The organism is Neobacillus cucumis (genome assembly GCF_023715505.1).
In genome coordinates, this window is the sequence record NZ_JAMBOH010000009.1 from 57672 (window position 1) to 115013 (window position 57342).

Below are 57342 nucleotides of genomic sequence, written 5' to 3' on the forward strand. Positions count from 1 at the left end.
AATAAAAATTCATTTATTGAGATCGATGGAAAAACGTTTTTTAGAACAGGTGATATTGGCCGATATGACGAAGAAGGATATTTCTTCATTATCGACCGGGTCAAACGAATGATTAATGCTTCCGGCTTTAAAGTTTGGCCAACCGAAGTAGAATCTTACCTTTATAAACATCCGGCCGTACAGCAGGCCTGTGTAGTTGGTGTCCCTGATCCAAGAAGGGGTGAAACCGTCAAAGCCTTTGTCATTTTAAATGAAGGCTTCGAAGGGAAAATCAGTGAGGATGAAATTATGGAATGGGCCAAACAGCATATGGCCGCTTATAAATACCCAAGGCAAATTGAATTCAGAAAGCAATTCCCGATGACCTCAAGCGGAAAAATCCTCTGGCGCACCCTTCAAGAAGAGGAGAAAGTGAATGCGCAGAACTAAGATGATACATGAGGAGCAGCCTCCTTTTGATATGCTCCTCATAATTAGGCTCTTTTCGACATAGAATTAGCTGCACATGTTTGAAGAAGGGAGGGTCTGTTTTTTGTTAAAAATTATACCCCTTGTATTGAAAACCGATTTCGCCGAAGGAACGGTTAATACTTTTTTAGCTATTGGCGATACCATCACCTTAATCGATGCAGGGAATCCAGGCAAAGAGTCCTTTCAACAACTAAAGACAAAACTACATAAACATGGCGTAACCTTTCGTGACTTAGACAAAATCGTGCTGACCCACATCCATATCGATCATGCGGGAGGTATTCCGTATATTCAAGTTGAAACAGATCTTCAACTTCCTATCTTAGTTCACGAACAAGCGAAGGGATGGGTCAATTCAGATATCGATAAGTTTGAAAAAGACCAGCAGTTTTTTCAGGATTTTCTCCAGTCATGTGGGGCAGATCCATCTAAACATATTGTTCAGCGACAATTTAAAGAAGAAAAATGGAGAAATGTTAGATATGTAAAGGAAGGTGATACAGTTTTAATTGGGGGCAAACGGTTTGAAGTGATTCATGTTCCGGGGCACAGCCAATCTGACATATTAATGTGGAACCATGAAACGGGTGATTCGTTTGCAGGTGATCATTTAATAAAGGCATTTTCTGTTAATGCCTTTATTGAACCACCGCTTATAGAAGGAGAGGGTCGGCCTAAGCCCTTATTACAATATCGCAACTCTTTAGAAAAAGTTAGCCGTCTTCCGCTCAACACCATATATCCTGGTCATGGAGATCACTTTACGAACCATAAAGAGTTAATTCAGACAAGATTGCAAGAGCAAGAAAAACGCTGTGAGCAGATATTAGCCATCCTTGCTAATGATCGAAAAAGTATTTTTGAGATTTGCCAGGCAATGTATCCTCGTTTAAAGGGAAAAACCGTCTTTTTAGGGTTATCGCAGATCCAAGGTCATTTAGACTTACTGGAAACAAGACAAAAAGTCAGCTTTAACCGTAATGGTTCGCTGGTAGAGTATTTTTCTTTATAAATTCTTCTATAAGGGAGCGGATTTCGTGAAGCTAAGAGATCTACTGGAAAGAAATATCACGCATTTTGGTGAATATCCATTTCTATATTTTAAGGAAAAAACCTACACAAACGTGGAAACAAAGCGATATGCAGACCAATTGGCAGCAGGATTGCGAAGAATCGGGATAGAAAAGGGTGACCGGGTCATCGTTTGTATGCCAAACTGCCCGGAAGTCCTCTTTGCTTATCAAGGGATAACGAGAGCAGGGGCCATCATCGTGCCAGTCATGTTCACACTCCATCCAAAAGAACTTCATTATATTGCCCGAAACTCTGGTGCTAAAGCAGTCATAACCTCATCGTATGTCCTTCAAAATGTCGAAAAATCAATGGAAGCTCTGCCGGAACGACCGGCCGTCATTTTATCCGATCTCCCATCAAATGAGCATTTAACCAACTTTTACGATTTGTTAGTCCCTGTTGAAAAAGAATTTTTAGACGACGGAAAAGCCGAAGATACAGCGGTTATCTTGTACACTTCAGGGACAACCGGAAATCCAAAAGGAGTGCTGTTAACCCATAAAAACCTATTTTCCAATGCGCAAAATTCAGCAAAGCACAATGACACAGAGCGGGGCACCACATTGGGGGTCCTGCCGCTTGCCCATGTCTATGGCTTAACAGTTTCCAATGTATGCTACCTCACAGGCAGTACAATTGTTGTTTTTTCAAGTTTTGATATCCAAGAGGTTTTTAAAGCGATAGACACCTATCAGGTAAGGACATTTTCTGCGGTACCAGCGATGATTCATGCTATGGTTTCCTATCCCAATACCGATACCTATGATACTTCGAGTCTGGAATCAGTAGGATCGGGTTCTGCACCGCTTCCAGTTGCCCTGTTAAATGCCTTTGAGCAAAAGTTTGGGGCGAAGGTGCTTGAGGGCTACGGATTATCGGAAGCCGCCCCGGTTGTGACGGCACATAGCAAACGAATCGAAATGAAACCGGGATCTGTCGGTGTACCCATCCCAGGGGTCGAAATCAAAATTGTGGATGGAAACGGCTTAGAAGTTCCAGCCGGTGAAGTAGGTGAACTAGTCGTCCGCGGTGATAATGTTACGCCTGGATACTATCAAAATCAGCAAGAAACAAACCGTGTGTTAAAAGATTCTTGGTTATATACCGGAGACATGGCGCGGGTGGATGACGAAGGCTACGTGTATATTGTCGACCGTAAAAAGGATTTAATTATTCGCGGCGGTTTTAATGTTTACCCGCGCGATGTGGAAGAAATCTTAAATGGTCATGAAGAAGTGTTTGAAGCCGCTGTGGTCGGTATCCCGGATGAACGAATGGGGGAAGAATTGGTCGCCTGTGTTGTGAAGAAACCAGGTTCTCATGTGACAGAGAAGGAGTTAATCCAATTTTGTCAGGATCATTTGGCGAAAAATAAAACACCGAGAAAAGTCATTTTTCTTGAGGCATTGCCGCGAAACGGGGTCGGTAAGATTTTAAAAACCCATTTGCGTCAAACAGCTTCTGATATAGTAATCAGTTAAACATTTGAGGGGGAGATTTTAGGATGGAAAAAAGGACGATTTTAACAACAAGCACTAGGGGATTGCTCGAGGATTCTTTTCCATATCGGCTTTATCAAAAAGCAAAACGGGTAGGAAATTGGAATCCGGCTGATATCGATTTTACCCAGGACCAAAAGGATTGGAAGGCGATGACGGCTGAGCAGCAGGAGGATATTCTCCGCTTAATTTCGCAATTCCAAGCTGGTGAGGAGGCGGTAACCTTAGATTTGCTTCCGCTTATCATGGCGATTGCCAAAGAAGGCCGGTTAGAAGAGGAGATGTTTTTAACGACCTTTTTGTATGAGGAAGCGAAACACACGGAGTTCTTCCAATTGGTATTGAATACGATCGGCGAGAAAGGAGATTTGTCTCATTTTCATACGGAAACCTATCAAAAGATTTTTTATGAAATCCTGCCAACGACGATGGGCCGGCTTGTAACCGACCAATCTCCTGAGGCGATTGCTGAAGCATCGGTGGTATATAACATGTTTGTTGAAGGGGTGTTAGCCGAGACTGGATATTTTTCCTTCTATAACACTCTTGAAACAGCAGGAATCATGCCTGGTTTGTTGGAGGGAATAGGTAATTTAAAAAGAGATGAGTCGCGCCATATTGGTTACGGGACATTTCTTTTGCAGCGGTTAATTTGTGAACATCCGCATCTGTTTGATTTTGTAGCCGTTAAAATGGGGGAGCTGACCCCATTAGCCATTAGACTCAATCAAGAAGGCATCGCAGGAAGGGAGGTAAGTGCATTCGGAGGAAATCCAGATGACATTATGAATTTTACGCTCAAACAATTATCTGTCCGAATGGAAATTTTAGCGAGAGCGAAGGGCAAAAAAATCGAAGAGATTTATAGATATACAGATAGTGAGTTAGGTGTGTTGTAAAAGTGAGGGTAATTCTGACCGTTTTAGTGATGAAAGTTCATTACCGGTTAGAAAAAAATTTTATTGTGCCCATGGCTGCCTGGTATAGAGGTGCTTGGGTCACAAAAAAGAGTAATGATGCCCTTACAGGTCTAGTTGGCAGGTAAAATGGTCCAAATAAAACTCCCAATATGCTCGAAGAAACTTATAAAAATACCATTTAGCAGAGGAGGAAGAAATCATGACAGTAAATGTAGACGCACAAACATTTCCACACTTTATCAATGGAAAGTGGGAGCAAGCAGGCAGCGGGAATACTTTTGACGTGTTCAATCCTGCAACCGGAGAGCTTGTTGCAAAAGTAGCAAAAGGAACCCAGGAGGATGTCGATCGTGCCGTCAAAGCAGCACGTGACGCCTTTGACAAGAGCGACTGGAAAAACATGAAGCCGAAGGACCGGGCAAAGGTACTATTTGCGATTTCTTATAAAATTGCCGAGCACGCCCAAGAACTAGCCTATTTAGAAGCGATTAGTTCGGGCGGAACCGTCCGGCGCATTGGCAATAGTGATATTTTACAAATGGTCGACTTATTCCAGACACTAGCGAACTTTACTTTAGAGTACCCATTCTCAGAAACGCTCCCAGTCCCGCCATTCCCGGGGCCTGCTCACAACTTCATTTGGCGTGAACCTATTGGCGTTTGTGCGGCGATTACCCCTTGGAACTTGCCAATGGTGATTGCGACTTGGAAAATTGCGCCAGCGCTCGCAATGGGGAACACGATTGTGATTAAACCGGCCAGCTACACCCCGCTATCGACACTGAAATTAGCAGAAATTATTTCAGAGGTGGTCCCGCCTGGTGTCATTAATGTGGTAACCGGAGCAGGTGCAGAAGTAGGGGAAGCATTAGTGAATCATCCACAGGTTGATAAGGTTGCCTTTACCGGTTCAACAGAGGTTGGCCGAAGAATTATGGGTCTTGCCGCCGGCACGATTAAAAATACAACCTTAGAACTTGGCGGAAAGTCACCAAATATCCTGCTAGAAGATGCAGACTTAAATATTGCTTTACCGGGAAGCCTTTTCGGCGTATTCCTTCATTCCGGCCAGCTGTGCGAATCAGGAACAAGGCTGTTTGTACCAGATAAACTTTATGATCAAGTGGTTACTGGTCTCGTTGCGCTTGCCAGTAAACTAAAACTAGGCAATCCGCTTGACCCAACAACAGATGTCGGACCAGTAATATCGAAAAAACAAAAGGAAACGATCCTTTCTTATATTGAGTCCGGTAAGCAAGAAGGGGCAACACTTGTCTGCGGTGGGAAAGCAGTCACCGTCCCAGGATGTGAGCAAGGTCATTTTATCGAGCCAACGATTTTTACAAATGTGACCAACGATATGAAAATTGCCCAAGAGGAAATCTTTGGACCTGTCTTATGTGTGATTCGTTATTCGGACCTAGATGAAGCCATTCAAATGGCCAATGATACGATTTATGGATTAGCAGCAGGTGTCTGGACTCAGGATGTGAATAAAGCCTATGAGGTTGCTAGGAAACTTCAAGCGGGTGTGGTCTGGATTAACGACTGGCATATGCTCCGCAGTGATGCACCGTTTGGCGGATACAAGCAAAGCGGAATCGGCCGGGAGATGGGCAAGCATTCACTTGATGCCTATACACAAGTAAAGCATGTTCATACCTCCATGTCCCCTGAATTGGAAAGACGCAGCTGGTACGGAATTCTGTTTGGTCAAAACTAAAGAAGAGGTGAAGAAGATTATGAAAACAACTCTATCACAGTTTATGTTACGTACTGGTATTTACAGCGGATCAAATTCTCGGGCAATGGTGCCAAGTTTATTTGCCGGCCTTGGCGCAAAACGGGTCCTGCTCTTAAGTGACCGCGGTTTAGAAAAAGCGGGGATTGTTGAAAAAGTAGCGTCGATTTTTGAATTGACTGGTCACGGGTCTGGACCGCAGCTTGTCGGAACCTATTTGGACATTGCTCAGGATGCGGAAAGCCGCTGCATTAATGATGCGGTCCGTTATGCGAAGGAAGTGGGAGCTGATAGTTTATTAGCTGTAGGCGGCGGTAGTGTATTAGATACTGTAAAAGGGGTTAAGTATGCTCTTTATAAAGGCTTATCGGATATAAAAGATGCTATCCCTGGCGGCTTATTATATGAGCAATTTCCAAAAGCAAACTATATCCCCATCCCGCATATTGCCATCCCGACAACTGCGGGAACTGGATCCGAAGTTTCGCCGATTGCCGTTATTTTTAATGAAGACATTCAAATGAAGACGAACATCATTAATCCATTTATCAATGCCGATATGGCGATATTGGATCCTGATTTAACCGTTGGCCTGCCACCTGTGATTACCGCCTTTACAGGTTTTGATGCTTTAACACATGCGATTGAAGCACTAGCATCACCAACAGCGACTGGTCTAACGGATGCTTATGCTCTACATGCGATCAGATTGATTGAAAAAAATCTTCCGGTGGCTGTAGATGATGGCGGCAATTTAGATGCCCGAATGGATTTATTGCAGGCAAGTCTAATGGGAATTACCGCGTTTAGCTTTGCTCTAAATGCGATTCCGGTTCATAATATGGCCCATGCCTACGGTGCCTTGTTCCGAATCCCACATGGATTAGCGAATGCCGTTTTTTTACCGGTGGTGATGGAGCTTGTTCCTCAATTGTATTTGCCAAAGGCTGCTGAACTGGCTCAGGCATTGGCTGTCGATGTGAAGGATGATACACCTGAAAATGCACTTGCTAAAGTAATTGAAAAAATCAGATTGTTACAGCAAAGAGTCGGCCTACCTGCCGACTTCAAGCAATTTAATATAAGTGAAGAGGCATTAGCGGCAACGATTCCGGCGGTTATGAAGGACCCTGCAGCGCTCAGTTTCCCAATGCCTCAAGAATTAATTGCGGCGATCGGACAGAGGGTTGTTCCTGTCACTGTAAAGTAAGTAATAATTAGAAACAAAGGTACTCAGAGAGAATGCCTTTGTTTCTTTTTGTATTTTTTGCTTTGTATCCATAAACATCTTGATATATAATTTCAAATAGGGTCATTTTAGTTTTGGATTGATCTACATAAAATTTTTGATGAGTAGGAGTAGTAAAAATGGAAAAAGTACTTATTTTCGGTCATAAAAATCCAGACACCGATACAATCTGTTCTGCGATCGCTTATGCAGATTTGAAAAAACAATTAGGCTATGATGTTGAACCAGTTCGTCTTGGTCAAATCAATGGCGAAACACAATTTGCTCTTACAACTTTCAATGCTGAAGTTCCACGTTTAGTGGAAGCAGTTGCGTCTGAAGTAAATTCTGTTATCTTAGTTGACCACAACGAGCGCCAGCAAAGTGCAAATGATATTGCAGATGTTCGTGTATTAGAGGTTATCGACCACCACCGTATCGCAAACTTTGAAACAAGCGATCCTTTATACTACCGTTGCGAGCCTGTTGGCTGTACAGCAACGATTTTAAACAAGATGTACAAAGAAAACGGCAAAGAAATTAAGAAAGAAATCGCTGGTCTTATGTTATCTGCGATCATTTCCGATTCTTTATTGTTTAAATCCCCAACCTGCACACCTGAAGATGTTGCAGCTGCTAAAGAATTAGCAGCCATTGCTGGTGTAGATGCTGAAACTTATGGTTTGGAAATGTTAAAAGCAGGTGCGGACGTTCGTGATAAATCGATTGCCGACCTTTTAAGCTTAGATGCGAAAGAATTCGAAATGGGTTCAAGCAAAGTTGAAATTGCGCAAGTGAACGTAGTGGACACAGCTGATGTTCTAGAACGTCAAACTGAATTAGAAGCGGCAATTGCCAACATCGTGGCAGAAAAGAACTTAGATTTATTCTTGTTTGTTGTTACAGATATCTTAACAAATGATTCTGTTGGTTTAGCAATCGGAAGCAAAACGGCTGCAGTTGAAAAAGCCTACAATGTTTCACTAGAAAATAATACAGCGACTTTAAAAGGTGTTGTATCACGTAAAAAACAAATCGTACCTGTATTAACTGATATCTTTAATCAAGGTATCTAATAGAGTGCAACACTAAAACCGTTCATGCTTTGCATGGACGGTTTTAAGGTTGTGAACCAAAGGTTACATAACTTATTCAACTTCCTGATTTTCTTCTTTCTTTTGATTCATTAAGAAAAATGTAAGCGGCTGTTCGGAGCCGGTCATTAATTTGTACACATAGGAAGACGTGAGCTTATAGCCGTCATCTATTTTTCCTGCCAGGTAATTGGTCCGTTCAAATAGGATGGAACGGATATGGTTTAGCTGTCTGGCAAATTTATCTAATAATGCCTCTTGATTATCGAGCCGTTTTAACATCCCGCCGTGGATTTCTTCTTGTTTAGTTAATTTTTCAGCTGCCTGTTTTTGCATTTCAAGTTGTTCTTTCATTTGCATGGCAAGTTGTTGTTGTGTTTCTTCATTCTTATCTAAACGATCCGCAATACTGTCACAGGTCTTACTAATTTGATTGATTTGTGCAGTTAGGGTTTCCTTTGCCTGTGTTTCTTTTTCAACCATAGCCTCTAATTGGACATTCTTTTCATGGAGGGAATGTAAATTGGTGACCATTTCATTTTCAAATTTCTGCTGTCTAAACGTACTATTCTTTAAGTCACTCAACTGATAATCTACCTGTTTCCAGTGGGTGTTCTGGGCATCTGTTTGCTGCTGATAACGCGTTTGCAGTTCTGCTAATGCCTGGTTCAGAGCCATATTTGCTTTTTGCTGCTCCTTCATTAGTTCAGTGAGGAAATCCTGCCTGGATTCCACTTGATTCGGTGCAGCCAATTGGCTGTTATTTTTATATAAATTCGGATGCGCCAGCTTATTGATAAATAGTCCCATACCTCTCTCCGCCTTTTATTTGTTTGATTTGGGATAGTTTATGCAAAGAAATTGGAACCGGGGACATGATTGGGCTAGGGAACATGATAAAACAAAAAAACGCTTGGAATATCCAAGCGTTTGAACTTAAACTAAAACTGTCGTATTTAAAACGAATTTTTCGACTACCTTTGCTACGCCATCATTCATGTTTGTGTCTGTTACATAATTCGCTTTTTCCTTAATATCTTGCGGCGCATTACCCATGGCAACACCGAGTCCAGCGAACTCGATCATCGCTAAATCGTTGTAGCTATCACCGATAGCGATCACTTCTTCGCGTGTAATACCAAGTTGTCCAATTAGTTGATTTAGGCTGGTTCCTTTTGTTACCCCTTTTTCAGTAAACTCTAAAAAGAATGGTTTAGAACGCATGACGCTTAGTTCTTCAGCTAGTTCTTGCTGCAGTTTACGCTCTACTTCGACAAGTTTTTCCGGAGAGTCGACCATTAATACTTTAACAACCGGTTCATTGACTGACTCAACAAAACTATCAACCTCAAATACATCTAAACCTGTAATTTCTGCTTCAATAGTGGTATATTGATTTCCTGCCTCGGTAACAATCAACTCACCTACATAGGTGTGAATAAACACATCTTCGCGACGGCTTAAATGATATAGGCGGTGCGCGGTTTCGGGTGATAACGTGCTGCTAAAAAGTTCTTCACCTGTTTGGCAGTTCGTAATTTTTGCCCCATTAAAAGAAAGAATAAAGCTTCCATATTTCTTTAATTCTAGCTCATCGGCAATTTCATACATCGCTGACGTTGGTCGCCCAGATGCTAGTACAACCTTTACACCTGTCTTTTGAGCATCCATTAATGACTGTTTCGTACGAGGGGAAATTGTGTGGTCGTCTTGGAGCAAGGTATCATCTAAATCTAGTACAATCATTTTATATGACATTTTTCTGTTCCTTTCTCTAGTTAGCTTCTTATCCCATCTTACTATAAGTCTAGGAAGAAATACTATTACAAATCAATCCAATTAAGCATATTTATTGTTTTAAGAATCAACGGTCTTCTGTTTAACATGAAAATTAGGGGGCGAGGAAATGAAAAAAGCAGCAGTTTCCTTTAGTGGGAAGGATTCAACCTTAGCTTTACATGATCTATTAAACTCAAATGAATATGAGGTCAAAATATTATTTTCAACCGTTACTGATGGATTTAATCGGACTAGTATTCTCGGTGTGAGAGAGGAATTGCTAGAGGCTCAAGCTAAGTCAATTGGTCTTCCATAAAAAAAATTAGAATTCCCGAACAGTGCTCTAATGAAAAATATGGTGAAATTATGATAAAAGAAATCAATGCTATGAAGGAGTTAGGCGTTGACCATATCGCATTTGGAGACTTATTTCTTGAGGATGTGCGAAGATATAGGGAAGAAATGTTAAAGCCTGTAGGAATCACACCGATTTTTCCTTTATGGGGTATAAACACATCAGAACTGATTTACCGCTTTCTTTCTCTTGGATATCGAACGATTACGACCTGTGTAGATATGACTCAATTGCCCGAGGGTTTTTCAGGCAGGGAAATCACTCAACAATTTTTGGAGGACCTGCCTGTTGAGGTAGACCCTTGTGGGGAAAACGGGAATATCATTCCTTTGTTTTTGATGGCCCTATATTTAGAGGCTATACAGTTTAAAACAGGCGAGAAAAAGTTGACAAACGACATCTATACTGGGCAAATGAGGTTCTGTTATACCGATTTAATTCCCAGTAAGGAATGAAGCAGGGAGTTCCCTGCATCCATTTTTATCTAAATAACTTTTAATCGAATAATAATGACCGAACGGCCATTTCTTGCTTTCCTGTGGGCGGCCAAACAGATAGGTCAAATGGATAATCAGAACCCGGGACAACTCGATCCTCACCAACCGTTTTGATTAGGAAATCCAGGCTATCTTGGTTCCATAACACCGTATCATACCAAAAGCGTTTCAAGTACTCCGATGGTTTGGCCTTTAATTTTGAAGAAACTAGTGGCCAGTGGTCAAAACCCTTGTCCAGCCTGCCAATCTGATAGGGTAGGAAACCGCCGCCATGTGCAAATAATATTTTTACATTAGGAAACTGATCAATCAAACCACTTAACAAGAGGTCCGTAGCACAAACTGTAGTTTCCCAAGGAACACCAATTAAATTAGGCATCATTCTTCTCTTTAAGCGTGGGTCTTCACATAATAAAGGATGAATAAACACGATAGCTTTTAGACGATTAGCTTCTTCAAAAAATGGCGTGAAAAATTCGTCTGATAACATTTGATTTTCAAGGCCAGGTCCGATAATGACCCCTTTAAGTCCCATTTTCATAGCATCTTGTAAAACCTGGGCTGCTTGAATAGGATTGGTAAGTGGAACTGTTCCTAACGCTGAGAGTCTATTTGGGGACGTGTGGGTCCACTCTGCTAATGAACGGTTGTAAACAGTGGAGATATTTACTGTAATTTCTTCGGGAAAATCATACATAAAAAGCTGGGGAATCGGTGATACAACTGAATGAGTAACACCTGCTTTTGCCTGCTCGTCTAGGTATAATCCGCCATCTGTAAACGACTTCTTCAATTCGAAGCCCCAGCTTTCGTTAACCACTAAAAATTCATCTTTATCTTCATCTTTTTTTATCCATTTAGCATTTACTGTTTTTTGGTGATCCTTCAACCATGTTAAAACGTCCGATGGGATAAAATGAGTGTGAAAATCATACAAGCGAAACAGCCCCTTTTTACTATTTTGAAATACTAGTTTAGTAACCTCGATAACCCATTCTGGATGAGACCTCTTTTGCTGCACTCATTACCTTTTTTGCTAGCCCCTGAATTTTATGCTGCTGTATTCTTTGGTTTGGCCCCACGACAGAAAGCGCTGCAGTAACCTTTCCTCTGTAATCAAAAATAGGGGCAGCGATGGAGGTTACCCCTTCTAAGATTTCTTCTGTACTACTTGCGTAACCGTTTTTTTTCACTTGATTTAAATGAATCCGAAGTTTTTGCGGATTTGTGATAGTGTTTTGGGCTAATTTTTCCAGCCCCTTTTCAATTACCTGATTAACGACATCTTCTGCTGCATGAGCAAGCAGGACCTTGCCGGAACTCGTGCAGTATGGAGGATTTCTCTTACCTATATGGGTTAGGAAACGAACCGGATGGTTACATTCGACCTTTTGAAGATAGATTACGTCTAAATGATCCAAAACGGAAATATGTGCTGTTTCCCCAATATTTTCTACTAACCGATTTAAGACAGGCTGTGATTCTCGGTAGATATCCATCTGACTGCTGACAATTCCGCTTAAAGAAAGAATGGATAGGCCTAACCGATATTTTTTTGTTTCCGGATCCTTATAGACAAACCCTTCGCTTGCAAGCGTTGTCATTGTTCGGCTGACCGTACTCTTGTTAAGTCCGAGCGCAGCGGATAGTTCACTAATCTTTTTTTCCGGTTCATCCATCGTAAAACATTGTAAAATCCGAAGTGCATTTTTTACCGAAGAAAGATGACTATCATTCTCGACATTTACGCTCAATTGAAATCCCTCCTTTTGAAGTGTTTCATTATGTAAAACAAAGTTGCTCTATAGTCGGCAATATACCAGAAAAAACTAAAAATGAAAACAGTATTTTTAAATATTATGAATTATTTAAAAAAGTCGCCTTTTGTTGCATATAGAGCAACGATGGCGTTGTATGTGAAATTCGGAAGCGTTACCATGTAGTTAAGAAAAATATTAAATTATCATTTATTTATTAGGAGGAATATCGATATGCAAGTAGAAACTAGAGTAAGAGCGATTAATTGTTTGCACTTTATCAACGGCCAATTTGTCGAATCACAAAATCAAAAGACCTTTGAAAATATCAACCCAGCAACAGAAGAAGTGTTAGGAACCGTGGCCGAAGGGGGGAAGGAAGAAGTTAATTTTGCGGTAGCTGCTGCCCGTAGAGCATTAAATGGAAAATGGAAGACAATGCCTATTGTAGAGCGTTCAAAAATTATCCGCAGGATTGGCGATTTAATTCTTGAAAGACAGGAAGAGTTGGCACATCTTGAATCCATGGATACTGGTAAGCCATTTACATTAGCAAATAGTGTAGATATTCCGCGTGCAGCCTTTAACTTTCACTTTTTCGCTGATTATATGATTTCTGTTAATACTGATTCGAATATGCAGGATGATATCGCCCTTCATTATTCATATCGCCGCCCAGTCGGTGTGGTTGGGATTATTAAACCTTGGAACCTGCCGTTACTATTGTTGACTTGGAAGTTAGCACCATGTTTAGCAATGGGTAATACAGCTGTTATTAAACCGGCCGAGTGGACGCCAATGACCGCAACTGTATTAATGGAGATTTGTAAAGAAGCAGGGGTGCCTGATGGTGTAGTAAACCTTGTCCATGGTTTTGGTCCTAATTCCGCCGGTGCTGCGATTTCGGAACATCCAGATGTGGATGCGATTTCATTTATTGGTGAGCCAAAAACAGGTACTGCAATAATGAAATCGGCGGCCGATTCCTTGAAAAAACTTTCCTTTGAACTAGGCGGGAAAAATCCAAACATTATCTTTGCTGACTCTGATTTAGATGAAGTGATTGAAACAACAATTAAATCCAGCTTTGTGAACCAAGGGGAAGTTTGTTTGTGCGGTTCACGGATTTATGTGGAACGTCCGGTTTACGAAGAATTTTTAACAAGATTTGCGGAACGGGTTAGAACATTAAAGGTCGGCCACCCGCTTGAAGCGGACACGAATGTTGGTGCATTAGTAAGCAAAGAACATTATGACAGGGTAAACAGCTATATCGATATCGCCCGAGAAGAAGGTGCCACCATCTTGACGGGCGGCAAACGTCCAGATGGATATAAAAAAGGGTACTACTTAGAACCTACTATTTTAGTTGGGCTTGATCGAAATTCTCGCTGTGTTCGTGAAGAGATCTTTGGACCTGTGGTTACAGTTATGCCGTTTGATATGGAAGAAGAAGTCGTCATGCAGGCAAATGATACCCATTATGGCTTGAGTGCAACGATTTGGACAAATAATCTTAAAAGAGCGCATCGGGTTGCACACCAGTTAGAGGCAGGAATTATTTGGGTAAATACTTGGTTCTTACGCGATTTAAGAACACCATTTGGCGGTATGAAACATAGTGGAATCGGAAGGACAGGCGGCATGCATAGTATCGATTTTTACTCCGAACTTTCCAATGTCACGATCAAACTATAAGAAGGGAAGTAAATACTTTGACTAGTAAAGTAACACAATTTGCAGAACAATTATCCGAAGCAGAAACGACGAAAGTCGGGATTGCTCCTTTAACATCGGTTGATCCAGAACTTACAGTGGAAGAAGCTTATTATATCCAGCTTGAAAATATTAATAAAAAAATAGCACAAGGTCAAAAAATCGTTGGAAAGAAGATAGGCTTAACATCTTTAGCGATGCAAAACCTGCTCGGAGTTGATGAGCCGGATTACGGGCATTTACTCGATAGTATGGTAGTGGAAAATGGCGGAACCATTTCAATAGAATCGGTCCTACAGCCAAAGGTAGAAGCCGAGATTGCTTTTATTTTAAAAAAGGATTTACGTGGACCAAATGTGACCACTCTTGATGTTCTTCAAGCAACAGACTATGTCGTTCCAGCACTTGAAATCGTCGACAGCAGAGTTCAAGATTGGAAAATCAAACTGCAGGACACGGTTGCTGACAATGGCTCCTCTCAGTCTTACGTGTTAGGTGGAAAACCTACTAAAATAGAAGATATTGATCTTGAATTAATCGGCATGGTCTTAACAAAAAATGGTGAACTCGTGAATACTGGCGTCGGCGCAGCAGCGTTAGGAAATCCAGCTACGTGTGTGGCATGGTTAGCCAATAAACTATCAGAATTTGATATCCCGCTTCGGGCCGGAGAAGTGATTTTATCTGGTGCGTTGTCCGCAGCAGAAGTGGCCAATAAAGGAGATTCCTTCACTGCAAGGTTTGCTCATCTCGGTCAGGTCAGTGTGCACTTTTAATTTGAAGAAAAAGAGGGGAACAGTGTGAATCAAATCAAGGAAATAGCTAATTATCTTGTTGCCGCCGAGCTTGAAAAACGTGAGGTTGTAAAGGTAACTGCCAACCTAAAGCCTGATTTAACCGTAGAGGAATCATATCAGGTTCAAGAAGAAATCGTCCAAATGAAATTACAAGAAGGCAGAAAAATCGTTGGTCCCAAGATGGGCTTAACTAGTTTTGCCAAAATGAAACAAATGGGAATTGAGGATCCGATCTATGGATATGTGTTTGATTATATGTTGATTGAAAATGGCGGAAAACTGCCTTTACATGAGATGATCCATCCGAAAGTGGAAGCGGAAATTGCATTTGTGATTGGTGAAGATATCGAAGGTCCGGGTGTGACCGGTGCTCAGGTCCTTGCAAAAACGGAATATGTTCTGCCGGCATTAGAAATCATCGACAGCCGCTATGAAAACTTCAATTTTACCTTACCGGATGTCATTGCGGATAATGCTTCAACTTCAAGGGTTGTATTTGGAACAACGTTAAAGAAACCGGAGCAATTTGAATTGGATTTACTTGGGTCAACTTTGTCTATTAATGGAGAAATCAAGGAACTGGGGGCAGGTGCCGCAGTATTGGGGCACCCAGCACATTCCGTTGCCATGCTGGCGAATATGCTTGCGAGAAAGGGAGAAAAAGTTCGTAAGGGTGATGTCATTTTAACAGGTGGGATTACCAGTGCCGTTATGTTGAAATACGGCGACGTCGTCAGCGGAAAATTTGATGGGCTTGGTGAAGTCACTTTTACGGTAACGGATTAGAGAAATACTTTTAAAACAAAGGATGATAAGCATGCCATTAATTAATGTACAAATAATGGAAGGTAGACCTCCCGAGAAAGTAACCGAACTAATCAAAAATCTTACTAATACGGTTGAGGAAACCTTAAACGCACCGAAAGAAAGCATCAGAGTTATCGTGACAGAAATTCCAAAGACCCATTGGGGGATTGCAGGTATACCTGCTTCGGAACGGTAGGAATTCATAAACGGGAGCATGGGGAATATCAATGCTCCCACATTTTTTCTATTTTTGTAAGCGTTAACCTGTTTATTAATTTTATAGGAGGATATTATGACCATTGAATTTAGTATGATAGCTCCCCATGTCCCTAGTATGTGCCATGAAGATCAAGTGCCGGATTTTCAGATGGATATGGCTTCATCCATGAAAGTAGTAGCCAAACAAATAAAGGAAATAAACCCAGACGTAATTGTTTTAGTTTCTTGTCACTGGCCATCGACGTTTTTCCATTATGTTGATTGTACACCTGTCCATAAAGGGATATTAACTGCCTTCGAAGCCCCAGACCTAATTAAAGACCTCCCGTACAACTACCCAGGTGATGAAGAATTAGCGAACAAGCTCGTAAAGGCAGGAGAAGAGGCTGGCCTACAGGTCCAGGGGGTAAATGATCCATATTACCTGTGGGATTATGGAAGTGTGGTTCCATTGCGGTACCTAAATCCAGATGAAGAAATACCGGTTATTAATTTATCGGTTACATTGGCAGCCAGTATCGAAGAGACCTATAAATGGGGTCAGCAAATCGCAAAAGTTTTACAAGAAACAAGTAAAAGAGTTGTCTTTATTTCAAGTGGTGCCTTGTCACATAATTTAGTGAGGGGCAGACATAATAAACCAACCATTACTGAACATGCCATGGATAAGCAATTTCTCGAATTTGTAATGAAAAAGGACTATCAATCCGCCTATGATATGCTTCCGGAGTATGCAAGGCTGGCTAGAGTCGAATCAGGCGGCCGCCATCTTGCCATGCTTTTAAGTATGCTTGACGAAGAATGTAAACCAACTTTCTATGCAGATGGGCAGTCTTCAGGCAGCTGGAACGTGCTGATTACCTTCCAAAAAGTCACAGTACCAGCCGCAAATTTAATTGCTGAGAATGAATTTGCCAAATAATTTTTTTCAGAGCCGGAAACCTGCTGCTGGAGGTCCGGTTTTTTGATCGTTAAAGAAATTATAAAATTTTCGCTTGTGGATAACTCTTAATAAATGGACTATCGATGTCCAGCTCCAGCGCTTTTGTTCTTGTAAGGATACCTTTTTTTGAAAGAATATGTGATACTTAAAGGATAATGATGACAACTATTTAGGAGCACTTGCAATGAATGATAAAGAAATAAGATGCGGATGGGTGAATCAGGATCCACTCTATATCGATTACCATGACCATGAATGGGGGGTACCGGTTTATGATGACCGCCAGCTGTTTGAATATTTAAATCTTGAAGGCGCTCAAGCCGGACTCAGCTGGTATACGATTTTAAAAAAGCGTGAGAACTATAGTCAAGCTTTCGATCATTTTGAGCCCGCTAAAATTATTCGCTATGATGAGAACAAAATTGCTGAACTGTTACAGAATAAAGGAATTGTTAGAAATAAGCTGAAAATAAATGCGGTTATTACAAATGCAAAAGCTTTTTTTAGCGTAGTAGAGGAATTCGGATCATTTCAATCTTATATTTGGTCTTTTGTGGACGGAAAGCCAATACAAAATCATTTCCGTGAAATGAGTGAGGTCCCTGCAACGACGGAAATCAGTGATCGGCTCAGTAAAGATTTAAAGAAACGAGGCTTTAAATTTGTGGGTTCGACTATTTGTTATGCCTTTATGCAGGCAGTGGGGATGGTAAATGATCATATTACTACATGTATGTGTTATAAAAGCTTGAACTCTGAGGATAATTAATGAAAAAAAGCCCATCACAATTTGTGACGGGCCTTTTTAAATAAAGCTTATTTGGTTGGTTTCTCCATCATAAAATCAGAGGCTGGAATGGGAATAATTTTACCACCGATTTGGACATGAACGGTATCGTTGAAAATGGCTTTGACAATTCCTTTTAATGAAATAGTTGAATTTACAGATATATTCTTAGATTCAGATTGGTTTGCCAAATTAATCAACACCTTCCAATTGTTTGTAAAACTGTATGGTTTTTTAGAAAATCAAAAAATTGATACTTTAAATTATTCGCATAAAAATGGCAAATTCCTGCTTAACAAAATAACTTTTATTTTTATAGTAGTAGTGATAAAATGATAACATGAACTCTGGTTCAAGTATTACACAAAGTATCTTTTCTGTCAATTTAAAATTGAACTATGGTTCAAATTTTTAGTTAGTGGTATGATAGATGCGAGGTGAAAGCATGTCAGATGATGAGAACCTAGTAGGTGAATTTCCATTTTTGCCAAAACAGGAACGCGCTCAAGCTAAAAGAAATGCGTTAATTGAAAGTGGATATGCTTTGTTTCATGATAAGGGTTATGAGCAGACAACGGCAAAGGAAATCGCTGCTCATGCAGGGGTTGCAACAGGAACTTTTTATCGATATTTTTCCGATAAACGGCAGCTGTTGATGTCGCTGCTTGAGGATAAAATTGATACTTTTCTTCCACCGGAAATAAGCTGGTTATCTAGCGATCCAGTGGCAACATTGGCGTCTTCTTTAGAAATTCATTATAACCGGATCCATGAGTTCGGACTCCGTCATGTTCTGCCTGAGCTGTTATCGAAGGATTCCGAGCTTGCAGCCGTTCTGGACAAGGCTAAAAAAAGAATTCATGCTAGGATTTTTAACGGATTAAAAAAAGCAGGAGAAAAAGGGTTAATTTGGGATGATTTGGATTTAGATACCCTTTCATGGGCGATTATGATGATTGTCGAGAACGGACTTGATAAAACAAGCCAGTCTGAGAAACCTTCTCCGTATCAGGACATTGCCAAGCTCATTTGCCGGATGGTGTTCCCTCCTAGAGTTTTAGAGCAGTTATCTAAAAATGATGTGGAAGCAAATAATTAAAAATTTATCATTAATCATTAGCAATTTGAAAATAATATCTTGAAAGATGGAATTTATTTATATTCAAGATAACATGAAAATAGTACAAAAAATAAAGGAAATGAGCATGATTTATTTTGGAATTGATTCAAAGAAAGCGGTGACCATGATGAAAGTAAGAGATTTTATGGTGAGAGACGTTATATCTGTTAGTCCAGAAAATTCAGTTAGAGAGGTCATGTCTGTATTTGTAGAAAAGAAAATTGGCGGGGTTCCCATTACAAAAAAAGATGGTACATTATACGGCATGGTAACAGATGGGGATATTATTCGGGCTATAAAGCCATTAGATAAGCGGATACATGATTATTTTAGTTTCATTACTTATATAGCAGTGGAGGAACGGGATGTCCACTTAAGTGAAGTCATTAATAGGGAGATTATTAAAATTGCGAAAACACATGGTCTCGTAACGGTCCATCCTGAAGATGATATGGAAAAAGTGGTCGATCTGTTATCAAAACATCACTTTAAAAAACTGCCTGTCGTCAATGGAGTGAATCGTGTAGTAGGTGTCATCAGCCGTGGCGATGTGATTCGCAATATCCAGCAAACGATAGTTGAAAATATGTAACTTCTTTAGAGAAGGAAAGAATGGGCTGTTGATTTTTTAATAATCATCTGCCTATTTTTTTGTTTTTAGAAAGGGTAAACTGTGCTAGTAGTATCTCTAGTTTCGCCCTTCGCTTTACTATACGGGGGTATGATATAATATTCCTAAAAAGGGAGGCGTGTTAATGTCTCATGAATTAGAACAGGAGTTAACCGAAGATTCCTGCTGTGAAGATGGGGGAAGCCAACGGAAAAGTCATCATCCAGATAAAGTAAAAAATAATCTTGTCACGAGGTTAAACCGAATTGAAGGGCAAATCCGTGGGATTAAAGGCTTGATTGAAAAAGATACGTATTGTGATGATGTCATTAACCAGATTGCTGCAACACAATCGGCGTTAAACAGTGTAGCGAAAATATTGCTTGAAGGTCATCTCAAGAGCTGTGTCGTTGAAAGAATCCAAGAAGGCGATTTCGAAGTCTTGGATGAGGTTCTTGTGACGATCCAAAAGTTGATGAAAAAGTGAGGAAACTATAATGGAACATGTTACTATAAATGTAAGTGGAATGTCTTGTGAACATTGTGTCAAAGCAGTGGAAGGCAGTGTCGGCGAACTGCAAGGTGTAAAAAAGGTGTCGGTAAACCTGGCAAAAGGTAAAGTGGATGTAGAGTTTGATACCAACATGGTTTCACTTGATAAGATTAAAGAAACAATTGATGACCAAGGATACGATGTGAAATAAGAGAAAACACCCAGGTTTAAACGCCTGGGTGTTTTTCATGGGCAAGAAAAGTATAGATTTACTACTTGTGGACCACTTTTTACAGGTTTAGCCACGTCCAGCTCCAGGCGACATCGGCTCGAGGTCACAAGCTTATCCAGTTGCACTCCTTGGGACGCAAGTCTAAGCCACTCCCTGAAGAAGGCAAAAAACACCTTCTTACAGTGTGCGTCTTATTCATACGTCCCAGAACAGTCGCCTCCACATTTAGATCAATCCGTCCAAAAGGTAAAGAACAATCTTTCGGCCGGCTCGTCTTGTGCTTGTCGCCGATAGGCGGGCGCCTTGCGATTTTTTTCTAGCTGACGGTAAACATCCAAGTCACTCCATATTTATCCTGTACAGAACCGTGCAGCTTAGCAAAAAATGTTGGTTGCAGGTCCATATAAACCGATCCGCCTTCTTTAAGAACTTCCCATGCTTTCAAAGCACGATCTTCAGAGTCAAGCTCCACGCTTATGGACACTTTTGCACCTTCTGGTAAGTCTCGATTCGAATCTGAACCATAAATAAATCCTGATTCTGTTAATTTCAATTGAGCATGTAAAACAAGGTCTTTTTCGCTGTCAGACACAGGAAATTCAGGATTTGGAGGCAAGTCCCCATACTTCTGCATGGATACGACTTCTCCATCAAAGGCCTTTTGATACATTTTAAACGCCTCATCACATTCTCTGTTAAACATTAAATACGGTGTAATCATAAAATCGACTCCTTTATTTTTCCTTGTTTTATGTATTTTCCTAGAACAAAGATGTTATGTTTTTATTATAACCGAACGTTAGTTCTATATACAATAAAAACATTTTAATTTATTTGAAGAAGGTCTCTAATTGTTTTACGATTAATAATAGAGTAAAAGAGGGGTGAATTCTCATGGAACGAATCATAGAAGTAGAAGGAATTTATAGACAGCTATTGGAGGCTTGGAATATTCGCAGTGCTCGTGGAATGGCCGATTTATTTACAGATGATGGTGAGATGATTGGATTCGATGGGAGTCTTTCAGTTGGCAGCGAGGAAATATTTTCGCATCTTAAACCAATCTTTGAACACCATCCAACAGCTCGCTTCATAAGCAAAGTAAAAAATCTGCATTTTTTGAGTCCTGATATAACTATATTGCGCGCAATTGCTGGTATGCTCCCTCCAGGACAATCAGATATTAATCCAAATGTAAACACGCATCACACGCTTGTTACTATTAAAATTGATGGAGATTGGCGGATTAAACTGTTTCAGAATACTCCGGCCCAGTTTCATGGAAGGCCTGAGCTAGTAGAACATATGTCCAATGAGCTTAGGGAATTATTATAGTAAACACTTAGTTAGCAAAATAAAAAACAGTACGATTTCACCTGCAAATCGCACTGTTTTTTCAAATATAAATCCTATTGTGAAATGGAATTAGATTTGATAATCGCCTCATTCTCCGGAACCCTGATCAGAAGCAGGCCGCCGATTATAAACAATACGATCAGGCTAAAAACACCGCTATTGGTATTCCCGGTCATTTGGGCCGTGAATCCGACTAAAAATGGACCTAAGATCGCGGCAAACTTATAAAATATACTATAGAACCCAAAGAATTCGTTGGCACTTTCCTTTGGGACCAGTTTAGCAAAATAGGCACGGCTTAGTGCCTGAATACCTCCCTGTGAGGAAGCGACTAGCATGGCGAGAATCCAGAAATCCAGTGTGGTTTTTAAAAAATATGCATAGATACATATTACGACATAAACAACGATTCCCACTAACAGCATCGTTTTTCCCTTGTAGCGGTCAGCCAACTTTCCATATAGAACCGAAAACGGTGCGGCCACCACTTGCGTCGCAAACAAGATCATTAAGAGATTGGTTGAGGAGATACCAAGATCAGAGCCATAGGCTGTAGACATCGTAATAATGGTATTAACCCCATCAATGTAGAAGAAATACGCAACTAAAAATAAAAAGAGCGGACGGAAAAGTCTTATTTTTTTAAAGGTCAAAAAAAGCTGTCGAAACCCATTGGTAACTGGATTCGGGACGCGTTCCTTATAATAAATCTGCTTGACGTTTTTCAACATGGGAATTGTAAACAACCCCCACCATAGGGCTGTGATAGCAAATGCTGCTTGACTTGCGACCGTAACAGAGATTGGAAGGATACCTTGCTGCGATAAAATGATAAGCGCTATTCCCAATATAAACGGGACGGTACTGCCGATATAGCCCATTGCATAGCCTTTAGAGGAAACTTGATTCATTCGGTCTTCACTCGTGACATCGACAAGAAAGGCATCGTAGAAAATATTGGTTCCGCCAAAACCGATGACAGTCACCATATAACAGATTAAGAGAATCAGCCACTGGTTACTAGGAACAACGGCAAGTAACAGAGTGAAGATAATTCCGAGTGCAAAGAAAAAGGTAAAGAATCGTTTTTTGAAGCCCTTGAAATCGGCGATGCTGCCTAAAATAGGGGCGCAAAGAGAGATTAACAGTGTGGCTAACGAGTTGGCATAACCCCAGTAGGCCGTAGAGGTAGAAGCGGCAATTCCGGCTTCCTTTGCTGCTGCCTTGAAATATAACGGAAAGATGGCAGTCGTAATCAGGATGGAATAAGCAGAGTTTGCCCAATCATAAAAAACCCAACTCTTTTCTTGCTTCGTCATCCGACTCATGTAACATCCTCCTTTAAAGTTAACAACTCTTCAATTACTTCTTCATCGGTGTAATGGTTTTGATCAAATCGCTCTCGTAATCTTCTAAAAAGAAAAATCCACAATTAGCTTGAATTATAAAGGCACAGGCAGGGGCTGCTCCTCTTGCTGCTGCTTCTTCTCCGGTAATGAATGTCTCAATTCCGAAGTCCGGTTCCTCACTAATAAATTTAAGAGATTGCGAACAGCTTTAAAAGTGTCCACCTCTTCGGGATCTTTAAGATAAATATATGCTGAGCCATCACAACTTTTACAGTAGGCCTGCCAATTTATTAGATTCTCATTTGCGTTTATGATGATTAAGTTTTGTTTATCTAATACCACATTGAGGATAATCGCCTTTTGTTCATCAAGTGCACTATGATCACCTAGAGCGATGATGGTGGGATTGTTCAAAATCTGAGCTTCTTTTAAAGCAGCTAGCTAGTATTCTCCCAAGACGATCATTATGACGATGAAGCGCTTGTATCGCTTCTTCTGAAGAAAATCCATGTTAATGGCGGTGGGTATCTAAATCGGTAAAGTGGACTAATAATAGGTTAGGTTGATGACCTCGTGCCGGTTTCGGCAGTTTCCGGTAACGATCGTCGCATGACAAGGATAGGCGATGGAACGATAAATAGATTCGACACGTTCCACGAGTGCCCCGTTGGTAAGAATGGTTGAAAGTGTGGCAGTTCTTTTAGGATGGGAAGGTGTAAAGCCGAAAGACAGCCAAAGGAAATGCTCGGTGAGACGGTTCATTGGACACCTCCTGTTAACTTAATTGTACTATAGGCAGGATCAATTGCTACAGTTTATTTACAAAATATTCGAAAATTAGATAGATTTACTGAATGTATACCTCAGGATTATTCTTTTTTTAGTATAATGAAATTAGCAGATATTGGATGGGAAGGTGGAGTGTAATCATGCCAAGTTTTCAAAGTTATTTTTTTGAAAAAGCAATTAAGCTTTCAGTGAAACGGGCCGTCAAAAAAGGCGTTCGCCCAAAAGGTATAGTAGAACAACGGGAGATGCTGGATACCGCTGCCAGTAAAATCGGCAGACTCCCGAAAAACTGTCAGGTAGTCCCGTTGGAAATAGAAGGGTTATATGCCGAATGGTTAACCACTGGCATTCCTTTGCCGGATAAGGTGATTCTTTATCTTCATGGTGGTGGTTATGCGCTTTGCTCTGCGAACACGCATCGGCCGCTATCTGCTAGAATTGGGAAACAAGCTGGTTTGAAGGTGCTGTTCCCTGAGTACCGGTTGGCACCCGAACATCCTTTTCCTGCTGCGATAGAAGATGCTGTTAATGTATATCAATGGCTGTTGAAGCAGGGGTATACAGGTAAGGACATTATTTTCGCAGGCGATTCGGCGGGAGGCGGCTTGTGTCTGGCAACGGCACTAGTCTTAAGGGATCAAAATGATCCGCTTCCGGCTGGGATCGTTTGTCTATCTCCATGGGTGGATTTAACCAGCAGCGGGGAAAGTTATCAAAAAAATGAAGAAGTGGATCCTTATTTAAGTCTGAGGGCTGTAAAGGAAGCTGCCCAAATGTATGCTGGAAAGGAATCTCTTGACCATCCGCTGATTTCACCTGTGTTTGCTGACCTTACCGGATTGCCGCCTCTCATGATTCAATCGGGGACGCATGAAATTTTGCAAAGTGATGCCATTTCGCTCTCCATTAAAGCAAAGGCAGCAGGTGTGAAGGTATCATTTAAGGCATGGGATGGCATGTGGCATGTTTGGCAAATTAGTGGGGATCACTTGCCGGAAGCTAGAAGGGCAACTAAGGAAATCGGCCAATTTATAAAGCGGATTATCCAAACGTGAAGGTCAATGCTGACTTTCACGTTATTTATTTAACAGCTTGTTTGGAATTGTACCTTGTGAGAAGGAAACAAGGCCAAGATTATTGGTTGTTTCGATAATAGAGCTTTTTTCAATGGAATGATAGCGTAGCAGGAAACGTATAGGATATTACTTTTATAGGTAGTGAAGGCTTTATAAATCGTGTGATAGGGAGGGAGGCGCTGTCACGAATAATTGTAGGTTATAGCCAATTAGGGTGTCTGTCGGAAAGTGGCAGAAAGTGTGCGTAACTTTGACTAAATGAAGGTGAAACTGTTTTCCAGCTCTTATCGTCGTCGTTTCTGATTCGGTTTTCATCAGATGGTAATCGAATGGGGGTTGATTACTTAAAGTTTCACCTTCATAAAGGCTGGCTTCAATTTTAGTCCTCCTGCTTGTCCCATCCAAATAAAAACCTGACCACGCTCCACCGCCGTACAATCGGTCCCGCCAAAACAAACGGAAACTGTATCAAATCCACCTTAAATCACCTCCTCAGATTGTAATTGGTGACAGGCACCATTTCTGTAATAATATTGCCACTATTTTTCCGAGCATTTGGCCTTATAGGAATTATAATGAAATCAGTATACTCGCATCTTGGTTCCAGCATGTCATTACGGCTGTTTTCTTGTTAATTAAAGGAGGGCTAATACGCATGAAAAGTTTAATTGTTTATTGCTCGTCCCATGGGACTACTGAAAAAGTGGTTGGAATATTAAGCGATTATCTTGCAGGAGAAGTGGTATCGGTAGATTTAAAGAAGGATAACAATATCATTGATTTAAAAAATTATGATGCGGTTATCATAGGCGGTTCGATTCATGCCGGTATGATACAACGAAGAATTAAAAAGTTTATTCAAACCCACCATGATGAACTAGTAGATAAGGAACTTGGTCTATTTCTAGTTTGCATGCGTGAGGGGGATTTTGCCGTGGAGCAATTTAACAATGCCTATCCGCAAGATTTGCGGAAGAATTCGGTTGCACTCGGTCTTTTTGGCGGCGAATTCCTTGTATCAAAAATGAATTTTTTTGAACGACAAGTGGTGAAAAAGGTGGATGGGATTACAACTGATCAGTACAAATTGGATTTGGAAGCCATAAGGGAATTTGCGACACGGTTTAATGATTTGAAGATGATGGTATAGGCTTTTAAAGCCGATTCTTGGTATAAAAATGTTCTTGCAAATGGCGGGAACATTTTTTTTTGCAGAAATTGATTATAAAATGTTTTTTCTTTGTCCATAATGGAAAGGTCAATTTTAATGTAAGAGAGGTTTACAATGAAGATTTGGTTTAATCGATGGTTTACAACAGTTACGCATTATATGGATATGATACGCGATAATGAAGACCATCGGAAATTTACGATTTATGGAACAAGCCCGAATAAAGATGCCCTATATTTACAAAATTGTGATTATGCCTTTGTTGAACCTGACATTTCAGGGGATGAATATATTGAATTCTGTCTCGATTTTTGTCAAAAACACGGAATTGATATTTTTATACCCCGCAAAGAAAATGTTTTGATTTCGAAGCGATTGCCGGAATTTGCGGAGTTAGGAGTGAAGGTCCTAGTTTGTCCTGATGCAGCCTTAATGGAAACCATGGATAACAAGGCAGCTGCCTATCAAACCTTAACAAACGGAGCTCCCATTTTTTCGATCCCGGATTATTATGTCGTTAATAATATTAATGATTTTAAGCTGGCTTACACATCGCTTAAGGAAAAGGGGCACACGGCTTGCTTTAAACCAGCAATTGGGGAAGGAGCAATGGGGTTTCGGGTCATCAAGGAAGAAACGGAATCCATCCATCATCTTTTCCACAGCGGTGGCGGTTATCGAATCTCGTATGATCATGCCTGCGAGATCCTTGGTCAGCAGGAGACTTTTCCTGATTTAATGCTGTTGGAGTATTTAGAAGGCAGAGAATACAGTATTGATTGCGTGGCATCACAGGACCAATTGTACGCAGCCATTCCGAGGATGAAAGGGGATGGACGTGTCCGGGAACTTGTAGAAAGTGTCGAGCTGATTGAGTTGGCGCACAAGTTTCACCACGAGTACCGATTACCATTTGTATTTAATATTCAGGTGAAATACAGCAAGGGGGTGCCGAAGCTGCTTGAGATTAATCCGCGTATGAGCGGAGGCTTGCATTTCAGCTGTCTTTCTGGGATTAATTTTCCGTACTTGGCTATTAAGATCTTATTAGGGGAGAAAATTCGTCCATTAAGGCCGCGGTTTGGTATCCGGGCAAGTCATCTTGAAAAAGAAATGATTTTAAAATTGGACGATATTAGTTAAAACAAAGAGCAGGTCCTGCTTAAAAAGCGTGAACCTGCTCTATCTGTTTATTTATAGAAAACTTTCTCGATATTGTATTTAGCGTGAAGTGTATTAATGATGTAGGTTTCATATATTTCTCGGTCCATTGGTTCTTCAACCACTAATACGGCAATCTTATAAACTTCGTCGCGATGCTCCTTGATCGGTGAAACGGTATCCTCAAAGTGACGCTTTACCCGAGGCCGCAGCTTTCTTGCTTTTCCTACATAAAGCAAATCGTCATTTGCGTTAAAAAATAAGATAATCCCACCCTTGTCACGGGGGATTTTATTATAATCAGTAAAACCATAGATACTGCTTAAAGGGGCTTCGACTTTTTCGCCGACTTGTCTGCTTTTTGTAATGACGAGATCTGGATTTGGTATTTCAATTTTTATCATAAAATGATTCGCTCCCTGCTTAAATATAACGGCTAAACCAGTTTAGCCAAGAGTTCATTATAGCATATCCTGCCAGTTTAGGTTGGACTTTCTTAATTTAACCATTTTTCTCAATTTGAAACCGATTTTTTTGCTGCTGTTGTATATGAGTTAAAAGTAGTAAAATAAATTAAATTTTTGTAGAATAAAGGAAGGTATTGGAACTTTCTATCGTTCCAGTCGTTTTGTTTTGTTTTGTGGAGTTACATAATAAATAGTGGAAAGGGTGTTAGTATGGCAATTTCATTGTCTAAAGGTCAAAAGGTCGATTTAACGAAAACGAATCCTGGTTTGTCCAAGGTTATTGTGGGTCTGGGCTGGGATACGAACCGTTATGACGGTGGGAACGATTTCGATTTGGATTGCAGCATCTTTCTTTTAAATGCTAATGGTAAGTGTGCATCTGAAAAGGATTTTGTTTTCTATAATCAGCTTGAAGGCGGAAATGGCTCCGTAGTACATACAGGTGATAATCGTACTGGAGCAGGAGACGGGGACGATGAGCAGGTGAAAGTAGATTTGTCTGCTGTGCCGGCTCAAGTGGAACGGATTTCGTTTGTTATTACGATTCATGATGCGGAAGCAAGAGGTCAAAATTTTGGACAGGTTTCTAATGCCTTCTGCCGCGTTGTAAATGAAGAAACAAATCAAGAAATTATTCGTTATGATTTAGGCGAGGATTTCTCCATCGAAACAGCCATTATCGTAGGTGAACTATACCGTCACAACGGTGAATGGAAGTTCTCTGCAGTCGGATCGGGCTACCAGGGCGGACTCGCCCGGATCGCTACCGACTTTGGCCTCAACGTAGGCTAAAACTTTACAAGAAAAGTGGAGGGCGCCCGCCTATCGGCGACAAGCACAAGACGAGACGGCCAAAAGGTTGTTCTTTAACCTTTTAGACGAATTGATCTAAATGTGGAGGCGACTGTTCTGGGGAATGCATAAGACGCCCACTGTAAGAAGGCGTTTTTTGCCTTCTTCAGTGGGGGCTTATGACTTCAGTCCCAAGGAGCAGCAACTGGATAAGCTTCTGACCTCGAGCCGATGGCGCCTGGAGCTGAACCATTCTCGAAGTCAAAACCTTTTATCTTATCTCATAAAAAAGGACGAGAAGAAAAATTTCTTCTTGTCCTTTTTAATGTTTGTTTTCACTTGTTATATAGTATAAATGGTGACAGGCACCATTCTTACTTGCTCGTTTAGATTGGTTCTGTTTATGAATGTTGGCATTTGGTTTAGGTAAACGGGAATGCAGATTAGGGTGTCTGCTATGGATTGGACCGCGTCTAATGGTTTGGTGGTTAAGGTATTGCCAAGGATATAGAGGCCTCTTATGATCGTCACAATTGGTGTATCGGATATAATGGCACTTTATAGTTATTAGTCATTTCATGTCATATTGTGGTATGGTAAATAGGTTAGTGAATCAGCTGTAAGAGGTGACTGTTTGATGAAGTATTTGCTTAAGACACAAATATTTGCAATATTATTAACATTATCTTGGAGTATTTACTTGGTTGTTTTAGCCTTCCTAGACCAGCCCGACCGTGCCCTTCGATACATAAATTCATTTGTGTTTGGATTGGCTATTCTTTTAGCCGTAATATATTTTGTTTTAACCAGGTATATGCTGGGGAGAAACTGGTCTGCACTTCTTTTAGTCCTAATCTCTTATTTACTTCTATACAAGCCAATATTTCAGGGAATTTTGTTAAGAATAACCGGTGATAGTTATGGAAGTATCATCAAATTTCTATCAACATCTACTGGAACAGTTCATTTACTCGCCATCATTATTGGAGTCGGTACTGGTATTCTCTTTTCCAGGCCGCAGCTTAAAAACTAAAACAGCAAAAGGATAAATACCCGATCACTTAACGGGCATTTATCCTATTTTTTTTGGATTTGAGGGCTTCCCTTCTTTTGTTTCTAATGTACACATGGAATGGACAGTGTCCACGTTTGGTGTCAGGCACCAAAAATTGTAGAAATTTATCCGTATTTTTCAGATCGTTTTATTTTTATAATGAAGATAGATTGATTGATATGTAGAGGGAGTGAGGGGAATGGAGACAAATACGGGGAAACATCGGGTGATTCAGAACTTTACGGGAACGCAGTTGCATGCGAAGGGCTGGATTCAAGAAGCAGCCCTTCGCATGCTGATGAACAATCTTAATCCGGAGGTAGCGGAGCGGCCGCTGGATTTGGTGGTTTACGGAGGGATTGGCAAGGCGGCGCGAAACTGGAAATCCTATGACGCGATCGTTAAAACACTATTAGAATTAGAAAATGATGAAACATTGCTCATTCAATCTGGTAAACCTGTAGCTGTATGGAAATCCCACAGGGATGCACCACGTGTTTTACTTGCTAATTCCAATCTTGTACCTGCATGGGCGACATGGGAGCATTTTCATGAACTCGATCAAAAGGGGTTAATGATGTACGGCCAGATGACTGCAGGAAGCTGGATTTACATCGGCAGCCAAGGCATCGTCCAGGGAACCTATGAAACTTTCGCAGAATTAGCGCGGCAGTCATTTGGCGGTTCATTAAAACATACGATTACACTAACGGCCGGTCTTGGGGGGATGGGTGGCGCACAACCGCTCGCGGTCACGATGAATGAAGGGGTCTGTATAGCGATTGATGTCGATGAGTCCAGAATCGACCGGCGAATCGAAACCGCTTACCTTGACATAAAGTCTAAAGACCTTGATGAGGCCTTGAAATTAGCACAAGAAGCCAAAATAGCAGGAAAGGCGTTCTCCGTCGGGCTACTTGGTAACGCTGCTGAAATCTTGCCTCTAATCATTGAAAAGGGATTCACTCCCGATGTATTAACCGACCAAACCTCAGCACACGACCCATTAAACGGATATATCCCTGCAGGCTTGACACTTGAAACCGCTGCAACTTTACGAGTCCAAGAACCTGCCAAATATGTGAAGCTTGCCAAGCAAAGTATGGCGACACATGTGAAGGCGATGATAAAATTGCAGGAAAAAGGCGCCGTTACATTCGATTATGGAAACAACATCCGCCAGGTGGCCAAAGATGAAGGGGTTGAAAATGCCTTTGATTTTCCTGGCTTCGTGCCAGCCTATATTCGCCCACTTTTTTGTGAAGGGAAAGGACCTTTCCGCTGGGCCGCACTATCCGGCGATCCCGAAGATATTCGAAAAATTGATGAAGTTCTCTTACGTGAATTTAAAGAGGATCAACATTTATGCAAATGGATTACGATGGCACGAGAAAAAATCAGCTTCCAGGGACTTCCCGCCCGGATTTGCTGGTTAGGCTACGGCGATCGTGCCAAATTTGGAAAGATCATCAATGATATGGTCGCATCGGGAGAAGTTTCCGCACCCATCGTGATTGGACGCGATCATTTAGATGCAGGTTCTGTCGCGTCGCCAAACCGGGAAACGGAGGGTATGAAGGATGGAAGTGACGCTGTGTCGGACTGGCCGATTTTAAATGCCCTGATAAATGCTGTTGGCGGTGCCAGCTGGGTTTCGGTTCACCACGGCGGCGGGGTTGGCATGGGCTATTCACAGCATGCAGGGATGGTTATTGTAGCTGACGGCACCAAGGAGGCAGAAGTCCGCCTGCAACGGGTTTTAACCACGGATCCAGGGATGGGTGTCGTCCGTCATGCAGATGCCGGTTACGAATTAGCCATCAAAACGGCAAAAGAAAAGGGTATCAAAATGCCCATGCTCGACCAGGACTAACGAAAGAAAGTGGGTGAAGCAGATGGGCAAGGCAATTTTTATAAGGAATGCAGCTCAGCTTGTAACACTAAGGGGGAGTTCCGCTGCTCTCCTTGTTAAAGAGAGAATGTCTGAGCTAGGTATCATTGAAAACGGCAGTGTATGGATTGAGGACGGTATTATTCAAGCAGTTGGCAAGGATGAAGTGCTTTTTGAAAAATTTGCCGCACGTATCGAACAAACAAAAAGTGGTTGATGCAACAGGCAAACTTGTCACACCAGGCCTCATAGACCCGCACACACATTTAGTTTTTGCTGGAAGCAGGGAAACTGAATTTAACATGCGCCTCGAGGGTGCAACTTATATGGAGATTATGAATACCGGCCGAGGCATCCATGCAACAACAAAGCGGACAAAGCAGGCTACCCATGAGGAACTTTTCCAAGAAAGCTTCGAGCGGTTAAATCAATTCTTACTCCATGGCGTCACAACGGTTGAAGCGAAGAGCGGCTACGGAATGGAATGGGAAACCGAACGCAAACAGCTCGAAGTGGCAAAACAGCTGAACGAGCTTAATCCAATAGATGTTGTGTCGACGTTTATGGGGGGCACATGCGGTACCTAAATAATATAAGGACAATCTCGATGATTTTGTGAAACTTTTGGTGAAAGAAATGATTCCAAAGGTGTCTGAACTCAGACTCGCTGAGTTCAATGATGTTTTCTGTGAAAAGGGTGTGTTTACTCCCGAACAAGCACGAACGATTCTCGAGACGGGAAAGGTTTATGGCTTAACAGCGAAAATCCATGCAGATGAAATCGAACCTTTTGAAGGGGCGGAACTGGCCGCTGAAGTGGGGGCGATTTCCAGGATCATTTATTAAAAGCCTCTGAAAAAGGACTACGGGCAATGGCGGATAAAGGAGTCGTCGGAGTCCTTATCCAGGGAACCGCTTATTTTTTAATGGCGGAGTCGGCAAATGGTCGTCACATGATCGATTTAGGGGTACCGGTAGCTCTATCGACCGATTGTAATCCTGGCTCATCTCCAACTGTTTCGCTGCCATTGATCATGAATTTAGCATGTTTAAAAATAGGGCTGACACCAGGAGAGGTAATCACTGCAGCAACTATTAATTTCAGCTCATGCTATTGGGCGTGCCAGCCAAATCGGCAGTTTAGAGGAAGGGAAAAAAGGGGATGTTACGATATTTAATATAGAGAATTATATGAAACTCCAATACTTATATGGGATAAATCATATCGATACCGTAATCAAAAATGACAGAGTCGTGGTAAAGGGAGGTCGGCTGATTGAAAAGTTTTCTCTATCCTAAATTAATTCCACCGAGTTTTGTTTGGATCAGGCCTGAAGGGAACACCCAAATAACAAAGGTTCATGAATGGATTCAGCCGCTCTCAACCAAGTCCAATCCAGAACAGACCAGGAACACGGACGTTGTGGTGGTAGGTGTCCCGCTCTCTCGTTCATCGATTAGTCCCTCTGGGGCATCAGAATTTCCTGATGCCTTCAGGCGTGCCTGGAAGGGATTTACTACTTATAACATAGATGAAGATGTGGATTTAGCAGATATGACGGCTCTGGACGTGGGGGATGTACCAATGCATGTAACCGATATCCGCCGCTGTCATGACAATATCGTCGAGGCATCGGCTACTATCCATCGGAATTTTACTACTTCGATAGTGGCGGCAATTGGCGGAGATCATTCGATTACGGCCATGATGGTTAAAGGATTACACTGGGCCAAACCGCGCGAGAAAATCGGCATTCTTCAATTTGATACTCACTTCGATTTAAGGAGTCTGGCCGATAATGGACCATCTAATGGAACACCGATGCGGAATTTGATTGAAAGTGGTGTGATAGAAGGCTCGAATTTATACAACATTGGTTTGCATGGTTTTTATAACACCAAAGATTTGAAGCAGTATGCGGATGAAAAGGGCGTTAATTATTTTACACTTCACCAGTCTAGAAAAAGGGGGATCGAAGAAACGGTTAGTCAATGTCTTAAAGAGCTTGCTGAAAAGGTCGATACTATTTATTTGACCGTAGACATGGATGTTCTCGATATTGTCTATGCCCCTGGGGTCCCGGTTGGAACACCAGGCGGAATGACAACAGCAGAACTCTTGAAAGCAGTACTCACTGCTGCTAAGCATCCAAAAGTCAAAGCCCTCGACATCGTCTGCCTCGACCCACTAAGAGACACCCAAGTTCATACAACCGTAAAACTTGGCACCCACGTCTTTTTAACCTTTCTAACAGGGGTAATGTTACGAAAAGTGACAGGCACCGAAAAAGGATAAACACGTTAACTAACTGACAAATAAACAAGGATGGTGGGTCAGTATCATTGGTTAAAAAGTTGCATGAAACCTTGAGTTATTCTCAAGGTTTTTTATTTATGGATATTTTGTTGTACAACAGTTAATTTCCGACATCATTATGCGAAAAATGTCTGTTTGTGCGCTTTCCCGAGGAATAAAACGCAGTAAACACTATCATTCAACATGCAGCTCTCGTTGTTATATAATAGAAATACTAGACATCATAAAGAACGAGGGATAAGATTTGAAACTTGTGATTATTTCCGACACCCATATGCCTAGACGAGCCAAGGGGCTACCAGCAAGATTGAAGGAGGAATTATCGGACACGGATTTGATCATTCATGCCGGCGACTGGCAGACCATAGACGTTTTACAAGAGCTTCAATCCTATGCGAAGGTTGAAGGGGTCTTTGGGAATGTCGACGATGATTATATTCAGGAACATTTCCCCGAAAAAAGGATTTTAAAGCTAGGCAGGTTTAAGATAGGTATTACCCACGGGCATGGAAAAGGAAAAACGACTGAAAAGCGGGCCACACTGGCGTTTAAAGAGGAAGCAGTAGATTGTATCATTTTTGGTCACTCTCATATCCCGCTAAAACGTTATGAAGACGGTGTGCTTCTTTTTAACCCTGGTTCACCCACAGATAAACGGCGTCAGAAGATGTATTCCTTTGGGATTTTTTATATTGGTGATACCATAGAAGCACAGCATATTTTTTTCAAATAAGGGAGAAACCAATGAATAAAACAGTGATTGTCTATACCACCAACGATTGTATTGAATGTACAATTGTTAAAAAGGTACTAACGGAGGAAGGTATACCGTTTGAGGTCAGGGACATCTCAAAAAATGCTTCCTTCCAAAAAGAAGTCGAACAATACGGTTTCCTAGGGGTTCCAGTGACCGTACTAAATGATCGTGCAATAAAGGGATTTACAAATGAGTTAAAGGAAATTATTGACTTAGCGAAATGTTAAGGTGTCAAATAAAAATTCTTTACATTGTAGAAAATTAGCGTTAATATGAGTGTAATTTAATAACCAAAGATCTACTAGGGGTGCCCTGTGTATCAGGCTGAGAGAAAACAATAAAGTTTTTAACCCTTTGGACCTGATCTGGGTAATACCAGCGGAGGAAAGTAGCTAAACGAGATATTTTTTTGCGTTTTTCTTTCAAAACACTAACCAGATCCAATTTAGGGGTCTGGTTTTTTTATTTTAAAAAAAGAAAAGGGGAGTTTATATTGGAACCAAATTTCGTATATGAAACATTACAAAAAGTAAGAGAGGTTAGCCCGCTAGTACATAATATTACAAATGTCGTTGTGACAAATTTTACTGCAAATGGTCTGCTTGCCTTGGGTGCATCGCCTGTCATGGCTTATGCCAGTGAAGAGGTAGCGGACATGGCGAGGATTGCCAGTTCACTGGTTTTAAATATCGGTACGTTAAATGCCCAGAATGTTAATAGCATGGTGATCGCGGGGAAAGCAGCTAATGAGCAGGGCGTTCCTGTCATTTTTGACCCAGTGGGAGCCGGGGCAACCACATATCGAACCGATACGGCCCACAAAATCATGAGCGAAGTTAAAGTTTCAGTGGTCCGAGGAAATGCCGCTGAGATTGCCAATGTAATTGGTGAAAAATGGCAAATAAAAGGTGTTGATGCCGGTGCGGGAAATGGAGACACAGTCGAACTTGCAATCAAGGCAGCGAAGATAAGTGGATGTGTTGTTGTCATAACCGGAAAAGAGGATATTGTATCAAACGGTGAAACCAATTATGTCGTATCAGGCGGACATCCAATTTTAACAAAAGTGACTGGTACGGGCTGCCTATTAACTTCCGTAATCGGTGCCTTTGCTGGAGTGGAAAAGGATGTACTTCAAGCAGCGGTTGCTGCTTTAGCTTATTATGGAATTGCTGCGGAAAAGGCGGCTAAGAAAACAGCTGAAGCGGGACCAGGCAGCTTTCAAATTGAATTTTTAAACCAATTAGCATTAGTCACAGAAGAGGATATTAAGGCAAATGCATCTATTAAGAAGATTTAACGGAGGTTTGTAAGATGAATAAAGCATTAACAATTGCCGGCTCAGACAGCGGAGGCGGTGCCGGAATTCAAGCTGATTTAAAGACCTTTCAAGAATTAGAGGTCTTCGGTATGTCCGCCATAACGGCAGTCACCGCGCAAAACACCTTGGGCGTTCATGGGGTTTATCCGATGACACCGGAAGCGATCATTCAACAAATTCAAGCGATTGGGGAAGATATCGGTACGGATGCGGTGAAAACGGGGATGCTGTTTAGCTCAGATATTATTGAAGCTGTTTCTGAGCAAGTGCGGAAATATAGATGGGAGAATCTCGTCGTTGATCCTGTGATGATTGCTAAAGGCGGTGCATCTTTACTGCAGCAGGAAGCGATTTTTGCGATGAAAACCTATTTATTACCGCTCGCCAATGTGATTACACCGAATATTCCGGAGGCGGAGGTTCTAACGGGTTTGACCATAAGAAGCGTCGAAGATAAAAAGGAAGCTGCCTTAAGATTGGTTGAGCTGGGTGTTCAAACGGTCGTCATCAAAGGCGGTCATGATGAAGATGAATCTGAGTCAACGGATTTACTATATGATGGTAAAGAGTTTCATACCTTTACCAATAAACGAATTCCGACAAAAAATACACATGGAACCGGATGTACGTTCTCAGCAGCGCTAACGGCTGAACTTGCGAAAGGTGCGTCAGTTTATGATGCAGTCTTAACAGCAAAGGAGTTTATTCAAGCGGCAATTGAGGATGGCATTGAAGTCGGTCATGGACATGGGCCGACAAACCATGGGGCGTTTCGGAAGAAAAGGGAGCTTGGAAATCGATGAAAAACCTGCATGAGGCTTTAAAGGTATATTTTATCATGGGCAGTCCTAACTGCCTCAAAGACCCTGCCGATGTTTTAAAAGAAGCAATCGCTGGCGGAGTCACGATTTTTCAATTCCGTGAAAAAGGAAAGGGAGCTTTAACTGGGGCAGAAAAACACGAACTCGCTAGCCAGTTACAAAGTATCTGCAAAGAACATCAAATCCCCTTCATCGTTAATGATGACATTGAGTTGGCAATCGAGCTGGATGCGGACGGTGTACATATCGGGCAAGAGGATGAGCCAGTAAAGGTGGTACGTGAAAGGATTGGCGACAGTAAAATTCTTGGTGTTTCTGTCCATACTCCAGAAGAAGCCGAGACGGCACTCAACGATGGTGCTGATTATTTCGGTATTGGACCCATTTACCCTACTAGCTCCAAGGATGACGCAAAGCCTGTCAGGGGAACAGAGGTAATCGAAATTCTCCGCAAACAAGGCTACACCATTCCAATGGTCGGAATAGGCGGTATTACTAGTGAAAATGCAGCGGCAGTCGTCAAGGCCGGAGCAGATGGGGTTTCCGTTATTACGGCCATCAGCCATGCAGATTCACCACTCGAAGCAGCAAAGGCATTAAAAAATAGTGTGGAGGGCTGATAACATGAATAAAACGTATAAGCTGACACTAACGGCGATGATGGTCGCGATAGGCACGATTACTAGTAATCTCGTAGCCATACCAATTGGGTTTACAAAGGTATTCCCCATGCAGCATTTTTTAAATGTCTTATCTGCTGTCTTACTAGGGCCCTACTACGCCGTCGCCCAGGCCTTTTTGGTCTCATTGATCCGTAATTTAATGGGAACAGGTTCTATTTTTGCCTTTCCTGGCAGTATGGTCGGTGCCCTACTCGCATCGCTTTTATTTTTAAAAACAAAAAAGATATTCCTTGCATTTGCCGGTGAAGTAATCGGAACAGGGATCCTTGGTGCGCTTTTATCCTATCCAATCGCCACGTTAATCCTTGGACAAAAAGCAACCCTATTTGGATTTATTCCGTTATTTATCTTCAGCTCATTTGCAGGTGCACTGCTTGGATTTTTGGTCTTAGTTGTATTTTTAAGAAAGAAAGTATTAGTTATGGATGATAGTAAATCTCCAGCTATAAAGAACTAGGGTGTGTGAATATTGAACGAGGAATTGATTGCAAAAATTACAAGTGAAATCGAGGCGAGAAAAGGGGAATTGTTAGACCTTTTATCAGACCTTGTTGCCTTTCCAACAGTCAGCCCTCCCGCCCGTAATACGAATGAGGTTCAGGAATTTATTAAAGGATATCTTCAAGAGTTAGGTTTCATCACGGATAAATGGGATGTCTATCCTGGTGACCCAAACGTGGTCGGGATTTTACAAGGTAAATCTTCTGGTCAGTTTAATAGTTTAATCATAAACGGCCATGTCGATGTGGCCGAGGTTGGAGACACAAAAGAATGGAGCTCCTCCCCATTTGAGGCTTACCAAAAGGATGGCTATATATTTGGACGGGGTGTCGCGGATATGAAAGGCGGAATTGCCGCATCACTCTTCGCCATAAAACTATTAAAAGAATTAGGTGTCACCTTACAAGGCGATCTTCAATTCCAATCCGTCATTGGCGAAGAGGTCGGGGAAGCCGGAACCCAAGACTGTGTCGAGCGGGGATATAGTGCAGACTATGCCGTAGTGGTGGATACAAGCGACTTACACATTCAAGGACAAGGCGGCGTCATTACCGGCTGGATCACCATTCAAAGCAAGGAAACCTATCACGATGGCATTCGCCGGAAAATGATTCATGCCGGCGGTGGTGTTGAAGGGGCAAGTGCGATTGAGAAAATGATGAAGGTTATCGCTGGCCTCCAAGAACTTGAACGCTACTGGGCTGTAACGAAAAGCTATGATGGTTTTCCTCCAGGCACTAATACTATTAATCCTGCGGTAATCGAAGGTGGCCGGCATGCGGCGTTTGTTGCGGATCGCTGTGCATTATGGGTAACGGTTCATTTTTACCCGAATGAAGATTACGAAGAAGTAATCCAAGAAATTGAACAGCATATCAATGCCATTGCTGCTGCTGATCCGTGGCTCAGGGACAACCCACCTGAGTTTGTCTGGGGAGGAAAGTCTATGATCGTCGACCGCGGTGAAATTTTTCCTTCATTAAAAATAGACCCGGAGCATCCTGGTACGAAACTGTTAACGAACTCCTTTGAAAAGTTGTTACACCAACAAGCGAACGTAGGCATGTCAACAACGGTGACGGATGCAGGCTGGCTAGGTCGCGCCGGTATTCCGACTGCTATTTTTGGACCTGGAAAATTAGAGGATGCACATGCAGTGAATGAAAAGCTGGAGATCCAGCAGCTGCTGGATTTTACCAAGGTAATAGCTATTTTTATTGCGGAGTGTTGTAACACCAAGAAGGAGGAAAAACAGCATGACATTTTCTGAGCGCCTTTTTCAGAAGGTAAGTGATATTTGGGAGAAAACCCATCAGCATCCATTCGTTGTCGGGATGGGGAAAGGGGATCTTCCGGTTGAATCCTTTATTCGCTACATGAAACAAGATTACGTGTTTTTAATTGATTATTCGAAGCTGTTTGCTTTTGGCACTGTGAAAGCAAGGGACATCGAAACAATGGCCGCCTTTGCCAAGCTCCTTCATGAGACATTGCACGGGGAAATGGATTTGCATCGCCAATATGCTGCAAGATTTGGGATAACGAATGAACAGCTTGAGGAGACAAAACCAACTCCGATGAATTTAGCCTATACCCGTTACATGTTAAATGTCGCACAAAATGGTTCATTAGAAGAATTAATTTCAGCATTATTACCTTGTATGTGGAGCTATTGGGAGATTGGCAAGATGTTAGCAAAAGAATATCAAGGTGCTAGCAATCACTATCTTTATGGTGAGTGGGTCAAAATGTACTCTTCTGAGGAATTTGGTGCCCTAGCCCAGTGGCTGATCGATTTATTGAATCAATTGACTGAAGGAAAGCCAGAATGGGAGTTAAATATTCTAGAAGAACACTTCCTGACGACATCCCGTTTTGAATATATGTTCTGGGACATGGTCTATCAGGGGGGCGAGTGGCCTGTCTAATTCATCAATGTTACACATCAACGAACTATCTTATAGCTTTGGTGCTGAAAAACCGATTTTTGAAAAAATTTCACTCGACGTAAAAGCGGGGGAATTTGTTTCCGTTATCGGGGCGAGTGGTTCAGGTAAAAGCACTCTCTTTAAGTTGGTAACGGGGTTACTCAAACCTCAACAAGGAGAAATTCTCATTAATGGTGAGCAGGGGGCCAGCAAGGGACTAGGAAGTGTGGGCTATATGCCGCAAAAGGACTTGCTTTTACCCTGGAGAACGGTTTTAGACAATGTTCTACTTCCGCTCGAGGTATCAAAGGAAAATAAGAAAGTGAGATTGCCTGAAGTGCGGGAGTGGCTGGCCCGATTTGGGCTCGCCGCTTATGAAAATGCTTATCCCAATGAACTGTCGGGAGGAATGCGGCAGCGGGTTGCCTTTTTACGAACTCTTATGACTGGGAAAGACCTATTATTGTTAGATGAACCCTTTGGTGCCCTTGATTCAATGACGAAACGGAATATGCATAGCTGGTTATTGGGCTTGTGGGGCGATTTACAAAAGACGGTATTGTTTATCACCCATGATCTAGAGGAAGCGATATTGCTTAGCGACAGGATTTATGTGCTAAAAGCGAATGGAATAGAAGAATGGAAGGTTAGCCTGCCGAGACCGAGAAGTTCAGAACTAATCTATGAAGCTGATTTTATTAGGATGAGAAAAGAACTGGAGTGGCTGATTCAACATGAAAACAACAACTAGATTAAAAAAATGGACGAGTGATTACGGTTTATTTATTCTCGTCGTCATTCTTCTGGTCAGCGTATGGGAAATGGTTGTAAAGCGTGGAATCATCCCGGCCTTTATCTTGCCGTCACCTTCAGCTATCTGGAGCTCATTAATAGACAACCGTGAGCTTCTGTTTGAAGAGCATTTGCCAGCCACTCTGAATGAGGTGCTGATTGGGTTTGCGATTTCCATTACTGCCGGTACCCTACTCGGAGTTGGCATGCACTTTTCTCGCCCATTAGAGAAAGTACTTTATCCGTTCTTAGTGATTTCACAAACAATCCCGCTGATTGCGATTTCTCCAATTTTTATTATGTGGTTTGGCTATTCGATTTGGAGCAAAATTGCCGTCACGATTTTAACGGCGTTCTTTCCGATTGTCGTTAGTACTTATGATGGGTTGAAGTCGGGTGGTCGGGAATATCGTGAATTATTGTTAACGATGGGAGCAAACCGCTGGATGATTTTTAGGAAAATACAGGTGCCAATGGCCCTGCCGACGTTTATGTCAGGATTGAAAATGTCGGTCGTTTATTGTGTCGTTGGGGCGACGATAGGGGAATGGCTTGGAGCCAGTGAAGGTCTGGGCTACTTTAGCCGCCGGATGTCGGGGAGTTTAAAGGCAGATGCCGTGTTTGCTGCGATATTTTTATTATCATTACTTGGAATTATTCTGTTTTTATTGATTAGTTTCATCGAAAAACAATTATTGAAAAATAAATACCACATCTAAGAGGGGAAGTAGAAATCAATGAAGAAAACTCTTTTAATCCTGTTTAGCCTTTTGCTGCTAATATTAAGTGCATGCGGAAAAAACGACGAAAAGGCAACCGAAAAGAACACAACAAGTGGGGACAAGAAGCTTGAGAAAGTAACCTTAATGTTAGACTGGTATCCAAACGCCGTTCACTCTTTCCTTTATACAGCACAGGAAAAGGGCTACTTTAAAGAGCAAGGCTTGGATGTAGAGATTCAAATGCCTGCTGATACAAATGATCCGTTAAAACTTGTCGCTGCCGATCAAATCGATATGGCGCTCAGCTATCAGCCGCAGGTATTGGTGGCACGTGGAGAAGATATCCCTGTCCAATCGTTTGGAGCGATTGTACGTCATCCGCTTAATCAATTAATGGTGCCAGCAGATAGTTCAATCAAATCCCCTAAGGACTTAGCAGGGAAAACAATCGGCTATCCATCGATTCCTTTGGATGAAGCAATCGTCCAATCCATGGTTAAGTCTGACGGTGGAGATGCTTCTAAGATTAAAATGGTTGACGTTGGCTGGGACTTAATTCCGGCGATGGCAACGAAGAAAACAAACGCTCTAATTGGCGGTTATATTAATCACGAGAAGTTATTGCTGGACAAAGAAGGTCATCCAATGCGCACTTTAAATCCTGCTGACTTCGGGGTACCAGATTACTATGAATTAGTATTGGTCGGAAGTGAAAAGGAACTAAAAGCAAAACCGGAAGTATTTAAGAAGTTTATGACTGCGATTGGGAAGGGACAAAAATATGTTCAGGACCACCCTGAAGAAGGCTTGTCCGTTTTAATGAAGCATGAAGATAAATCATCTCCACTAGAAAAGGACATTGAGACAAAGAGCTTACAAATCCTCTTGCCGCTCATGGACGCAAAAGACAAATCATTCGGCTACCAAGACCCACAAACATGGGACCAAGTCGCAGCGTGGTTAAAAGAAAACAAAGTAATTAAGAACAACATAAAAGCAGAAGACGCATTGATTAACTTTTAGTATATAAATAGAGTAAAAAAGGTGACAGGCACCGCCCGTGGACAATGTCCACGAGCGGTGCCTGTCACCAATTTCACTATTTTTACATTCATCAGTTTGACAATGATAGATAGTAGGGTCGTGTAATCATGTTCATGAGGTATGCTGAATTCTTTGGATTCGGCATTCTTTTTTTGTTTAGGAAGTTGATGATCGTACTGGCTGGCTGGATGCCTACGCCATGACCGTAATACTTGTCATCGCCAAAATAGACCACATTTTCGGCGCGCCAATGTGGCTGTTTTGGGTCAAAATCTGGATTGTTAAAATGTAAGATATCACCAGGCAGGAAATCATCCGAATACATATTATAAACCGGCAGATCCTCATCGAATTGCCAACCCATCAAGTAAATCCGGGTAAATAACAAATCAAATCTCTGACGACCAATGGAATAAAGGGTGGCAATATATAAAACGATCGCAATGGCAGTGGAACATTCAAACGCATAAAGTTTCCCGTTTTTCAGAATGTCCAGGATCGCAACAGACGGGCTAACATTTGGTTTTAACAAAAAACCACCATTTCCTAATCTGTCCCAGTACGTTTTATTGCAAAATGCATACGTGAATGTCGTAAACTTTGCCCTGCTTTTGTTAAGTTCTTGAGCTGCTTTCATGGTGTTGATACGAAACAAAAGTTCAAATTCCAACTGATTTATGGATCCATATTCAAACGTCGAATGATAACCCGCCATAAGTTTAATAATATTTCTTTCACCTGGTTTGGTAATTCCCTTTAGGTCTCCCGGCTCAACAACCTGATGATTGATTTTAATCATTGGCCCCTCCCGTTTTCAGAAATCAACTCCTTCTAAAAATATGAAACTTTTTTAAATATATTTGTCTGTTGAAAAAATTTACTGATCGTTTTAAAACAAGAATAGGACACTGTCCACTTCAAAAGGACAGTGTCCACGAACGGTGCCTGACACCCACATTGTTACTTGCTCTCATTTGTTTGATAGACTTTTGTGGCGATAACACCCATTATGACCGTACTGATGGTATAGCCCATCAGCATCTCGGAGGCGGCAATCATGTTGGATATCAATCCGACAGATGTTATATCACCGTACCCTGTAGTCGTAAAAGTAGTAATGCTATAATAAATGAAATCATTAGCATGGAGGGAGGAACCCCTAAAGGCAAGCTTTCCTCTTAGCTCATATATGAGGTGATAGAAATTCGCATACGAAAGGATAATGCAAAAAATCAGCAGACCAATACAAAAAAAGATGATTACCAAATGTTCTGTTGATCTAGGAATTTGTTTTAATCGTTGGAATAAAAGCCAAATCGTAAACGAAAAAAGAATTAACACGAATCCAAATAAAATATACACTGATCTCTTTTCTAGTTCATTAAAAAATAACAAACCGAGTAACAGGATAATCATTAAATAATAATAAGCAACTTTATTAAGCTTTCCCAAGACCGTCTTCATTTTCACCCCATAAAGATTCCTCAAAGTTGTTTTTTATGTATATTTTCTACTTGCAATTCATACTTTATCCAACTGATAATTAAATACTCAGCAATGAAACGAACTGATATGAAACAATTCAGCTGATAAGGGACATAAGGTGGTAAACAGAGTTCCATATAAAAAAAACGCCCCATCAAAATTTAGATGATGGGGACGCTTTTTTGGATGACATAATTTTGTTTGATCTTTTGTTTCTCATAAATTTAACATACATCAAGAAAAAGACAAAAGCGCTGATAACTCGCAAGATCGTACAGATCTCCATCGATATCCGCATGTTGGAGCTTTCTAAAAACCAAATGCCTATTTGTGGAGCAATAAAAGCGACGAAAGATAAGAGGACATTATAGGTAGTTATACAATAGGTTCGCTTTTCTTCTGGTGATTGCTCCAACAATAGATTAAACAATAACAGCGTTGTACCAGAAACAAAAAATCCTGAGGTCATCGAAACAAAGGTTATATAAAATACATTTGTTGACAAAATGTTTAACACAGGGGCTGTAGCCATTCCCACTGCTACCCAGACCAGCATTAAAGTATTAGACCTTTGCTCCGCCCATTTCTTCCACAAGGGAAACGAGAAGATCTGGACTAGCTGATTGGCAACCGAAAAAATACTTATCCAAAGGATGGTGGCATGCACATATTTAACATTGTAAATATTAAATAACCCCCAAGCCATCTGCCAAGTGAAATTAAAGCATAGAGCCGTGATCAGAAACCATTTGTAGCCTCGATCCTGAAAAATCGACCAATCCATCGATGATTTTTTTTGCTCCTGTTTTACTAGTGGTTTTTCTCGATGCTTCATAAGAAAAACTACTTCTAGTAAACCAAATAGGAAAGCAATCCCAAACAAAATTTGATAGGCCCAGGCATGATGGGTTTGACTTTTCATCACAACCCCGATAATTAAAGTAGTGATCATTCCCACGACCGTCAAGAGCCGATTGCGGTCACTAAAAAAGGCCCCGCGCCGTTTTTCTTTTATCATCCCGCTAATCAACGTCTGCCAGCCTATATTCGAAATGGTTCCAGGAACATTCATGAGCGCTACGATAATTAGAAATGCCCACGCTTGGTAAGAGGTATGAATGAAAACGACGCCTGCCAACAGTAAAAACATTATTCTCGCCCAGAAAACAGACATGGCGACCGTTTTCTTTTGCAGTTCCAACCGGTTTAGTAAGATAGCTGCAGGAATCGTCATAATTAATGCGACCAAAGGCGGAAGAGAGCTGATTAAACCCACCTGGTAATTGGTGGCACCTAGAATTGAGATAGCGAAGATAGGAAAATAATTGCTTGCAAGATTCACAGCGATGGTAGACACCATGCCATGGTAAATACTGATCTTTTCGTTATATGTGCGCATGTGTCTTCACCGATTTCTATTTAAATTCCATTGTAATTATACAATCAAAAACCACAATCTAATAGAAGAATTTTAGAAGTTTTTTAAAAAATTTCGATACACTAAATATCAACAAAAAAGTATTACAAATTTTGGTATAAATGGCCGACTTTTCTACTAAAATAAAATTAAATGACCAAATCAGTTTGCTTTGTAGATACCATTCTGCTATAGTTAAGTAGAATTATTTTTGTGAGTCGGAAAGAACGTTAAAGTGAATACTGCTTTTTGTCTTGAAGATTTGAGCAAGGATAGTAACAAATTGTGTGCAATGCACACAGCAGGAGGAACCACACATGGAACAAGGTAAAGTTAAATGGTTTAACGCAGAAAAAGGCTTTGGATTTATCGAGCGCGAAGCTGGAGACGACGTATTCGTTCACTTCTCCGCAATCCAAGGCGAAGGCTTCAAATCTTTAGACGAAGGTCAAGCAGTTTCTTTCGACGTTGAACAAGGTCAACGTGGACCACAAGCTTCTAACGTTCGTAAAATATAATTTTTAGCCATATGAAAAAAGACTCTCCTTGCAGAGTCTTTTTTTTATGCCGTCAATCGATCAAGGTCTAGCGTGGTCAAATTATTCTTTTCGTAAATAAATGGTATAATCAAAGAACATACATAAATAATGGAGGGAATTGTCATTATGGCCATTCTGCGTTCACAATTAGAACAGTCGGATTTAACTAAATATATTCCGCCCAAAGGGGATTATGAACCATTCCGGGATGACGATCACTATAAGGAAAAGCTCAAGGAATGGGGCCTGCCAACGGCGAAAAAGGAGTTTTGGTACAAAGAAGGCAACTATCAGCGTCTTGTCACAATTAAAGGCTATGAGACCTATGGGAATACCGGAGAATTTAACACACTTGTAATTGAATTTCAAGATGGCAATTTGACTTGTATCCATCCCGCTTTTTTAAAAGAAATGCAGTCGTCGAGCTTCGGCAAGGAGAGTTTAATTAACCTTGAAGAGAAGGATAATTCGGATGAAGAAAAAGTGCCTAATTCAGCAGAGGCCACACAGCAAACCGAAACAGTCTCACTTGTAGAAGCTCCAAAGAAGGAAAAGGTAGCGAAACCAGCCAAGGAACCTAAACCAAAGAAAGAAAAAGCTCCAAAAATTGAACTCCCTGCCGATAAAGTACATTTTACCGCTAAAGTTAAACAGTTCGCGCTTGTCTATAATCCTTTTAATGAAGAAAATGACGAAGTGGTTGTATTGGAAAATGTCCAAATTGTTTTGGATAATCCAATTGACCTTGGACTAGCCTGGTGCAGTCATAGTAAGACATTGAAAAAGTTTGAATTGACAGCGGGGGATATACTTGAATTCGATGGAAAAGTGGCCGCTAAGAAAATGGGGAAAGGCAAAGATGCCCCAGAGGAATTTGTGGTGGATACAGCGGTGTTATATAAAATCAATAACCCATCCAAAATCGTGAAGAAATAGGACTTCAAATGAAGTTCTATTTTTTATATCCTAAACATACTTTTTGAGGAAAATTAGTCTATAGTAGGGTATAATGAAATTTCGAGTTTTTATTTTTTTATAGGAGTACATTATGAATCAAACTTTTACACTTAAAGAAAAGACAAAGCAAATTTTTGTTTTGCTTGTGCCGATTTTAATTACCCAACTTGGCATGTTTTCAATGGTATTTTTTAATACGATCATGTCAGGAAGATATAGTAGTTCTGATTTAGCAGGTGTGGCCATCGGCACGTCCATATGGAGTCCAATCTTTACTGGAATTAGTGGGATTTTTCTTGCTGTGTCGCCGATTGCTGCCCAGAGATTTGGACAAAAAAAGAAGGAAGAAGTAGCTACTGTAGTCAAACATGGGATGTATTTATCAGTATTAATTACAGTCGTTGTCATCCTTCTTGGAATTTTTTTGTTAATTCCCATTTTAAATTTTATGGATCTTGCACCAAAAGTACATGATACAGCCTTTGATTATTTAGTAGGACTTAGTTTTGGAATGCTGCCACTTTTTCTTTTTAATGTACTAAGATCGTTTATTTACGCTCTAGGTAAAACACGTGTTATTATGGTCATCATGCTGTTATCATTACCGATCAATTTAGTACTGAATTATGTTTTTATCTTTGGGGAGTTTGGATTCCCAGAGCTTGGCGGTGCTGGGGCAGGCTATGCGACAGCTATTACCGATTGGATATTTCTCGGGATGACGATATATATTGTGAAAAGTAAAGACCCTTTTTCTTCTTTCCAAATCTTTTCAAATTTAAAAGAGTTTTCATGGGAACAGTGTAAGGAAATCTTAAAAATAGGTGTGCCGATGGGACTGTCCGTTTTCTTTGAGACCACCGTGTTTGCCATCGTAACCATCTTATTGAGTAAGTTTAATGTAACGACTATTGCAGCCTATCAGTCGGCTCTCAATGTCGTCTCCTTCATTTATATGATCCCGATTAGTATTTCAACAGCGCTAACGGTACTTGTCGGTTTTGAAGTAGGGGCGCGAAGATATAAGGATGCCAAACAGTACAGTTGGTTAGGGATTGGGATAGCGGTGTTCATTGCCATCGGGACGGGGTTGGTTGTTGTCGCATTTCGTTATCAGGTTGCCGGGCTTTATTCTACTGAAGCGGCAGTTATTAACTTAACGGCGAACTTCTTAATCTTTGCCCTGTTTTTCCAGATTTCCGATGCCATCCAGGCAACCGCGCAAGCTGCATTAAGGGGCTATAAAGACGTAAATATTGCCTTTATCATGACACTTGTCGCTTATTGGCTCATCTGCCTGCCAACAGGCTATCTCCTCGCCAATTTCACAAACCTGGGAGCAAGAGGGTACTGGATTGGACTTACCATAGGGCTGCTCGCTGCAGGAATTGCCCTCTCCATCAGACTCATCCACATCCAAAAGAAAAGATTCAACACCTTGGTGTCAGGCACCATTAACTAATTTTGTATTGTTCTTATGATGGGAACATGTCAAATGGTGCCTGACACCATTTTTTTATGAGATAAGAAAGTATAAAAGTTTTATCTTTGAGAATTGTCTAGCTCCAGCGCCTAGCCCCTCGAGGTCACAAGCCAATCCGTCCAAAAGGTTAAAAAGCAACCTTTCGGCCGGCTCGTCTTATGCTTGTCGGGGCTGACCAAGGCGCTTGCACTTTTCTTAATTTACCTAGTTTCCTAATTCTGTAAGTGTTAAAATAAAGGAAGAAGGTATGAATCAAAACCGTAAGTGAGGGGACCTTTATGACAAGGAAAGTCCGCTTTGATGAGGAAGAGTTCGTACTTAGATTAAATGGTTTTGAAAGTTTTTTTGCGCTGAAATGGCAGTTGAAAATTCCCTATAAGGCTATCAAAAAGGTGTATTTAGATGAATTTGAACCGCCAATGTGGATGCTCAGGATGCCAAGCACCTCGGGTTGCACCACTCCATATTTACGAAGGTAGCTTTAAATTTTGTAACGAGTGGTATTTCCTTTCATTCGAACACAATGTACCCTTATTACACTTGGAAATCGAGGGAGCTGGAAAATATAAATATGTCATATTTGAACTGGAAAACCCAAAAGCGGTCATGATTGAGCTGCGTAAGAGGATCAGGGAATTGGAAGACTAAAAGCAAAAAAATGCAATGGCGAGACAACCGCGATTACATTTTCTCCGCTTTCTTTTTTTGCTTTCTTTTCTTCGAAACACTTCTTATTATGTATACACCTGCTAGCAAAGCTAATAAGTTCAAGGAATCACCCAAATGAACCGTTAAACTGAAGCGATTATGGACCCTGATATTATTCGTATTGTTCACGGTCTTCGCTTGTCCTTCTTTCTCCACCATTTCACTCGTCAAAACGAACACCTCCCTTTTAGAAAATAATACCATATTTATTTATATGCAGTTATTTTACTGTTAAATTATTAAATTATCAAAAGTAAAACGCCATTCATGAAAGAGAATGGCGTCTGTCGTTAATATAGTTTTTTTAGGCCGAACCATTTGGAGAATAAACTTTGTTTTTTATCCTTAATGATGAGTTCATCCATAACTAATTTTTCACGATTGTTGTGGATCCATGTCTGTAATTCTTGTTTATCTTTACAAAGAGTATAATATGTTTCCCCACCTTTTCCAAGTGCGTTGACAACATATCGACTTGTGTTCTCCATAATGCCCACCTTTAACATGTATTGTATAATTTGCATTATATCAGGCTGATAAAAATAATCCATGGTTATTTTTCATCAAACCCATCACATTTTTTAGCAACTGATGCTACAACCATTGTAGGATGTCTTGCCGTCTATTACAAGCCTAATTTACTTAATAGTTTTTTATTTACATATTTTTTACATATAACATAATTATATTATGTAAACTTAAAAATCAGCCCTATTTAAATTTGGGCCATTACCCCGTATCTTATATAGCTCAAACAAACGTTATAAAGAAAAATGAGCTCAGAGAGAAAGAGGGGAATAAAATGACCATTAATCTCTTATTCTTTACCGTGTCCTTCAAAAAACGTAAAATCACTCAAGAAGAAGCAGCCAGAGAAGAGTACGTGGAAAAAATGTATCAGCAAATGAAAGAAAAGCAGATCTCCAACCATCGATTTATGTGATCCTTCGAAAACGAACATATAATAAAATAAAAAAATGAATCTGACCCGTATCTTATCATCCTTCTTGAAACGTTTATATAGCAGAGAGTGCATAAGGAGTGAAAAACATGTCAGTTAAGCTTAACCCAGTCAGGACCATGGGTTCAAAAGAGGAAGAGAATCACTGGACTGAATATTATCCAAAGCTACAGCGCTATTGCCGTTTTCTAGCCCAGAATGAATGGGATGGAGATGACATCGCCCAGGAGACCTATCTAAAGGCTTTAAGGTATCATCAGCACAAGATAAGTCCGGCTTTATTAAACAAAATTGCGTATCATCATTGGATTGATCAGCTTCGAAAAAGAAAACATGAAACGTTAGAGGCTGAACTAGACTTTTCTAGTCAAGAATCAACGAAACAACTCGATGAAGTCCGTAATTCAGTTGAAATGCTGATTTGCAAATTTACCCCTAAGCAGGCCGTCATCTTTTTGCTAAAAGAGGCTTTTCAGTATCAGCTAAAGGAAATTGCTGAGATATTAGGCACAACCGAAATGGCCGTAAAGGCAAGTCTTCATCGTGGGAAAAAACGGCTGGAAAAAACATTGGAAGAAGAGGAAGCTTTTTCAGTTGAATCATTTTGGGATGAAGAAGAAAAAGAGGAGCTCACAGAAATTTTTTATGAGGCCTTGAAAGAACAGGACCCATCTGTGCTGATTAAAGCCATTCCTTCAATCACGGCCATAAGCAATGTAACAAGTTTCTATGCAAATGCAAAATCATCTTATAAAAATCAATCTCCTTCTAGCACTCTCTGTATGGCTGCATAGCCTAATAAATCACTTCAAGGAGGAAAAAATGAGTACAATTCCATATGTAATTGAACAATCCAATCGCGGTGAGCGTTCTTATGATATTTATTCCCGTTTGTTAAAGGACAGAATTATCATCATTGGGGAGGAAATCAATGATCATACCGCCAATAGCGTTGTGGCACAATTATTATTTTTAGCAGCGGATAACCCAGATAAAGAAATTTCTCTCTATATAAACAGCCCAGGCGGCTCGACCACAGCCGGATTTGCGATTTACGATACCATGCAAATTATTAAACCTGACGTTCGTACAATTTGTACCGGTATGGCCGCTTCTTTCGGCGCCATGTTACTCCTTGCCGGAACAAAAGGGAAGAGGTGTGCACTACCGAATAGTGAAATCATGATCCATCAGCCATTGGGCGGGGCTAGGGGGCAGGCAACAGAGATTGAAATCTCGGCCCGGCGTATCCTAAAACTTAGAGAACATATTAATCAAATTATTGCAGAGCGAACAGGACAACCGGTTGAAAAAGTGGCCAAAGATACGGATCGTGATTATTTTATGAGTGCTGAGGAAGCAAAAGCGTACGGGATTATCGATGAAATCCTTTATCCCAAATCATAGGGTAATAAGCAATGCGGAGGTGAATTGCCGCATTGCTTTTTTATGGATAAAAGCAGGAAAAGGTAATCAATAGTGCTTATAGATGAAAGTTTGCAAAAAAATATTTAAACATTGAAACTATGCAGGCTTCTTTTTTATCTTTCCAGATCCAACCTTAAAAAACAGCCGCAGCATGGGTGGTACGACAAAATAAATGAAAAAGAGCCGAAATAATTGATAGCCTGTAACCATGGATAAATCGGCATTTACTTCATGGGCAAGAATGGCCATCTGATCCATTCCTCCTGGTGCCAGGCTTAATAAACTAGTGGACGGTGTAATATGGTAAAAATAAATAAGCAGCATTCCTAAGCCGACAGCCCCGACAATCATGAACAGACCACTTAAAAACGCAAGACTAATGACTTTTGCTTTATGCTCGAGTTTCTCCGGTTTCAACAACAATCCAATATAGGAGCCAATCATAAACTGCGAAAGATCCAATACAGATGGCGGCAAAACAGGTCCATGCAGCCCAGAAATACCGGCAATCGCTGTTCCAAGGATAGGTCCTAATAAGTTGGGAGTAGGAAACTTAAGCTTCCGTGCAAGGAAAGCACACAAGACACAGTTCATCGCTAACACAACCAAATTAGGAAAAACTGGCCCTGAGGTTTGCAAGGTCTTATCGACGACATCCGCCGCGGTACCACTGCCCGAATGACGAAACAACGGACCCAATATCAGAAAGGGGACGACAAAGATAATCATCATTAATCGCGCCACTTGCAGGAAAGTAACCGTGGTAATGTCGATTCCTTTCATTTCTTCTGCAAAAACAATCATCTGCGAAAGCCCCCCAGGAATACTCCCGGTCAGAACGGTTGGATAATCGACACCAGTGAGTTTAGAAACAACCCAAGCTATCCCAGCGCAAAAGCAGACTAGTAAAGTCGTCATGAGCAGCATCGAAGGAAGTTTCGCGATAATTTGCAAGAGCGCGTCTTTTGAAAACGATAAGCCAATTGAATAACCAACGATAATTAAGCCTGCATCACGAATTCTAACCGGCCAGTAAAAGGAAATTTTTCCAAACCTGGCGCCAATCAATACAGCTGCCATTGGACCAAGCAGCCAGGGAATCGGTGTATGCAAGACAGTGAACAATAGTCCGCCAATGAAAGCAGTAATCAAAGTGACCGAAAAACGAAGTAGTTTATGATCTAAATTCATTATTGATTTTTTCAAGTAAAACCCTTCTGTCTATAAAAATTTCTATCTGCCCTTCCATTAACGAAAAACGATACGTATGTAAATCAGAACTCATAATATCCTTTAGTTCATTTTCAATTTACTATTTTAACACGATAATATGTAAAAGGGTAATGACAGACATTATCATTGGTTTACGGATAGAATCCAATTTATATATGTTGATAGATTCAGAAGTACCAAAATACCTGCGATTAAATTAAAAAGAGAAAGCAAAAAAATTGCTTTCCCTTATTTTACCTTAATGACTGCTACTGCTGCTTTCCTCGTGTCCTGGTGATTCCTCAACTTCCCCTGGACCAAATCCAAATGGTCCTCTAGGTCCAATATTTTCTACGCGAAAAATCGCCACGATGGTTTCAATTCTGATCGCTAAAACCCGCGGGCGAACCCTGCCTCTCGATTCCAATACAATGACATCACGGCCAACATCGAGAAGTCTGCCAACAAAGTTCCCTTGAAGGGTCACCACTTCTACTTCTTTTTTTAACAGTTCATGGGCAATCTGATGAAAATTCAATTCCGTCACATCTATCATCCTCCTTCACATTACAGTAAATGCAAAAATTCAAAAAAGGGCATCGGTTTCAAAAAAAATTTTGCTAAAAGTTCACAGCGATAGAGAGGGGAGGCTAATAATTTTTTAAATTTTGTATTTTTTTATTTACATAAATCCTATTGGTATGGTAGGATTAATTCCATCAAATAAAATTCTTATCTAGAGAGGCTTAGGGACTGGCCCGATGAAGCCCGGCAACCTGCCAAGCAAGGTGCCAATTCCAGCAAAATGTTTTTCATTTTGGTAGATAAGGTGTTTACTGGATTAAGTAACGCCTTTCCTAAAATGGGGAAGGCGTTTTTTGTAAAAAGGAGGCGAATCATCTGAACGCTGCGGAAAGGGAAGAACTAATTACTCATTTAGAGAGCATGTTGGTTTCTTTAAAATTTGGCTCAATTACACTAGTAGTTCAGGATGGCAAGATTGTACAAATAGAAAAAAATGAAAAGGTTCGTCTTAAACAAAATAAAATCCGCTGACCAGAACGCTGGAGGCTGACCACACGTCAACCATCCAGGAAGACGTTTTTTTTATGAAAAAAGGAGGCATGTAGAATGACGGCTGCAATAACGTATCAAAATTGGCAACAAATTTCAGACACATTTTCATTCGATGATGAAACAAAAGGGGCACGTGCGGTATTAGAGTGGGCTTATAACAACTATCCCGATGAAGAAATCGTATATGCATCAAGTTTTGGTGCAGAAGCGATTGTGTTGATTGACCTCATTCATCAGGTAAAGCCTGATGCCCATATCGTATTTTTAGACACAGGGCTCCATTTCCCTGAAACTTACGAGGTAATCGACAAAATCGAAGCCCGCTTCCCAACATTGCGGATTGAGCGAAAACAACCGAAAGTAAGTCTTGATGAACAAGCAGCACAATATGGCTCAGCTTTATGGCTTAGAGATGCCAATCAGTGCTGCAACATTCGTAAGGTAATCCCATTAAGGGAGACATTGACTGCTAAACAAGCGTGGATCTCAGGACTGCGCCGGGAACAGTCACCAACAAGAGCCAACACTGAATTCCTTAATAAGGATGAAAAATTCGAAAATATTAAAGTTTGCCCATTAATTCATTGGACTTGGGATGAGGTTTGGGATTACATCAAGAGTAAGGATCTTCCATACAACACCTTACATGACCAAAATTACCCTAGTATTGGCTGTTTCCCTTGCACAAAGCCGGTAGGTGATGGCGGGGATTCACGCGCAGGACGCTGGTCGGGCAGCGGCAAGACAGAATGTGGCTTACATACCCGTTAAGCCAGAGCTACACCACCGTGGAAATCCCCACTGTGGATTTTGAACCATTCCGGTATTGATGGGCAGTGCCCACCTCTTCGGGCTCTTAATCCATCATTATTTTAAAGGCGGGGGTTAAAAGTCCGTAATGCGGGATTAAAGGAGGGTATTTTATTTGCTCACAATTATTGCCATGATGATTGGTTTGTTTTTTGCCATTAATATAGGTGCCAGCGGGGCAGCAGCTTCGATGGGGATTGCCTACGGAGCAGGTGTCGTAAAAAAAAGGCTGGCCTTGCTGTTATGCAGTATCACCGTTTTCTTTGGAGCATGGCTTGGCGGCGGAGAAGTTGTGAAAACGCTGGGAAGCGGGATTGTCCCAAGCAGCACGTTTACGGTCCCGGTTGCCTTAATTGTTTTAACTTCTGCGGCACTGTCATTGTTCCTAGCGAATATCTTCGGAATTCCGCTTTCAACGAGTGAAGTAGCGGTAGGTGCTGTGATTGGTGCAGGGATTGTCTATCAATCCGTGTTTGTCAGCAAACTAGTTTGGATTTTGCTATTCTGGCTGCTGACGCCATTTGTTGCCTTTATCATTGCGATCTCGGTTACGTATCTATTAAAAAATAAACAGTTAAAAAAATGGATGGAAGCACCGAAGGCAGTCCCTTTTCTTTCTGTATTAGTCGTTTTTATGGGATTGTTCGAAGCCTTTTCAGCTGGAATGAACAATGTGGCCAATGCCGTAGGTCCTCTGGTCGGGGCCCAAATAATTTCTACCGAAAATGGGATTTTGTGGGGCGGTTTATTCGTAGCCGCCGGGGCATTTATCCTCGGTCATCGCGTCCTTGAGACGAATGGGAAGAAAATTACGGCACTGCGGTTAGAAGAGGGCTGTGTGATCTCAGGAACAGGTGCAACGATTGTAACGATTGCCTCTGTTTTTGGAATTCCAGTTCCGTTGACACAAATTACCACATCCTCGATTATCGGGATTGGATTTGCTAAAAATGGCAAATCTGTTTTGAAAAAAGATATTGTCGTACAACTTCTTACAGTTTGGATTGTATCACCGGTTTTATCCATGGTATTATCATATACATTAATCCAAATGATGATTGAACATAATCTTTACCCTATCATCGCAATGGCCGGGGTGTTAATATCCGTCTTTGGTGTGATGTCCTTAATGAAAAGACAAAAACCAAGTATTACGGTGCACCAGGAGATTGCGAAAGATTAATTCTGCTAGTTTCATATTTTTATTGATATATAATTTCCCAAAAAAGAAAGGACTTGATTGAAAGTGTCATTTTTACCAGCACCTCACGGAGGAAAACTAATTCAAGCATTCGACCCAACTTATGATTTAACAAACATCGAGAAAGAACTTGAGATTGATGCCATTGCATTGAGTGATCTAGAGTTGATTGGTGTAGGACTATTCAGCCCGCTAACAGGGTTCCTTGGAAAAGCCGACTACGAAAATGTTGTTTCAAACATGCGTTTGTCAGACAATACCATCTGGTCCATTCCAGTTACATTGCCTGTTTCCTACGAAACGGCTGCAACACTCAAAGTAGGAGAAGAAATCAAGTTAGTTTTTCAAAACGAGGTTTATGGTGTAATCAGGGTATCTGAATGGTATGAGCCAGATTTAGATAAAGAAGCAATTGAAGTTTACAAAACCGACGAAGTTGCCCACCCAGGAGTGAAACGTTTATATGAAAGAGGCCCAGTTTATGTAGCAGGGGAAATTGTACTCGTTAAGAAATCAGACAAGGGCGTATTCGCAGATGTTTGGTATGAGCCAAAAGAAACACGTGCGATGTTTGAAGAAAAAGGCTGGAAAACAATCGTTGGTTTCCAAACTAGAAATCCAATCCACCGCGCTCATGAGTACATCCAAAAAGCTGCCCTAGAAACAGTTGATGGACTTTTCGTAAGCCCGCTTGTAGGGGAAACAAAATCAGATGATATTTCAGCTGAAGTTCGTTTAAAAAGCTACCGTGTACTACTAGATAATTACTATCCTGCTGAACGTGTGCAACTTGGTGTATATCCAGCAGCAATGCGTTATGCCGGACCGAGAGAAGCGATTTTCCATGCGATTGCCCGTAAAAACTTTGGCTGCACACACTTCATCGTTGGCCGCGACCATGCTGGTGTAGGCAACTATTACGGAACATATGATGCACAGCACATTTTCAGTAATTTCGCTGAAGGCGAGCTTGGCATTAAACCAATGTTCTTTGAACATAGCTTTTATTGCACAAAGTGTGAGGGTATGGCATCTGATAAAACTTGCCCGCACAGCAAAGAAGACCGCGTGATCCTTTCTGGAACAAAAGTTAGAGAAATGCTTCGCGCCGGTGTCCTTCCTCCTGCTACATTCAGCCGTAAAGAAGTAGTGGAAGTATTAATCGAAGGTATGAAAGAAGAAGCCGCAACGGTCTAAGGAGGATAAACAACAATGACTAAAGCAACGAATATTACATGGCACTCTGCAACAGTCTCGAAAGCAGACCGCCGCGCTCAAAATGGTCATGGAAGCTGTGTTCTTTGGTTTACTGGTCTTTCCGGTTCTGGTAAATCAACGATTGCTAATGCCGTTTCAAGTGAATTATATCGTCAGGGAATTAATGAATATGTTCTAGATGGTGATAATATCCGCCATGGTTTAAACAAGGATCTAGGGTTTTCAGATTATGACAGAACAGAAAATATCCGCCGCATTGGAGAAGTGGCAAAATTATTTGTCGACAGCGGTGCAGTTGTAACAACCGCGTTTATTTCTCCATTCCGTTCCGACCGTGATCAGGTTCGTGCATTGTTTGAAGAGGGCGAGTTTATTGAAGTATACATTGACTGCCCGATAGAACAATGTGAAGCCCGTGATCCAAAGAAGCTATATGAAAAAGCTCGCCGCGGCGAAATTAAAGATTTTACAGGAATTGATTCTCCCTATGAAGCACCGGAGCGTCCTGAAATCACGATTCGCTCTGACAAATTTTCAGTGGGTGAAGCAGTACAGCAGATTTTTCAATACTTGCAAAGTAAGAACATTATCTAGTTAGGGAAAGGAAGAGAGCCATGGCTGGCAAGGTTTATTTAGTAGGTGCGGGTCCAGGAGATCCAGATTTAATAACGGTCAAAGGATTACGATGCCTGCAGGAAGCCGATGTCATCCTCTA

68 protein-coding genes, 2 pseudogenes and 2 riboswitches (2 of these 72 running past the window's edge) are annotated in these 57342 nt (G+C 41.2%); of the genes and pseudogenes, 53 read left to right on the plus strand and 17 right to left on the minus strand.

The window, feature by feature from the left end:
- The 8 genes from M3226_RS14660 to M3226_RS14695 all read left to right on the plus strand — a co-directional run.
- Positions 1–429, plus strand: partial view of a long-chain fatty acid--CoA ligase gene (locus M3226_RS14660; RefSeq protein WP_251566463.1) — the 3' portion only. Its footprint begins 1239 nt before the window's first position; only the last 429 of its 1668 coding nucleotides appear in the window; its start codon lies beyond the left edge, outside the window; its stop codon occupies positions 427–429.
- 103 nt (positions 430–532) lie between these two features.
- A complete protein-coding gene (locus M3226_RS14665) occupies positions 533–1483 on the plus strand; it encodes an MBL fold metallo-hydrolase (protein ID WP_251566464.1) in 951 nt (316 codons plus the stop codon).
- A 25-nt stretch (positions 1484–1508) separates the two neighbouring features.
- On the plus strand, positions 1509–3026 hold the full coding sequence (locus tag M3226_RS14670; RefSeq protein WP_251566465.1) for a long-chain-fatty-acid--CoA ligase: 1518 nt from the start codon (positions 1509–1511) through the stop codon (positions 3024–3026).
- 23 nt (positions 3027–3049) lie between these two features.
- Entirely contained in the window at positions 3050–3943 is an 894-nt protein-coding gene (locus M3226_RS14675; RefSeq protein ID WP_251566466.1) for a R2-like ligand-binding oxidase, read from the plus strand.
- A gap of 2 nt (positions 3944–3945) precedes the next feature.
- Positions 3946–4089 carry a hypothetical protein gene (locus M3226_RS14680; RefSeq protein WP_251566467.1) on the plus strand — a complete coding sequence of 48 codons (144 nt, stop codon included), beginning with the start codon at positions 3946–3948 and terminating at the stop codon, positions 4087–4089.
- Between the two features lie 74 nt (positions 4090–4163).
- Positions 4164–5687 carry an aldehyde dehydrogenase family protein gene (locus M3226_RS14685; RefSeq protein WP_251566468.1) on the plus strand — a complete coding sequence of 508 codons (1524 nt, stop codon included), beginning with the start codon at positions 4164–4166 and terminating at the stop codon, positions 5685–5687.
- 19 nt (positions 5688–5706) lie between these two features.
- The gene (locus M3226_RS14690; protein WP_251566469.1) at positions 5707–6915 is read left to right on the plus strand and encodes an iron-containing alcohol dehydrogenase; all 1209 of its coding nucleotides are present in this window, start codon (positions 5707–5709) and stop codon (positions 6913–6915) included.
- A gap of 158 nt (positions 6916–7073) precedes the next feature.
- Complete coding sequence (locus tag M3226_RS14695; protein ID WP_251566470.1) at positions 7074–8009, plus strand: manganese-dependent inorganic pyrophosphatase; 936 nt, start codon at positions 7074–7076, stop codon at positions 8007–8009.
- Positions 8010–8081: 72 nt separating this feature from the next.
- Here the strand turns inward: M3226_RS14695 and M3226_RS14700 are convergent, their stop codons facing one another.
- Positions 8082–8837: a hypothetical protein gene (locus M3226_RS14700; RefSeq protein WP_251566471.1), complete on the minus strand. Its 756-nt coding sequence runs from the start codon at positions 8835–8837 to the stop codon at positions 8082–8084.
- Between the two features lie 126 nt (positions 8838–8963).
- Positions 8964–9785, minus strand: a complete 822-nt coding sequence (locus M3226_RS14705; protein WP_251566472.1) for a Cof-type HAD-IIB family hydrolase — start codon at positions 9783–9785, stop codon at positions 8964–8966.
- Between the two features lie 148 nt (positions 9786–9933).
- On the opposite strand from M3226_RS14705, the gene M3226_RS14710 reads away from it, so the two are divergent.
- Both M3226_RS14710 and M3226_RS14715 read left to right on the plus strand, forming a co-directional pair.
- Positions 9934–10122, plus strand: a complete 189-nt coding sequence (locus M3226_RS14710; protein ID WP_251566473.1) for a hypothetical protein — start codon at positions 9934–9936, stop codon at positions 10120–10122.
- A gap of 11 nt (positions 10123–10133) precedes the next feature.
- Positions 10134–10616 (plus strand): hypothetical protein, encoded by a 483-nt coding sequence (locus M3226_RS14715; protein ID WP_308211947.1) that lies wholly within the window; start codon positions 10134–10136, stop codon positions 10614–10616.
- 40 nt (positions 10617–10656) lie between these two features.
- On the opposite strand, the gene M3226_RS14720 is transcribed toward M3226_RS14715, so the two are convergent.
- Positions 10657–11595, minus strand: a complete 939-nt coding sequence (locus tag M3226_RS14720) for an amidohydrolase family protein (protein WP_251566622.1) — start codon at positions 11593–11595, stop codon at positions 10657–10659.
- Between the two features lie 37 nt (positions 11596–11632).
- Positions 11633–12412 (minus strand): IclR family transcriptional regulator, encoded by a 780-nt coding sequence (locus tag M3226_RS14725; protein WP_251566475.1) that lies wholly within the window; start codon positions 12410–12412, stop codon positions 11633–11635.
- A 237-nt stretch (positions 12413–12649) separates the two neighbouring features.
- Here M3226_RS14725 and M3226_RS14730 point away from each other — a divergent pair, with 237 nt between their 5' ends.
- From M3226_RS14730 to M3226_RS14755, 6 genes are all read left to right on the plus strand, one after another.
- Positions 12650–14113 (plus strand): aldehyde dehydrogenase, encoded by a 1464-nt coding sequence (locus tag M3226_RS14730; RefSeq protein ID WP_251566476.1) that lies wholly within the window; start codon positions 12650–12652, stop codon positions 14111–14113.
- 17 nt (positions 14114–14130) lie between these two features.
- Positions 14131–14907 (plus strand): 2-keto-4-pentenoate hydratase, encoded by a 777-nt coding sequence (locus tag M3226_RS14735; protein WP_251566477.1) that lies wholly within the window; start codon positions 14131–14133, stop codon positions 14905–14907.
- Between the two features lie 24 nt (positions 14908–14931).
- Complete coding sequence (locus M3226_RS14740) at positions 14932–15714, plus strand: 2-keto-4-pentenoate hydratase (protein ID WP_251566478.1); 783 nt, start codon at positions 14932–14934, stop codon at positions 15712–15714.
- Positions 15715–15718: 4 nt separating this feature from the next.
- Complete coding sequence (locus M3226_RS14745) at positions 15719–15931, plus strand: 4-oxalocrotonate tautomerase (protein WP_308211948.1); 213 nt, start codon at positions 15719–15721, stop codon at positions 15929–15931.
- A 96-nt stretch (positions 15932–16027) separates the two neighbouring features.
- Complete coding sequence (locus M3226_RS14750; RefSeq protein WP_251566480.1) at positions 16028–16876, plus strand: extradiol ring-cleavage dioxygenase; 849 nt, start codon at positions 16028–16030, stop codon at positions 16874–16876.
- Positions 16877–17081: 205 nt separating this feature from the next.
- Positions 17082–17666 (plus strand): DNA-3-methyladenine glycosylase I, encoded by a 585-nt coding sequence (locus M3226_RS14755; RefSeq protein WP_251566481.1) that lies wholly within the window; start codon positions 17082–17084, stop codon positions 17664–17666.
- Between the two features lie 47 nt (positions 17667–17713).
- On the opposite strand, the gene M3226_RS14760 is transcribed toward M3226_RS14755, so the two are convergent.
- Positions 17714–17875, minus strand: coding sequence for a hypothetical protein (locus M3226_RS14760; RefSeq protein ID WP_251566482.1), 162 nt, complete (start codon positions 17873–17875; stop codon positions 17714–17716).
- Positions 17876–18129: 254 nt separating this feature from the next.
- Here M3226_RS14760 and M3226_RS14765 point away from each other — a divergent pair, with 254 nt between their 5' ends.
- The 4 genes from M3226_RS14765 (at position 18130) to copZ (ending at position 20118) form a co-directional block, all read left to right on the plus strand.
- Entirely contained in the window at positions 18130–18783 is a 654-nt protein-coding gene (locus M3226_RS14765; RefSeq protein WP_251566483.1) for a TetR/AcrR family transcriptional regulator, read from the plus strand.
- Positions 18784–18889: 106 nt separating this feature from the next.
- Complete coding sequence (locus M3226_RS14770; RefSeq protein ID WP_251566484.1) at positions 18890–19396, plus strand: CBS domain-containing protein; 507 nt, start codon at positions 18890–18892, stop codon at positions 19394–19396.
- A 163-nt stretch (positions 19397–19559) separates the two neighbouring features.
- Positions 19560–19901: a metal-sensitive transcriptional regulator gene (locus tag M3226_RS14775; RefSeq protein ID WP_251566485.1), complete on the plus strand. Its 342-nt coding sequence runs from the start codon at positions 19560–19562 to the stop codon at positions 19899–19901.
- Between the two features lie 10 nt (positions 19902–19911).
- Complete coding sequence (gene copZ / locus M3226_RS14780) at positions 19912–20118, plus strand: copper chaperone CopZ (RefSeq protein WP_251566486.1); 207 nt, start codon at positions 19912–19914, stop codon at positions 20116–20118.
- Between the two features lie 337 nt (positions 20119–20455).
- Here the strand turns inward: copZ and M3226_RS14785 are convergent, their stop codons facing one another.
- Entirely contained in the window at positions 20456–20860 is a 405-nt protein-coding gene (locus M3226_RS14785) for a VOC family protein (RefSeq protein ID WP_251566487.1), read from the minus strand.
- Between the two features lie 173 nt (positions 20861–21033).
- Here M3226_RS14785 and M3226_RS14790 point away from each other — a divergent pair, with 173 nt between their 5' ends.
- On the plus strand, positions 21034–21474 hold the full coding sequence (locus M3226_RS14790) for an SgcJ/EcaC family oxidoreductase (RefSeq protein ID WP_251566488.1): 441 nt from the start codon (positions 21034–21036) through the stop codon (positions 21472–21474).
- A 74-nt stretch (positions 21475–21548) separates the two neighbouring features.
- On the opposite strand, the gene M3226_RS14795 is transcribed toward M3226_RS14790, so the two are convergent.
- From M3226_RS14795 to M3226_RS14805, 3 genes are all read right to left on the minus strand, one after another.
- Positions 21549–22823 carry an MFS transporter gene (locus tag M3226_RS14795; protein WP_251566489.1) on the minus strand — a complete coding sequence of 425 codons (1275 nt, stop codon included), beginning with the start codon at positions 22821–22823 and terminating at the stop codon, positions 21549–21551.
- Positions 22824–22937: 114 nt separating this feature from the next.
- Positions 22938–23258, minus strand: coding sequence for a hypothetical protein (locus M3226_RS14800; protein WP_251566490.1), 321 nt, complete (start codon positions 23256–23258; stop codon positions 22938–22940).
- Between the two features lie 132 nt (positions 23259–23390).
- Positions 23391–23606: an alkaline phosphatase family protein gene (locus M3226_RS14805; protein WP_251566491.1), complete on the minus strand. Its 216-nt coding sequence runs from the start codon at positions 23604–23606 to the stop codon at positions 23391–23393.
- 167 nt (positions 23607–23773) lie between these two features.
- Between M3226_RS14805 and M3226_RS14810 the strand changes: the two genes are divergently transcribed.
- The 3 genes from M3226_RS14810 (at position 23774) to M3226_RS14820 (ending at position 27023) form a co-directional block, all read left to right on the plus strand.
- Positions 23774–24688, plus strand: coding sequence for an alpha/beta hydrolase (locus M3226_RS14810; protein ID WP_251566492.1), 915 nt, complete (start codon positions 23774–23776; stop codon positions 24686–24688).
- A gap of 676 nt (positions 24689–25364) precedes the next feature.
- Positions 25365–25859 (plus strand): flavodoxin domain-containing protein, encoded by a 495-nt coding sequence (locus M3226_RS14815; RefSeq protein ID WP_251566493.1) that lies wholly within the window; start codon positions 25365–25367, stop codon positions 25857–25859.
- Between the two features lie 135 nt (positions 25860–25994).
- Complete coding sequence (locus M3226_RS14820; RefSeq protein WP_251566494.1) at positions 25995–27023, plus strand: ATP-grasp domain-containing protein; 1029 nt, start codon at positions 25995–25997, stop codon at positions 27021–27023.
- Between the two features lie 47 nt (positions 27024–27070).
- On the opposite strand, the gene M3226_RS14825 is transcribed toward M3226_RS14820, so the two are convergent.
- The gene (locus M3226_RS14825; RefSeq protein ID WP_251566495.1) at positions 27071–27445 is read right to left on the minus strand and encodes a nucleotide excision repair endonuclease; all 375 of its coding nucleotides are present in this window, start codon (positions 27443–27445) and stop codon (positions 27071–27073) included.
- A gap of 273 nt (positions 27446–27718) precedes the next feature.
- On the opposite strand from M3226_RS14825, the gene M3226_RS14830 reads away from it, so the two are divergent.
- The 16 genes and pseudogenes from M3226_RS14830 to M3226_RS14905 all read left to right on the plus strand — a co-directional run bounded on the left by M3226_RS14830 (position 27719) and on the right by M3226_RS14905 (position 42110).
- A complete protein-coding gene (locus M3226_RS14830; RefSeq protein ID WP_251566496.1) occupies positions 27719–28300 on the plus strand; it encodes a TerD family protein in 582 nt (193 codons plus the stop codon).
- Positions 28301–28934: 634 nt separating this feature from the next.
- Entirely contained in the window at positions 28935–29333 is a 399-nt protein-coding gene (locus M3226_RS14835; RefSeq protein ID WP_251566497.1) for a hypothetical protein, read from the plus strand.
- 220 nt (positions 29334–29553) lie between these two features.
- Positions 29554–31227 carry a urocanate hydratase gene (gene hutU, locus M3226_RS14840; RefSeq protein WP_251566498.1) on the plus strand — a complete coding sequence of 558 codons (1674 nt, stop codon included), beginning with the start codon at positions 29554–29556 and terminating at the stop codon, positions 31225–31227.
- Positions 31228–31249: 22 nt separating this feature from the next.
- Positions 31250–32544 (plus strand): annotated as a pseudogene (hutI, locus tag M3226_RS14845) (imidazolonepropionase).
- Complete coding sequence (locus M3226_RS14850) at positions 32522–33541, plus strand: agmatinase family protein (RefSeq protein WP_251566499.1); 1020 nt, start codon at positions 32522–32524, stop codon at positions 33539–33541. The pseudogene hutI and the gene M3226_RS14850 overlap by 23 nt, the downstream one beginning before the upstream one ends.
- 274 nt (positions 33542–33815) lie before the next feature.
- Positions 33816–34295, plus strand: coding sequence for a metallophosphoesterase family protein (locus tag M3226_RS14855; RefSeq protein ID WP_308211949.1), 480 nt, complete (start codon positions 33816–33818; stop codon positions 34293–34295).
- 11 nt (positions 34296–34306) lie between these two features.
- Positions 34307–34546, plus strand: a complete 240-nt coding sequence (locus M3226_RS14860; protein WP_251566501.1) for a glutaredoxin family protein — start codon at positions 34307–34309, stop codon at positions 34544–34546.
- 66 nt (positions 34547–34612) lie between these two features.
- A riboswitch (TPP riboswitch) is annotated at positions 34613–34723 on the plus strand.
- 89 nt (positions 34724–34812) lie between these two features.
- Entirely contained in the window at positions 34813–35619 is an 807-nt protein-coding gene (gene thiM, locus M3226_RS14865; protein ID WP_251566502.1) for a hydroxyethylthiazole kinase, read from the plus strand.
- 14 nt (positions 35620–35633) lie between these two features.
- Positions 35634–36443: a bifunctional hydroxymethylpyrimidine kinase/phosphomethylpyrimidine kinase gene (gene thiD, locus M3226_RS14870; RefSeq protein WP_251566503.1), complete on the plus strand. Its 810-nt coding sequence runs from the start codon at positions 35634–35636 to the stop codon at positions 36441–36443.
- Positions 36440–37081 (plus strand): thiamine phosphate synthase, encoded by a 642-nt coding sequence (gene thiE, locus M3226_RS14875; protein WP_251566504.1) that lies wholly within the window; start codon positions 36440–36442, stop codon positions 37079–37081. The genes thiD and thiE overlap by 4 nt, the downstream gene beginning before the upstream one ends.
- 4 nt (positions 37082–37085) lie before the next feature.
- A complete protein-coding gene (thiW, locus tag M3226_RS14880) occupies positions 37086–37601 on the plus strand; it encodes an energy coupling factor transporter S component ThiW (protein WP_251566505.1) in 516 nt (171 codons plus the stop codon).
- Between the two features lie 12 nt (positions 37602–37613).
- Positions 37614–38915, plus strand: coding sequence for an acetylornithine deacetylase (locus M3226_RS14885; RefSeq protein ID WP_251566506.1), 1302 nt, complete (start codon positions 37614–37616; stop codon positions 38913–38915).
- The gene (gene tenA, locus M3226_RS14890) at positions 38902–39573 is read left to right on the plus strand and encodes a thiaminase II (protein ID WP_251566507.1); all 672 of its coding nucleotides are present in this window, start codon (positions 38902–38904) and stop codon (positions 39571–39573) included. The genes M3226_RS14885 and tenA overlap by 14 nt, the downstream gene beginning before the upstream one ends.
- A 7-nt stretch (positions 39574–39580) precedes the next feature.
- Positions 39581–40324 carry an ABC transporter ATP-binding protein gene (locus M3226_RS14895; protein ID WP_251566508.1) on the plus strand — a complete coding sequence of 248 codons (744 nt, stop codon included), beginning with the start codon at positions 39581–39583 and terminating at the stop codon, positions 40322–40324.
- Positions 40308–41084 carry an ABC transporter permease gene (locus M3226_RS14900; protein WP_251566509.1) on the plus strand — a complete coding sequence of 259 codons (777 nt, stop codon included), beginning with the start codon at positions 40308–40310 and terminating at the stop codon, positions 41082–41084. Before M3226_RS14895 ends, M3226_RS14900 begins: the two co-directional genes overlap by 17 nt.
- 18 nt (positions 41085–41102) lie before the next feature.
- Positions 41103–42110 carry an ABC transporter substrate-binding protein gene (locus tag M3226_RS14905; RefSeq protein ID WP_251566510.1) on the plus strand — a complete coding sequence of 336 codons (1008 nt, stop codon included), beginning with the start codon at positions 41103–41105 and terminating at the stop codon, positions 42108–42110.
- A gap of 91 nt (positions 42111–42201) precedes the next feature.
- On the opposite strand, the gene M3226_RS14910 is transcribed toward M3226_RS14905, so the two are convergent.
- The 3 genes from M3226_RS14910 to M3226_RS14920 all read right to left on the minus strand — a co-directional run bounded on the left by M3226_RS14910 (position 42202) and on the right by M3226_RS14920 (position 45015).
- The gene (locus M3226_RS14910) at positions 42202–42930 is read right to left on the minus strand and encodes a protein-glutamine gamma-glutamyltransferase (protein WP_251566511.1); all 729 of its coding nucleotides are present in this window, start codon (positions 42928–42930) and stop codon (positions 42202–42204) included.
- Positions 42931–43091: 161 nt separating this feature from the next.
- Positions 43092–43595, minus strand: a complete 504-nt coding sequence (locus M3226_RS14915; RefSeq protein ID WP_251566512.1) for an ion channel — start codon at positions 43593–43595, stop codon at positions 43092–43094.
- A 175-nt stretch (positions 43596–43770) separates the two neighbouring features.
- Entirely contained in the window at positions 43771–45015 is a 1245-nt protein-coding gene (locus M3226_RS14920) for an MFS transporter (protein WP_251566513.1), read from the minus strand.
- Between the two features lie 335 nt (positions 45016–45350).
- On the opposite strand from M3226_RS14920, the gene M3226_RS14925 reads away from it, so the two are divergent.
- The 4 genes and pseudogenes from M3226_RS14925 (at position 45351) to M3226_RS14940 (ending at position 48660) form a co-directional block, all read left to right on the plus strand.
- Positions 45351–45551, plus strand: a complete 201-nt coding sequence (locus tag M3226_RS14925; RefSeq protein ID WP_098527548.1) for a cold-shock protein — start codon at positions 45351–45353, stop codon at positions 45549–45551.
- A gap of 147 nt (positions 45552–45698) precedes the next feature.
- Positions 45699–46508 carry a hypothetical protein gene (locus M3226_RS14930; protein ID WP_251566514.1) on the plus strand — a complete coding sequence of 270 codons (810 nt, stop codon included), beginning with the start codon at positions 45699–45701 and terminating at the stop codon, positions 46506–46508.
- A gap of 112 nt (positions 46509–46620) precedes the next feature.
- Positions 46621–47991 (plus strand): MATE family efflux transporter, encoded by a 1371-nt coding sequence (locus tag M3226_RS14935; RefSeq protein ID WP_251566515.1) that lies wholly within the window; start codon positions 46621–46623, stop codon positions 47989–47991.
- Between the two features lie 299 nt (positions 47992–48290).
- Positions 48291–48660 (plus strand): annotated as a pseudogene (locus M3226_RS14940) (hypothetical protein).
- A gap of 33 nt (positions 48661–48693) precedes the next feature.
- Here the strand turns inward: M3226_RS14940 and M3226_RS14945 are convergent.
- Together M3226_RS14945 and M3226_RS14950 are read right to left on the minus strand one after the other, a co-directional pair.
- Positions 48694–48891, minus strand: coding sequence for a hypothetical protein (locus M3226_RS14945; protein WP_251566516.1), 198 nt, complete (start codon positions 48889–48891; stop codon positions 48694–48696).
- A gap of 119 nt (positions 48892–49010) precedes the next feature.
- The gene (locus tag M3226_RS14950; RefSeq protein WP_098527553.1) at positions 49011–49208 is read right to left on the minus strand and encodes a hypothetical protein; all 198 of its coding nucleotides are present in this window, start codon (positions 49206–49208) and stop codon (positions 49011–49013) included.
- 314 nt (positions 49209–49522) lie between these two features.
- Here M3226_RS14950 and M3226_RS14955 point away from each other — a divergent pair, with 314 nt between their 5' ends.
- The 3 genes from M3226_RS14955 (at position 49523) to clpP (ending at position 51088) form a co-directional block, all read left to right on the plus strand.
- Positions 49523–49663, plus strand: a complete 141-nt coding sequence (locus M3226_RS14955; protein ID WP_251566517.1) for a YrzI family small protein — start codon at positions 49523–49525, stop codon at positions 49661–49663.
- 107 nt (positions 49664–49770) lie between these two features.
- On the plus strand, positions 49771–50475 hold the full coding sequence (locus M3226_RS14960; protein WP_251566518.1) for a sigma-70 family RNA polymerase sigma factor: 705 nt from the start codon (positions 49771–49773) through the stop codon (positions 50473–50475).
- Between the two features lie 28 nt (positions 50476–50503).
- Positions 50504–51088, plus strand: coding sequence for an ATP-dependent Clp endopeptidase proteolytic subunit ClpP (clpP, locus tag M3226_RS14965; RefSeq protein WP_251566519.1), 585 nt, complete (start codon positions 50504–50506; stop codon positions 51086–51088).
- A gap of 117 nt (positions 51089–51205) precedes the next feature.
- On the opposite strand, the gene M3226_RS14970 is transcribed toward clpP, so the two are convergent.
- Together M3226_RS14970 and M3226_RS14975 are read right to left on the minus strand one after the other, a co-directional pair.
- Positions 51206–52315, minus strand: coding sequence for an AbrB family transcriptional regulator (locus M3226_RS14970; protein ID WP_251566520.1), 1110 nt, complete (start codon positions 52313–52315; stop codon positions 51206–51208).
- 265 nt (positions 52316–52580) lie between these two features.
- Positions 52581–52868 (minus strand): hypothetical protein, encoded by a 288-nt coding sequence (locus M3226_RS14975; RefSeq protein ID WP_251566521.1) that lies wholly within the window; start codon positions 52866–52868, stop codon positions 52581–52583.
- Between the two features lie 182 nt (positions 52869–53050).
- Positions 53051–53152: riboswitch (SAM riboswitch) on the plus strand.
- A 96-nt stretch (positions 53153–53248) separates the two neighbouring features.
- Here M3226_RS14975 and M3226_RS14980 point away from each other — a divergent pair.
- The 6 genes from M3226_RS14980 to cobA all read left to right on the plus strand — a co-directional run.
- Positions 53249–53377, plus strand: coding sequence for a YezD family protein (locus M3226_RS14980; RefSeq protein WP_374110610.1), 129 nt, complete (start codon positions 53249–53251; stop codon positions 53375–53377).
- Between the two features lie 75 nt (positions 53378–53452).
- Positions 53453–54169 (plus strand): phosphoadenylyl-sulfate reductase, encoded by a 717-nt coding sequence (locus M3226_RS14985; RefSeq protein ID WP_098527560.1) that lies wholly within the window; start codon positions 53453–53455, stop codon positions 54167–54169.
- Positions 54170–54323: 154 nt separating this feature from the next.
- Positions 54324–55391 carry an inorganic phosphate transporter gene (locus tag M3226_RS14990; RefSeq protein WP_285857857.1) on the plus strand — a complete coding sequence of 356 codons (1068 nt, stop codon included), beginning with the start codon at positions 54324–54326 and terminating at the stop codon, positions 55389–55391.
- Between the two features lie 63 nt (positions 55392–55454).
- Positions 55455–56606, plus strand: a complete 1152-nt coding sequence (gene sat, locus M3226_RS14995; RefSeq protein WP_251566523.1) for a sulfate adenylyltransferase — start codon at positions 55455–55457, stop codon at positions 56604–56606.
- A gap of 15 nt (positions 56607–56621) precedes the next feature.
- A complete protein-coding gene (gene cysC / locus M3226_RS15000; RefSeq protein WP_251566524.1) occupies positions 56622–57221 on the plus strand; it encodes an adenylyl-sulfate kinase in 600 nt (199 codons plus the stop codon).
- A 20-nt stretch (positions 57222–57241) separates the two neighbouring features.
- Positions 57242–57342 carry the 5' portion of a uroporphyrinogen-III C-methyltransferase gene (gene cobA / locus M3226_RS15005; RefSeq protein WP_251566525.1) on the plus strand. It continues 679 nt past the right edge of the window, so 101 of the gene's 780 nt are visible here — the first part of the coding sequence; it begins with the start codon at positions 57242–57244; its stop codon lies off the right edge, out of view.

Coding starts and splice junctions, on each gene's coding strand:
- M3226_RS14765 (WP_251566483.1), top strand. CDS start 18,130: ATGTCAGATGATGAGAACCTAGTAGGTGAATTTCCATTTTTGCCAAAA.
- clpP (WP_251566519.1), top strand. CDS start 50,504: ATGAGTACAATTCCATATGTAATTGAACAATCCAATCGCGGTGAGCGT.
- M3226_RS14815 (WP_251566493.1), top strand. CDS start 25,365: ATGAAAAGTTTAATTGTTTATTGCTCGTCCCATGGGACTACTGAAAAA.
- M3226_RS14820 (WP_251566494.1), top strand. CDS start 25,995: ATGAAGATTTGGTTTAATCGATGGTTTACAACAGTTACGCATTATATG.
- M3226_RS14705 (WP_251566472.1), bottom strand. CDS start 9,785: ATGTCATATAAAATGATTGTACTAGATTTAGATGATACCTTGCTCCAA.
- M3226_RS14860 (WP_251566501.1), top strand. CDS start 34,307: ATGAATAAAACAGTGATTGTCTATACCACCAACGATTGTATTGAATGT.
- M3226_RS14700 (WP_251566471.1), bottom strand. CDS start 8,837: ATGGGACTATTTATCAATAAGCTGGCGCATCCGAATTTATATAAAAAT.
- M3226_RS14730 (WP_251566476.1), top strand. CDS start 12,650: ATGCAAGTAGAAACTAGAGTAAGAGCGATTAATTGTTTGCACTTTATC.
- cysC (WP_251566524.1), top strand. CDS start 56,622: ATGACTAAAGCAACGAATATTACATGGCACTCTGCAACAGTCTCGAAA.
- M3226_RS14905 (WP_251566510.1), top strand. CDS start 41,103: ATGAAGAAAACTCTTTTAATCCTGTTTAGCCTTTTGCTGCTAATATTA.
- copZ (WP_251566486.1), top strand. CDS start 19,912: ATGGAACATGTTACTATAAATGTAAGTGGAATGTCTTGTGAACATTGT.
- M3226_RS14690 (WP_251566469.1), top strand. CDS start 5,707: ATGAAAACAACTCTATCACAGTTTATGTTACGTACTGGTATTTACAGC.
- M3226_RS14750 (WP_251566480.1), top strand. CDS start 16,028: ATGACCATTGAATTTAGTATGATAGCTCCCCATGTCCCTAGTATGTGC.
- M3226_RS14785 (WP_251566487.1), bottom strand. CDS start 20,860: ATGATTACACCGTATTTAATGTTTAACAGAGAATGTGATGAGGCGTTT.
- thiE (WP_251566504.1), top strand. CDS start 36,440: ATGAAAAACCTGCATGAGGCTTTAAAGGTATATTTTATCATGGGCAGT.
- M3226_RS14900 (WP_251566509.1), top strand. CDS start 40,308: ATGAAAACAACAACTAGATTAAAAAAATGGACGAGTGATTACGGTTTA.
- thiW (WP_251566505.1), top strand. CDS start 37,086: ATGAATAAAACGTATAAGCTGACACTAACGGCGATGATGGTCGCGATA.
- M3226_RS14825 (WP_251566495.1), bottom strand. CDS start 27,445: ATGATAAAAATTGAAATACCAAATCCAGATCTCGTCATTACAAAAAGC.
- M3226_RS14790 (WP_251566488.1), top strand. CDS start 21,034: ATGGAACGAATCATAGAAGTAGAAGGAATTTATAGACAGCTATTGGAG.
- M3226_RS14960 (WP_251566518.1), top strand. CDS start 49,771: ATGTCAGTTAAGCTTAACCCAGTCAGGACCATGGGTTCAAAAGAGGAA.
- M3226_RS14985 (WP_098527560.1), top strand. CDS start 53,453: ATGACGGCTGCAATAACGTATCAAAATTGGCAACAAATTTCAGACACA.
- M3226_RS14695 (WP_251566470.1), top strand. CDS start 7,074: ATGGAAAAAGTACTTATTTTCGGTCATAAAAATCCAGACACCGATACA.
- M3226_RS14935 (WP_251566515.1), top strand. CDS start 46,621: ATGAATCAAACTTTTACACTTAAAGAAAAGACAAAGCAAATTTTTGTT.
- tenA (WP_251566507.1), top strand. CDS start 38,902: ATGACATTTTCTGAGCGCCTTTTTCAGAAGGTAAGTGATATTTGGGAG.
- M3226_RS14685 (WP_251566468.1), top strand. CDS start 4,164: ATGACAGTAAATGTAGACGCACAAACATTTCCACACTTTATCAATGGA.
- M3226_RS14830 (WP_251566496.1), top strand. CDS start 27,719: ATGGCAATTTCATTGTCTAAAGGTCAAAAGGTCGATTTAACGAAAACG.
- hutU (WP_251566498.1), top strand. CDS start 29,554: ATGGAGACAAATACGGGGAAACATCGGGTGATTCAGAACTTTACGGGA.
- M3226_RS14950 (WP_098527553.1), bottom strand. CDS start 49,208: ATGGAGAACACAAGTCGATATGTTGTCAACGCACTTGGAAAAGGTGGG.
- M3226_RS14805 (WP_251566491.1), bottom strand. CDS start 23,606: ATGAACCGTCTCACCGAGCATTTCCTTTGGCTGTCTTTCGGCTTTACA.
- M3226_RS14895 (WP_251566508.1), top strand. CDS start 39,581: ATGTTACACATCAACGAACTATCTTATAGCTTTGGTGCTGAAAAACCG.
- M3226_RS14710 (WP_251566473.1), top strand. CDS start 9,934: ATGAAAAAAGCAGCAGTTTCCTTTAGTGGGAAGGATTCAACCTTAGCT.
- thiD (WP_251566503.1), top strand. CDS start 35,634: ATGAATAAAGCATTAACAATTGCCGGCTCAGACAGCGGAGGCGGTGCC.
- M3226_RS14930 (WP_251566514.1), top strand. CDS start 45,699: ATGGCCATTCTGCGTTCACAATTAGAACAGTCGGATTTAACTAAATAT.
- M3226_RS14920 (WP_251566513.1), bottom strand. CDS start 45,015: ATGCGCACATATAACGAAAAGATCAGTATTTACCATGGCATGGTGTCT.
- M3226_RS14675 (WP_251566466.1), top strand. CDS start 3,050: ATGGAAAAAAGGACGATTTTAACAACAAGCACTAGGGGATTGCTCGAG.
- M3226_RS14775 (WP_251566485.1), top strand. CDS start 19,560: ATGTCTCATGAATTAGAACAGGAGTTAACCGAAGATTCCTGCTGTGAA.
- M3226_RS14910 (WP_251566511.1), bottom strand. CDS start 42,930: ATGATTAAAATCAATCATCAGGTTGTTGAGCCGGGAGACCTAAAGGGA.
- M3226_RS14955 (WP_251566517.1), top strand. CDS start 49,523: ATGACCATTAATCTCTTATTCTTTACCGTGTCCTTCAAAAAACGTAAA.
- M3226_RS14795 (WP_251566489.1), bottom strand. CDS start 22,823: ATGAGTCGGATGACGAAGCAAGAAAAGAGTTGGGTTTTTTATGATTGG.
- M3226_RS14755 (WP_251566481.1), top strand. CDS start 17,082: ATGAATGATAAAGAAATAAGATGCGGATGGGTGAATCAGGATCCACTC.
- M3226_RS14770 (WP_251566484.1), top strand. CDS start 18,890: ATGATTTATTTTGGAATTGATTCAAAGAAAGCGGTGACCATGATGAAA.
- M3226_RS14915 (WP_251566512.1), bottom strand. CDS start 43,595: ATGAAGACGGTCTTGGGAAAGCTTAATAAAGTTGCTTATTATTATTTA.
- M3226_RS14925 (WP_098527548.1), top strand. CDS start 45,351: ATGGAACAAGGTAAAGTTAAATGGTTTAACGCAGAAAAAGGCTTTGGA.
- M3226_RS14810 (WP_251566492.1), top strand. CDS start 23,774: ATGCCAAGTTTTCAAAGTTATTTTTTTGAAAAAGCAATTAAGCTTTCA.